36 protein-coding genes and 2 pseudogenes are annotated in these 47,850 nt (G+C 68.9%); 19 read left to right on the plus strand and 19 right to left on the minus strand.

Annotated features, from left to right (window positions below):
• A pseudogene (locus ACSAMQ_RS07345) lies at positions 1 to 209 on the minus strand (hypothetical protein); the annotation flags it as partial.
• Positions 210 to 380: 171 nt separating this feature from the next.
• Here ACSAMQ_RS07345 and gloB point away from each other — a divergent pair.
• Together gloB and ACSAMQ_RS07355 are read left to right on the plus strand one after the other, a co-directional pair.
• A complete protein-coding gene (gene gloB, locus ACSAMQ_RS07350) occupies positions 381 to 1,166 on the plus strand; it encodes a hydroxyacylglutathione hydrolase (protein WP_435395039.1) in 786 nt (261 codons plus the stop codon).
• A gap of 29 nt (positions 1,167 to 1,195) precedes the next feature.
• Positions 1,196 to 2,425: a transglycosylase SLT domain-containing protein gene (locus ACSAMQ_RS07355; RefSeq protein ID WP_435395040.1), complete on the plus strand. Its 1,230-nt coding sequence runs from the start codon at positions 1,196 to 1,198 to the stop codon at positions 2,423 to 2,425.
• Positions 2,426 to 2,572: 147 nt separating this feature from the next.
• On the opposite strand, the gene ACSAMQ_RS07360 is transcribed toward ACSAMQ_RS07355, so the two are convergent.
• The 4 genes from ACSAMQ_RS07360 to grxC form a co-directional block, all read right to left on the minus strand.
• The gene (locus ACSAMQ_RS07360; protein WP_435395041.1) at positions 2,573 to 3,919 is read right to left on the minus strand and encodes a Na+/H+ antiporter NhaC family protein; all 1,347 of its coding nucleotides are present in this window, start codon (positions 3,917 to 3,919) and stop codon (positions 2,573 to 2,575) included.
• 338 nt (positions 3,920 to 4,257) lie between these two features.
• Entirely contained in the window at positions 4,258 to 5,271 is a 1,014-nt protein-coding gene (locus tag ACSAMQ_RS07365; RefSeq protein ID WP_435395042.1) for an isocitrate dehydrogenase, read from the minus strand.
• Between the two features lie 304 nt (positions 5,272 to 5,575).
• A complete protein-coding gene (locus tag ACSAMQ_RS07370; RefSeq protein WP_115859087.1) occupies positions 5,576 to 5,911 on the minus strand; it encodes a carboxymuconolactone decarboxylase family protein in 336 nt (111 codons plus the stop codon).
• Positions 5,912 to 6,228: 317 nt separating this feature from the next.
• Positions 6,229 to 6,510 carry a glutaredoxin 3 gene (gene grxC / locus ACSAMQ_RS07375; RefSeq protein ID WP_435395043.1) on the minus strand — a complete coding sequence of 94 codons (282 nt, stop codon included), beginning with the start codon at positions 6,508 to 6,510 and terminating at the stop codon, positions 6,229 to 6,231.
• Between the two features lie 330 nt (positions 6,511 to 6,840).
• Between grxC and ACSAMQ_RS07380 the strand changes: the two genes are divergently transcribed.
• From ACSAMQ_RS07380 to ppx, 5 genes are all read left to right on the plus strand, one after another.
• Entirely contained in the window at positions 6,841 to 8,478 is a 1,638-nt protein-coding gene (locus ACSAMQ_RS07380) for a M48 family metalloprotease (protein ID WP_435395044.1), read from the plus strand.
• A 547-nt stretch (positions 8,479 to 9,025) separates the two neighbouring features.
• The gene (gene phoB, locus ACSAMQ_RS07385; protein ID WP_031373561.1) at positions 9,026 to 9,733 is read left to right on the plus strand and encodes a phosphate regulon transcriptional regulator PhoB; all 708 of its coding nucleotides are present in this window, start codon (positions 9,026 to 9,028) and stop codon (positions 9,731 to 9,733) included.
• 9 nt (positions 9,734 to 9,742) lie between these two features.
• A complete protein-coding gene (gene phoR, locus ACSAMQ_RS07390) occupies positions 9,743 to 11,101 on the plus strand; it encodes a phosphate regulon sensor histidine kinase PhoR (RefSeq protein WP_435395045.1) in 1,359 nt (452 codons plus the stop codon).
• Positions 11,102 to 11,119: 18 nt separating this feature from the next.
• Positions 11,120 to 13,204, plus strand: coding sequence for a polyphosphate kinase 1 (gene ppk1 / locus ACSAMQ_RS07395; RefSeq protein WP_435395046.1), 2,085 nt, complete (start codon positions 11,120 to 11,122; stop codon positions 13,202 to 13,204).
• A 15-nt stretch (positions 13,205 to 13,219) separates the two neighbouring features.
• Positions 13,220 to 14,749: an exopolyphosphatase gene (ppx, locus tag ACSAMQ_RS07400; RefSeq protein WP_435395047.1), complete on the plus strand. Its 1,530-nt coding sequence runs from the start codon at positions 13,220 to 13,222 to the stop codon at positions 14,747 to 14,749.
• Between the two features lie 1,193 nt (positions 14,750 to 15,942).
• Here ppx and mdoH read toward each other — a convergent pair.
• Positions 15,943 to 17,862: a glucans biosynthesis glucosyltransferase MdoH gene (gene mdoH / locus ACSAMQ_RS07405; RefSeq protein ID WP_435395048.1), complete on the minus strand. Its 1,920-nt coding sequence runs from the start codon at positions 17,860 to 17,862 to the stop codon at positions 15,943 to 15,945.
• On the minus strand, positions 17,859 to 19,385 hold the full coding sequence (locus ACSAMQ_RS07410; protein ID WP_435395049.1) for a glucan biosynthesis protein: 1,527 nt from the start codon (positions 19,383 to 19,385) through the stop codon (positions 17,859 to 17,861). Before ACSAMQ_RS07410 ends, mdoH begins: the two co-directional genes overlap by 4 nt.
• A 234-nt stretch (positions 19,386 to 19,619) precedes the next feature.
• Between ACSAMQ_RS07410 and ACSAMQ_RS07415 the strand changes: the two genes are divergently transcribed.
• Positions 19,620 to 20,801, plus strand: coding sequence for a glycosyltransferase family 4 protein (locus ACSAMQ_RS07415; RefSeq protein WP_435395050.1), 1,182 nt, complete (start codon positions 19,620 to 19,622; stop codon positions 20,799 to 20,801).
• Positions 20,798 to 21,349, plus strand: a complete 552-nt coding sequence (locus ACSAMQ_RS07420) for a phosphatase PAP2 family protein (protein ID WP_435395051.1) — start codon at positions 20,798 to 20,800, stop codon at positions 21,347 to 21,349. Before ACSAMQ_RS07415 ends, ACSAMQ_RS07420 begins: the two co-directional genes overlap by 4 nt.
• Positions 21,350 to 21,937: 588 nt before the next feature.
• Here ACSAMQ_RS07420 and ACSAMQ_RS07425 read toward each other — a convergent pair.
• The 5 genes and pseudogenes from ACSAMQ_RS07425 to creB form a co-directional block, all read right to left on the minus strand.
• The gene (locus tag ACSAMQ_RS07425; RefSeq protein WP_435395052.1) at positions 21,938 to 22,825 is read right to left on the minus strand and encodes a carbon-nitrogen hydrolase family protein; all 888 of its coding nucleotides are present in this window, start codon (positions 22,823 to 22,825) and stop codon (positions 21,938 to 21,940) included.
• Positions 22,822 to 23,430, minus strand: a complete 609-nt coding sequence (locus ACSAMQ_RS07430) for a GNAT family N-acetyltransferase (protein ID WP_435395053.1) — start codon at positions 23,428 to 23,430, stop codon at positions 22,822 to 22,824. Before ACSAMQ_RS07430 ends, ACSAMQ_RS07425 begins: the two co-directional genes overlap by 4 nt.
• Positions 23,431 to 23,723: 293 nt before the next feature.
• A pseudogene (gene creD / locus ACSAMQ_RS07435) lies at positions 23,724 to 25,088 on the minus strand (cell envelope integrity protein CreD); the annotation flags it as partial.
• Positions 25,089 to 25,208: 120 nt separating this feature from the next.
• A complete protein-coding gene (creC, locus tag ACSAMQ_RS07440) occupies positions 25,209 to 26,651 on the minus strand; it encodes a two-component system sensor histidine kinase CreC (RefSeq protein ID WP_435395054.1) in 1,443 nt (480 codons plus the stop codon).
• 12 nt (positions 26,652 to 26,663) lie between these two features.
• On the minus strand, positions 26,664 to 27,338 hold the full coding sequence (gene creB / locus ACSAMQ_RS07445) for a two-component system response regulator CreB (RefSeq protein WP_031373320.1): 675 nt from the start codon (positions 27,336 to 27,338) through the stop codon (positions 26,664 to 26,666).
• Between the two features lie 217 nt (positions 27,339 to 27,555).
• Here creB and ACSAMQ_RS07450 point away from each other — a divergent pair, with 217 nt between their 5' ends.
• On the plus strand, positions 27,556 to 28,416 hold the full coding sequence (locus ACSAMQ_RS07450) for a 23S rRNA (adenine(2030)-N(6))-methyltransferase RlmJ (RefSeq protein WP_435395055.1): 861 nt from the start codon (positions 27,556 to 27,558) through the stop codon (positions 28,414 to 28,416).
• Positions 28,417 to 28,718: 302 nt separating this feature from the next.
• Positions 28,719 to 28,925, plus strand: coding sequence for a hypothetical protein (locus ACSAMQ_RS07455; protein ID WP_435395056.1), 207 nt, complete (start codon positions 28,719 to 28,721; stop codon positions 28,923 to 28,925).
• A 133-nt stretch (positions 28,926 to 29,058) separates the two neighbouring features.
• On the opposite strand, the gene ACSAMQ_RS07460 is transcribed toward ACSAMQ_RS07455, so the two are convergent.
• From ACSAMQ_RS07460 to ACSAMQ_RS07475, 4 genes are all read right to left on the minus strand, one after another.
• Entirely contained in the window at positions 29,059 to 29,646 is a 588-nt protein-coding gene (locus ACSAMQ_RS07460; protein ID WP_435395057.1) for a GNAT family N-acetyltransferase, read from the minus strand.
• Between the two features lie 8 nt (positions 29,647 to 29,654).
• Entirely contained in the window at positions 29,655 to 30,662 is a 1,008-nt protein-coding gene (locus tag ACSAMQ_RS07465) for a YwqG family protein (RefSeq protein WP_435395058.1), read from the minus strand.
• 161 nt (positions 30,663 to 30,823) lie between these two features.
• The gene (locus ACSAMQ_RS07470; protein WP_435395059.1) at positions 30,824 to 31,738 is read right to left on the minus strand and encodes a cation diffusion facilitator family transporter; all 915 of its coding nucleotides are present in this window, start codon (positions 31,736 to 31,738) and stop codon (positions 30,824 to 30,826) included.
• A 166-nt stretch (positions 31,739 to 31,904) separates the two neighbouring features.
• A complete protein-coding gene (locus ACSAMQ_RS07475; RefSeq protein ID WP_435395060.1) occupies positions 31,905 to 34,019 on the minus strand; it encodes a TonB-dependent siderophore receptor in 2,115 nt (704 codons plus the stop codon).
• Positions 34,020 to 34,378: 359 nt separating this feature from the next.
• Between ACSAMQ_RS07475 and ACSAMQ_RS07480 the strand changes: the two genes are divergently transcribed.
• The 8 genes from ACSAMQ_RS07480 to aqpZ all read left to right on the plus strand — a co-directional run bounded on the left by ACSAMQ_RS07480 (position 34,379) and on the right by aqpZ (position 42,984).
• Positions 34,379 to 34,999 carry an N-acetyltransferase family protein gene (locus tag ACSAMQ_RS07480; RefSeq protein ID WP_435395061.1) on the plus strand — a complete coding sequence of 207 codons (621 nt, stop codon included), beginning with the start codon at positions 34,379 to 34,381 and terminating at the stop codon, positions 34,997 to 34,999.
• 351 nt (positions 35,000 to 35,350) lie between these two features.
• Entirely contained in the window at positions 35,351 to 38,833 is a 3,483-nt protein-coding gene (mfd, locus tag ACSAMQ_RS07485; RefSeq protein ID WP_435395062.1) for a transcription-repair coupling factor, read from the plus strand.
• Between the two features lie 155 nt (positions 38,834 to 38,988).
• Positions 38,989 to 39,477, plus strand: coding sequence for a GlcG/HbpS family heme-binding protein (locus tag ACSAMQ_RS07490; RefSeq protein ID WP_435395063.1), 489 nt, complete (start codon positions 38,989 to 38,991; stop codon positions 39,475 to 39,477).
• A 17-nt stretch (positions 39,478 to 39,494) separates the two neighbouring features.
• On the plus strand, positions 39,495 to 40,013 hold the full coding sequence (locus tag ACSAMQ_RS07495) for a histidine phosphatase family protein (RefSeq protein WP_435395064.1): 519 nt from the start codon (positions 39,495 to 39,497) through the stop codon (positions 40,011 to 40,013).
• 87 nt (positions 40,014 to 40,100) lie between these two features.
• A complete protein-coding gene (locus tag ACSAMQ_RS07500) occupies positions 40,101 to 40,505 on the plus strand; it encodes a hypothetical protein (RefSeq protein WP_435395065.1) in 405 nt (134 codons plus the stop codon).
• A 126-nt stretch (positions 40,506 to 40,631) separates the two neighbouring features.
• Positions 40,632 to 41,492 carry a pirin family protein gene (locus ACSAMQ_RS07505; RefSeq protein ID WP_435395066.1) on the plus strand — a complete coding sequence of 287 codons (861 nt, stop codon included), beginning with the start codon at positions 40,632 to 40,634 and terminating at the stop codon, positions 41,490 to 41,492.
• A gap of 125 nt (positions 41,493 to 41,617) precedes the next feature.
• The gene (locus ACSAMQ_RS07510; RefSeq protein WP_435395067.1) at positions 41,618 to 42,055 is read left to right on the plus strand and encodes a hypothetical protein; all 438 of its coding nucleotides are present in this window, start codon (positions 41,618 to 41,620) and stop codon (positions 42,053 to 42,055) included.
• 218 nt (positions 42,056 to 42,273) lie between these two features.
• On the plus strand, positions 42,274 to 42,984 hold the full coding sequence (gene aqpZ, locus ACSAMQ_RS07515) for an aquaporin Z (RefSeq protein WP_435395068.1): 711 nt from the start codon (positions 42,274 to 42,276) through the stop codon (positions 42,982 to 42,984).
• Between the two features lie 181 nt (positions 42,985 to 43,165).
• Here aqpZ and ACSAMQ_RS07520 read toward each other — a convergent pair whose 3' ends face one another.
• The 3 genes from ACSAMQ_RS07520 to rlmKL all read right to left on the minus strand — a co-directional run.
• On the minus strand, positions 43,166 to 44,026 hold the full coding sequence (locus ACSAMQ_RS07520; RefSeq protein WP_435395069.1) for a pirin family protein: 861 nt from the start codon (positions 44,024 to 44,026) through the stop codon (positions 43,166 to 43,168).
• A 1,590-nt stretch (positions 44,027 to 45,616) separates the two neighbouring features.
• The gene (locus tag ACSAMQ_RS07525; RefSeq protein ID WP_435395070.1) at positions 45,617 to 46,210 is read right to left on the minus strand and encodes a class I SAM-dependent methyltransferase; all 594 of its coding nucleotides are present in this window, start codon (positions 46,208 to 46,210) and stop codon (positions 45,617 to 45,619) included.
• 58 nt (positions 46,211 to 46,268) lie between these two features.
• On the minus strand, positions 46,269 to 47,850 hold a 1,582-nt coding region (gene rlmKL, locus ACSAMQ_RS07530; protein ID WP_435395071.1), incomplete at its 5' end, for a bifunctional 23S rRNA (guanine(2069)-N(7))-methyltransferase RlmK/23S rRNA (guanine(2445)-N(2))-methyltransferase RlmL.

The following is a 47,850-nucleotide window of genomic DNA, read 5'->3' on the forward strand; positions in this document are numbered from 1 at the left end:
CGCCGCAGCGCGACCCCGCGGCGGCCGCCGGGCGGCGATGCCGCGGCGACGCCGAACCAGGCCCAGGGCAAGGTCGGGCTGGCCGCGAGCGCCCGCGCCATGGCCGCCGACTCGACTTCCAGCAGCCCCTGCCCGGCGACTTCGCCGAACCATTGCAGCGGACACGCGGGGGCGGGGTCGGGTTGACGGCCGTGGGACGGGGCGGGCATGGTCGCGTTCTCGACAGGAGTCTCGGAAGGCATCGGGCCAGGACGGCACGGGGGCTTGCGAAGACCCCGACTGTGCGCCCGCCGGCCGCGCCAGGCAAATCCGATAGCGGGCCTTACCGGCCCCAGCCCCGCGCAGCGGCCCTCCGGCCCGCGCCCGCCAGGAGACCGACGATGCGGTTGCTCGCCCTGCCCGCCCTCAACGACAACTATATCTGGGCTCTGTCTGGCGACGACGAGTCGGCGCTGATCGTCGACCCCGGCGACGCGGCGCCGGTCATGGCCGCGGCCGCGCACGGCCTGCGACCGGTGGGGATCCTGCTGACCCACCACCACGACGACCACATCGGCGGCACCGCCGCGCTGCGCGAGCGCTGGCCGGAGATCCCGGTGTTCGCCCCCGACGACGAGCGCATCCACAGCGCGACCGCGCGGGTCGACGACGGGGTGAAGCTGCACGTGGCGGGCTGGACCCTCGACGTGCTGGCCGTGCCCGGCCACACCCGCAGCCACATCGCCTACTACCTGGACCGCGGCGCCCATGGCGACGAGCGCCTGTTGTTCAGCGGCGACACCTTGTTCAGCCTGGGGTGTGGGCGGCTGTTCGAAGGTACGGCCGCCCAGATGCTGGTCTCGCTGACCCGCCTGGCGGCCCTGCCGGACGAGACCCGGGTCTGCTGCGGCCACGAATACACCCTGTCCAACGCCGCCTTCGCGAGCGTGGTGGAACCCGACAACCCGGCGCTGCGGCGCCGCATAGAACAGGCTCAGGCCATGCGCAACGCCGGTCGTCCCACCGTTCCCAGCAGCCTGCTCGACGAGCGCGCGACGAATCCCTTCCTGCGCACCCGCGAACCCGGAGTGCTGCGCGCGATCACCTCGCGCCTGGGCCATCCGCCCGAGGACGAGATCCAGACCTTCGCCGAGCTGCGGCGCTGGAAAGACGGGTTCCGCGCTTGAGGCGGGCCGACGCCAAACGGTGCGCGCCCGTGCGTGCCGCCCTGCTCGCCGCACTGTGGCTGGGCGCAGCCTGCGCCTCGCCCGCCCTAGCCGCCGAAGCCGCTGAGGCCAAGACCGCTCCGGCCAAGGCCGAGGCGCCGACCGGGCCGACCCGCAACGGCCGCGAGATCTATCGACGCTTCCGCGAGGGCCTGGCCGACCCGAGCTGCGAACCCGGCGTGAGCACCCGCTGGCGCCAGCACTTCGCCGCCGCGCCCAAGCGCCTGGCCCGTTCCGACGACGACCTGCTGCCGCTGTTCGGCTACGTGGTCGACGCCCTGCGCGAAGCGCACCTGCCGACCGAGTACGCGCTGATCCCCTTCGTCGAGAGCGGTTACCGCCCCGGCGCGCGCAGCGCCGCCGGCCCCGCCGGGCTTTGGCAGATGATCGCCCTGACCGCGCGCAATCACCGCGTGCCGATGCGCGAAGGCTACGACGGCCGCCTGTCGCCGGTCGATTCGACGCAAGCCGCGGTGCGTTATCTCAAGACCTTGCACGGCATGTTCGGCGGCGACTGGCGGCTGGCGGTGATGGCCTACAACGCCGGCGAGTACCGCATCCTCAACGCGCTCAAGCGCAACGGCCAGACCGCGGCCAATGCCCGCCCCGACCAGCTCACCGGCCTGTCCGACATCACCCAGGCCTACGTGCGCAAACTGCATGCGCTGTCGTGCCTGATGGAACAGGCCGACGACCGCGACGAGTGGCTGCAGGCGCTGGACCGCCCGGTGCCGTACCTGCAGGCGGTGACAGTGCCGGCCGAGGTCGGCGGCATCGACGCCTGGGCCGCGCGCACCGGCCAGGACGCGGCGCAGCTGCGCCGCCTCAACCCGGTGTTCGCCAACGGCACGATCGGCCGTTCCAGCACCCGCCGGGCGCCCTTGCTCGCCATCGCCGCGACTGCGAACACCGCGCCCGCTCCGCTTGCCGCCGACCAGACCCTGGCCGACATCGAACTGCCGCCGAATACCCGCGCCAACGCGAGCGACACCGGCGCCCAGGCCGTCACCACCGCTTCGGTCGATGTCGCCGAGGCACAGAACAAGCAAGCCGCCGGTGCGCGCCGCCACACCGTCGGCCGCGGCGACAACGCCTGGACCATCGCCAAGCGCTACCGTATCCGCGTCGCCGACCTGCTCGAACGCAACGGCTTGAACGGCAAGGCCGTGCTCAAGCCCGGCCAGGCCCTGTTGATCGATGCGCAGGCCAGCGCAGACTGATCGGCATCGGCGACGCGCAAATCCTGGACGCTTCGTAGAACCATCGCCGGGCCCGGCCGGAGTTCTTCGACTCGCAACGCTGCAATGCACGAGCCTAGCCGGCTCGGCACCGCTTGCGCACCCCGCGCAACCGGTGGGATCGGCCGATCAGCTCGCCGCGTTGACGGCCTCGCCGCGCCGGCGCGACGGCCACAGTATCGTCAACACAGTGATGCCGCCGAGCAGCCAGCTGTAGTGGACGTTGCCGACCAAGGCCAGCGGCGAGACCTGGCTCAAGGAGGCGGCGAGCAGGATCTGCGCCCCGTACGGCAGCACGCCCTGGGTCACGCAGGCGAAGATGTCGAGCACGCTCGCCGCGCGCGCCGGCGGCACGCCGTGCTGCTGGGCGACGTCGCGGGCGAGGCCGCCGCTGATCAGGATCGCGACCGTGTTGTTGGCGGTGAATACATCGCTCGTCGCCGACAACGCGGCGATGCTGATCTCGCCGGCGCGGCGGCTGCGATGGCCGCGCGCGAACTTGCCGATGACCTGGGCCAGCCAGGCCAGGCCGCCGGCGGCTTTCATCAACGCGCCGAGACCGCCCACCAGCAGCGACAGCAAGGTGATCTCGACCATGCTCTCGAAGCCGTCCCAGATGTGCGCGGTGTAGGCGGCGAAGCCGAAGTCCTCGGCCAGGAACACGCCGAACAGGCCGGCGATGACCAAACCGATGCTGAGCACGATGATCACGTCGACCCCGGCGATGGCCAGGCCCAGCACCACCAGGTACGGCAGGATCAGCCACGGCGACACCGCATCGGGCGTGCTCACCGGCGCGGTCTCGCCGAGGAAGCCGAGCAGCACCAGGGTGCCGATCGCCGCCGGCAAGGCCAGCTTGAGGTTCTCGCGGAATTTCTCCCGCATCGTGCAGCCCTGGGTGCGGCTGGCGACGATCGCGGTGTCGGAGATCACCGACAGGTTGTCGCCGAAAGTCGCGCCGCCGATCACCGCGCCGAGCACCAGCGCGCGGTCCAGGCCGGAGGCGTCGGACACGCCCAGCGCGATCGGCGCGACCGCGGCGATGGTGCCCATCGAGGTACCGAGCGACAGCGAGATGAAACCGGCGACCACGAACAGCGCCGGCAACAACAAGGCCGGATGCACGTTGCCGACGCCGAGGGCGACGATGGCGTCGACCGCGCCGATCGCCTTGGACACTTCGACGAAGCCGCCGGCGAGCAGGAAGATCAGGCACATCAGCACGACGTTGTGATCGCCCATGCCCGACAGCAGGGTCTCCAGCGGCTTGATCCCGCGCCGCCAGGCGATGAAAGCCGCCAGCGCCAGCGCCGGCAGGATCGCGACCGGCGAATGCAGCTGGTAGAAGCCCATGGCGTCGCCGTGCGAGGTGAAATACAGCCCGGCCCCGAAGAACAGGGCCAGGAACACCAGCAGCGGCGTCAGCGCCCAGGCACTGGGGGACAGCGGGGCGCCGGGGCGGAGCGGTTGATTCATCGCTTCATCCGAATGGATTAGAAAACATGGCGATTTTGCAGCGCAGCATCACGCTTGTCGAGTGCTGGCGCTGGAATGCTGCGTCGGGGCCATGCTAGCGGGGAGGCCGGAGCGGGGCCTGCCCCCCCCTGCTCTCCGCAGGCGGCTGGCGCTCTCCCCGTCCCTCCCGCACGCGGGAGAGGGAAAGGGCCCCGGGCGATGGCCTCAGCCGCCCATCCTGGCGACAGCGCCACGCCTCCTCTCCCGCTCGCGGGAGAGATGCCGCAGGGCGGATGACGCGACCCAAACGAAACGGGGCGCCCGAAGGCGCCCCGCTGGGTCTTGCGACGGCCGCAGGATCAGCCGGCGATGCGGCTCGCGATGGCCTTGGCGAACGACATCGTGTTGCCTTCGCCGCCGAGGTCCGGGGTCAGCGAGTCCTTGGCTTCGAGCGTGGCGATGATCGCCTCGCGCAGCGCGGTGGCCTTTTCCGGCTGGCCGAGGTGGTCGAGCATCTGCGCCGCGCCCAGCAGCAGGGCGCAGGGGTTGGCGATGCCCTTGCCGGCGATGTCCGGGGCCGAGCCGTGCACGGCTTCGAAGATCGCCGCGTCGGTGCCGATGTTGGCGCCCGGGGCGAGGCCGAGACCGCCCACCAGGCCGGCGCACAGGTCGGAGATGATGTCGCCGAACAGGTTGGTAGTGACGATGATGTCGAACTGCTCCGGACGCATCACCAACTGCATGCAGGTGTTGTCGACGATCATCTCGTTGCACTGGATGTCCGGATACTGCTGCGCCACTTCGCGCGCGGTCTTCAGGAACAGGCCCGAGGTCGACTTGAGGATGTTGGCCTTGTGCACCACCGTGACCTTCTTGCGGCCGGTGCGGCGCGCCAGGTCGAAGGCGTAGCGCACGATGCGCTCGGAGCCGCGGCGGGTGATCTTCTGGGTCAGCATCGCGGTCTCGCCGTCTTCCGACAGCGACTGGCCTTCGCCGATGTACGCGCCTTCGGTGTTCTCGCGCACCGTGATCAGGTCCACGCCCGAGGGGAAGCGGGACTTGGTGTTCGGGAACGACTTGGCCGGACGCACGTTGGCGTACAGGTCGAAGCGCTTGCGCAGCTCGACGTTGATCGAGCTGAAGCCCTCGCCGACCGGCGTGGTCAGCGGGCTCTTGAGGGCGATGCGGTTCTTGCGGATCGAGTCCATCGTCGCCGCCGGCAGCAGTTCGCCGTGCTTTTCCAGCGCGACCAGACCGGCATCGGCGAATTCGTAGGACAAGCCCAGGTTCATCGTGTCGAGCACGTGCAGGGTGGCGTCCATGATCTCGGGGCCGATGCCGTCGCCACGGATGACCGTAATGGTTTGCGTCATGAGGATTTCCAGCTGTAGGGCGCGGCGCAAGCGGCGCGGCGCACGAGGTGTGAGCCCCGTAATTATGCCGGAAGCGGCCCCCGCCTGCATTCGCGGGAGTATTGGACCTTGGTCGGTGGCGCCGATCGGCCCGATTCGGTGCAGCCGCCGATGCGATTCGGCGCAGCGGCCCCGTGTTCAGCTACCGCCGCCTTACCCGCTTCAGGGTAGGACCGGCGCAAGCCGCGACCGCGACCTCTCGCTTGCGACGCGCCGGGGGCGCGCGGTCGCGGCTCACGCCGCTCCTACCGGGACAGCGACGCGCTCAGCCGTGGTCGTGACCGGCCGGCGCGGCCGCTTCGCCCTGTTCGAGCCGGTCGAGGAAGTCGACCGCGCGGCGCAGGTGCGGGATCACGATCGAGCCGCCGACCACCAGGCCGACCGAGAACGCTTCGAACATCTCGTCGCGATTGACCCCGGCCTCCTTGCACTGGGCGACGTGATAGCTGATGCAGTCGTCGCAGCGCAGAACCATCGAGGCGACCAGGCCGAGCAGTTCCTTGGTCTTCAGGTCGAGTGCGCCGGGCTGGTAGGTCTGCGTATCCAGGGCGAAGAAACGCCGCACCACCTGGTTCGGTTCGGCCAGGATTCGTTCGTTCATGCGCTTGCGGAAGGCGGTGAACTCGGCGACTCGGTCGCTTTCGTTCGGGGCGGCTTTGTCGTCGGTACGATCGTTACTCACACAGGTTCCTTGAGATGAGAGGTACGCGCTTGCCGTCCATGGCGATGCGGGTTCGGCTGCGGATCGTCCGGCCCGGCCATCCCTGGCCGGGCGTTCGCTGACGCAGGCGGCAGTGCCGCTTAAGGATGGGGTACGCGCTTGCCGTCCATGGCGATGCGGGTTCGGCTGCGGATCGTCCGGCCCGGCCATCCCTGGCCGGGCGTTCGCTGACGCAGGCGGCAGTGCCGCCTGGCGCGTCAGCTCACCCCCGCCAACAGCGGGTCCAGGCCGCCGGCGCGGTGCAGGGCGATCATGTCGTCGTAGCCGCCCACGTGGGTCTGGCCGATGAAGATCTGCGGCACGCTGGTGCGCTTGGTCAGCGCCATCATCTTCTCGCGCTCGGCCGGGTCCAGGTCGATGCGGACCTCGGTCCACTGCTGGCCTTTGCTCTTGAGGAAATTCTTCGCGGCGACGCAATACGGGCAGATCGCGGTGGTATAGATCACGATCGACGGCGGTTGGGGGGCGGTGTCGCTCAAAACGGTTCTCCTGCCTGAACTCTGGGGTGGTCCTGCGGTCGAATATGGCTACGGCAACGGGGAGTTTAAAGTTCGTCGATGGAACGCAGTCCCGCACGGCCCGGTACGCAGGCAATACGCCGGCGTCGGGTACTGGCACCGGCTACGCTCGCTTGGCGGCGTCGCGACGACCCCGATAGCGGCGGCCGGGCGTTGAACCGATGAGTTAACGACGCATTCACGCCATGCCGTCGCCCGGGCGGCATCCTGCCATGCATCCGCCGCGAATGCCCCGCCCGCTTTCGCACCCCGCCGTCCCCCATCTTCCGTCTGGTTTCGAGGACTCACCGCTTGCGCCGCATCGCCTTGCTCACCGCCGCTGTCACCCTCGCCCTCGGCAGCGTCTGCGCGAGCGCGCAGGAATCCAGGCTGCCCGATATCGGCTCCTCGGCGGCGGAACTGCTGACGCCGGCCAAGCAGCGCCAGTACGGCGCGATGATGCTGGCGCAGCTGCGCCACTACGACTACCTGCTCGAAGACCCGCTGATCGACAGCTGGCTCGACACCCTGGGCACCCGCCTCGCCGCCAACAGCGACAAGCCCAGCCAGCCGTTCACCTTCTTCATGCTGCGCGAGCGCCAGATCAACGCCTTCGCCACCCTCGGCGGCTACATCGGCGTCAACTCCGGCCTGGTGCTGACCGCCGAACGCGAGGACGAGGTGGCCGCGGTGATCTCGCACGAGGTCGCCCACGTCACCCAGCAACACGTGCTGCGCGGGGTCGAGCGCGCCCAGCGCGATCAACTGCCGATCCTGCTGGCGATGCTCGGCGCGATCGTGGCCGCGCAGAGCGCCGGCTCCAACTCCACCGACGACGCGACCATGGCCGCGATCACCTCGGGCCTGGGCCTGATGCAGCAGCGCCAGATCAACTACACCCGCTCCAACGAGTCCGAGGCCGACCGGATCGGCATCCAGACCCTGTCGCGCAGCCACTACGACCCGACCGCGATGGCCGACTTCTTCGCCCGCATGCAGGTGGTGTCGCGCAGCAACGCCGCCAACTGGTACGGCGAGACGCCCGACTACCTGATGACCCACCCGGTCACCACCACCCGCATCGGCGAAGCCAAGGAGCGCGCCGAACAGATCGCCGGCAAGAACAGCCTGACCGCGGTCACCGCGACGCCGAACGCGACCCGGGTCGAACGCATCCCCAAGGCGCCGTTCACCCTGCCCGACAACGCCAGCGGCACCGACAACCCCTTGCTGCCGAGCGGGCTGAAGCTATTCGACCAGTCGCTGACCTCCGGCAGCACCGGCGTGTTCGAGTTCGCCCGCGAGCGCCTACGCGTGCTCAGCGCGGTCTCGCCGCGCGAAGCGGTGCGCGAATACGAACGCCTCGGCGGCGACAGCGACGCCCGCCGCTACGGCATGGCCCTGGCGCGGATGCGCTCCAACCAGCCCGGCGCGGCAGTGCCGGTGCTGAGCGAACTGCTGCAGAAGCATCCGGGCCAGGTCTGGCTGAGCCTGGCCTTGGCCGAGGCCGAGGCCCAGACCGGCAAGACCGCCGCGGCCGACGCCCGCTTCGAGGCCTTGCTGCGTCAGACTCCGAACAACCGCGCCATCGCCCTGGGCTATGCCAAGGTGCTGACCGACCGCAACACGCCGGCCGCCGGACAGCGCGCCCAGGCGGTGCTGCGGCCGTTGTTCGGCCAGGGCGGCGACGACCCGCTGCTGCAGCAGTTGTTCGCCCGGGCCTGCGAGATCGCCGGCGACTCGATCCGCGCCGGCGAAGCCTATGCCGAGGCCGCTTACCTGCGCGGCCGCCCGGAACAGGCCCTGGTCCAGCTGAACACGCTCAAGCGCAATCCCGACCTGGACTATTACGCCCGCGCCCGGATCGAGGCGCGCATCGCCGCGATTACCCCGACCGTGCTGGAGCTCAAGCGCCAGGGCGTGCGCGACGAGGATCTGAAGCGGCGCTAGGCGGGCGGCCGAGTGCGGGAATGGCAAATCCCCCGCGCCGAGGGTCACGATCGGACTTCCGGCCCTCCGCGGCGCCGCCCCTTTGTCAAAAGGGGAAGGAGGGTGCTTCGGCTTGGCAGCCACTCTGAAGGAGATCCCGCGCCCAGGAGTCGAGCGGACCTCGCATCACGCAGGGCCCCGTCCGCACTCTGTCGACGGGGCGAATCGGCCGCCGCGCCAGGGATCGGCCGCCACACGGCCGCCATCGCAGCGCCACGCCCGCGTCGCCGGGCCGCCATCTGGGCCGCCGGCCCGCTGCCTGCCATCGCGATGTCATCTGAACGCCAAACTCCAGCGTCGCGCATTAGGGCGGCAACGACGGCGAAAGCGCCGCCAATCCTGGGTAATCGCGGTCCTGCAGCGGGATCGCGAAAACAGCCCCAGGCAAGCGCGCCGCATCACAAAGCCGGCAATGCTACCCAAACCTTGTCATGGAGTAGTCATAAAACGGTAGTGTACTGGCGCGGTTTCAAGGACGAGCCCTCCCCGCCTCCCCCTCGGTGACCGTGTGCAGAAGCGCATCTTGATAGTCGAAGACGAACCCGCCATCCGCGACATGGTGTCCTTTGCCCTGCGCAAGGGCGAATACGACCCGGTCCACGCCGGCGATGCCCGCGAGGCGCAGGCGGCGATCGCCGACCGCGTCCCCGACCTGATCCTGCTCGACTGGATGCTCCCGGGCACCAGCGGCCTGGAGCTGGCCCGTCGCTGGCGCAAGGAATCGCTGACCCGCGAGATCCCGATCATCATGCTGACCGCGCGCGGCGAAGAGAACGACCGCGTCGGCGGCCTCGAAGCCGGGGTCGACGACTACGTGGTCAAGCCCTTCTCGGCGCGCGAGCTGCTGGCGCGCATCCGCGCGGTGCTGCGCCGCTCGCGCGAGGACGACGAGGACGGCAGCGTCGGGGTCGGTCCGCTGCGTATCGACGGTGCCGCCCACCGCGTGTTCGCCCACGGCGAAGGCGGCGACCAGCCGGTCCAGATCGGCCCGACCGAGTACCGACTGCTGCATTTCTTCATGACCCACCCCGAGCGCGTGTATTCGCGCACCCAGTTGCTCGATCACGTCTGGGGCGGCAGCGTCTACGTCGAAGAGCGCACCGTCGATGTGCATATCCGCCGCCTGCGCAAGACCCTCGAGCCCCATCACCTCGACGGCATGGTCCAGACCGTACGCGGCGCGGGGTATCGTTTTTCCGCCTCGCTCGCCGCGTAAGCTGGAGGTATGCCTCCCCGCGCACGCTCCGCCTGGTTCCGCACCCTCGGTCAGCTCGCCCTGATCCTGGTCGGCGCCGCCGTGCTCGGGGTGCTGATCGGCTATCCCTGGCCGGTCGTCACCTTCGCTGCGCTGGGCGTCGTCGCCTGGCACTACTGGCGGCTGCGCCGGGTGCTGATCCGGCTGACCGCGCGCCAGCGCCTCACCCCGCCGCTCGGCGAAGGCATCTGGAACGAACTCGACCGCCTGTTGCACCGCAGCCAGGCCGAGATGCGCGGGCGCAAGCGCCGCCTGATCGAGATGCTGCGCGCCTACCGCGCCGCCGCAGCGGCGATGCCCGACGCGATCGTCGTGGTCGAGCGCAACAGCCAGCGCATCCAGTGGTTCAACGAGGCCGCCAACGGCCTGTTCGGCCTGCGCTATCCGCGCGATATCGGCGCGCCGGTGGTGCATCGCCTGCAGCCGCTGCAACTCGCGCACTGGCTGGCCTCGGGCCGCAACGCCGAACCGCTCGAAGCGGCTTCGCCGTGGAATCCGGCCATCACTCTGAGCCTGCGGTTGATCCCGTACTCGGAAAACCTCTGGCTGCTGGTCGCGCGCGACGTCAGCCGGCTGCTGCAACTCGAGCAGATGCGCCGCGATTTCGTCGCCAACGTCTCGCACGAACTGCGCACGCCGCTGACCGTGGTGCACGGCTACCTCGACCTGCTCGATCCGGAAGAACACCCGGACTGGGCGCCGATGCTCGCGGAAATGCAGCGCCAGTCGCAGCGCATGACCCAGTTGGTCGAAGACCTGCTGACCCTGTCGCGGCTGGAATCGCAGGACAGCCTGCCGGCCGAGGAAATCGTCGCGATGGCCTCGATGCTGTCCACGCTCAAGCGCGAGGCCAATGCGCTGAGCCAGGGCCGGCACGAGATCGCGATGGACGACCTGGCCGGAGTCGACCTGTTCGGCTCCAACAAGGAACTGCACAGCGCGTTCTCCAACCTGGTCAGCAACGCGATCCGCTACACCCCGGCCGGCGGCACCATCCGCATCCGCTTCCGCCCTGAAAACGCCGGCATCGCCCGCGGCGCGGTGCTGGAAGTGGTCGACAGCGGCTACGGCATCCCGGCCGCGCACCTGCCGCGCATCACCGAGCGTTTCTACCGCGTCTCGACCAGCCGCTCGCGCGAAAGCGGCGGCACCGGCCTGGGCCTGTCGATCGTCAAGCACGTGCTGCACCTGCATCAGGCGCGGCTCGAGATCGCCAGCGAAGTCGGCCGCGGCAGCACTTTCGCCTGTCACTTCGGCATCGACCGGATCCGCCGCCGCGACGCCTATCACGATGCATTCGCCGATACTCTCCCCGACGTCCTGCCTTAGGAACTCTGCAGCAGCGCCATGAATGCGATGACGGATACCCCGCTCGACACCGATCCGCTGCGCGACAGCGCCCTGTACTTCAATCGCGAACTGTCCCAGCTGGACTTCAATTTCCGCGTCCTGGCCCAGGCCCAGGACTCGCAGGTGCCGCTGCTGGAGCGGCTGAAGTACCTGTGCATTTCCTGCACCAACCTCGACGAGTTCTTCGAGATCCGCGCCGGCACCATGCGCCATGCCCAGGACCTGGGCCTCGCGCCGGGCCCCGACGGGCTGGCGCCGGCGACCGTGCTCGCGCGCATCCACGACCGCGCCGCCGAGCTGGTCAAGTCGCAGTACGAATGCTGGAACGACGTGCTGCGCCCGGCGCTCAGCGACGCCGGCGTGCGCGTGCTCGGGCGCAATTCCTGGAACGCGCGCCAGACCCGCTGGCTGCGCGCCTACTTCCGCGACGAAATCATGCCGGTGCTGTCGCCGCTCGGCCTGGACCCGGCGCACCCGTTCCCGAAGATCCTCAACAAGTCGCTCAACATCGTGGTGGTGCTGAAGGGCAAGGACGCATTCGGCCGCGCCGGAAACCTGGCCATCGTGCGCGCGCCGCGCTCGCTGCCGCGCATCATCCAACTGCCCGAGAACGTCTCCGGCGGCAAGCACGACTTCGTGTTCCTGTCCTCGGTGCTGTCGACCTTCGTCGACGAACTGTTCCCGGGCATGGAGGTCAAGGGCGCCTACCAGTTCCGGGTGACCCGCAACTCCGAGCTGCTGGTCGACGAAGAAGAAGTCGACAACATCGCCCTGGCCCTGCGCGACGAGCTGATCGGCCGCGGCTATCTGCGCGCGGTGCGGCTGGAGATCGCCGAGCAGTGCCCGAAGCCGATCGTGCGCACCCTGCTGGAGAATTTCGACCTGCCCGAGAACGCGGTGTACCGCATCAACGGCCCGGTCAATCTCAACCGGGTGATCCAGGTGTACGACCTGGTCCAGCGCCCGGAACTGAAATTCCCCGCCTACCAGCAGCGCGTGCTGCCCGGCGTGGACACCATGTTCGACACCGTCGCCGACGGCGACGTGCTGCTGCACCATCCCTTCGATGCGTTCTCCCCGGTGCTGGAGCTGATCCGACAGGCCGCCGAAGACCCTCACGTGCTCGCGATCAAGCAGACCCTGTACCGCGCCGGCAAGGATTCGCCGATCGTCGAGCAACTGGTCCAGGCCGCGCGCAACGGCAAGGACGTCACCGTGGTGGTCGAGCTGCGCGCGCGCTTCGACGAGGAAGCCAACCTGGGCCTCGCCGACCGCCTGCAGGAGGCCGGGGTGCAGGTCGTGTACGGCGTGGTCGGCTACAAGACCCACGCCAAGATGCTGCTGATCGTGCGCCGGGAAGGCCGCAAGCTGCGCCGCTACGTGCACCTGGGCACCGGCAACTACCACAGCGGCACCGCGCGCGCCTACACCGACTTCGGCCTGATCACCGCCGATCCCGACATCGGCAACGACGTCCACCTGATCTTCCAGCAGCTGTCCGGGCTGGCGCCGTCGCTCAAGCTCAAGTGCCTGCTGCAGTCGCCGTTCACCCTGCACGCGGGGGTGCTCAAGCGCATCGACCGCGAAACCAGGCACGCGCGCGCCGGCAAACCGGCCCGCATCGTCGCCAAGATGAACGCCTTGAACGAGCCGCAGGTGATCCGCGCGCTGTACCAGGCCTCGCAGGCCGGCGTGCAGATCGACCTGATCGTGCGCGGCGCCTGCACCCTGCGCCCGGGTGTCGAGGGCATTTCCGACAACATCCGGGTGCGCTCGATCGTCGGCCGCTTCCTCGAACACCATCGGGTCTATTGGTTCGCCAACGACGGCGCGCCGGACCTGTTCTGCTCCAGCGCCGACTGGCTCGAACGCAATCTGCTGCGCCGGGTCGAGACCGGTTTCCCGGTCCTCGACCACGACCTGCGCGCCCGCGTCTACGACGAGGCGCTGTCGAACTACCTCGCCGACAACCTCAACGCCTGGGAGCTGCAGTCGGACGGTCGGTACCTGCGCGTGGTGCCCGAGGAAGGCGCGATGCCCCATTCGGCACAGGCCACCCTGTTGGCCAAGTTGTGCGGATAAACGAAAATCCCGCACATGAACAATATTTTCCCGACCACCCGCCTGCCGCTCCAGGATGGCGACCTGCTCGCCGCCGTCGACCTGGGGTCGAACAGTTTCCACATGGTGGTCGCCCGCTACGTGCTGGGGCAGTTGCGCACCGTCGACCGGCTGCGCGAGACGGTGCGCCTGGCCGAAGGCCTGGACCGCAAGGGCGGCCTCGCCCCTGAGGTCCGCCAGCGCGCGCTGGACTGCCTGTCGCGCTTCGGCCAGCGCATCCGCGACGTGCCGCCGCAACGCGTGCGCGCCCTAGCCACCAACACCGTACGCCGTCTCGCCGCCCCGCAGGCCTTCCTGATGCCGGCCGAATCCGCGCTCGGCCACGCCATCGAAGTCGTCTCCGGCCGCGAAGAAGCCCGCCTGATCTACCTGGGCGTCGCCCACGCGCAACCGTCCAAGCCCGGAGAGCGCCGTCTGGTCATCGATATCGGCGGCGGCTCCACCGAGTGCATCATCGGCAGCGGCTTCGAGGCGATCGAACGCGAAAGCCTGCAGGTCGGCTGCGTCGCCACGACCCGTCGCTTCTTCGAGAACGGCAAGCTGTCGAAGAAAAAATGGCGCGATGCGCTGACCGAGGTCTCGGCCGAATTCCAGCAGTTCGCAGGCACCTACCGCTCGCTCGGCTGGCACGAGGCCCTGGGCGCCTCCGGCACCAACAAGGCCATCGGCGAGATCTGCGCGGCGATGAAGCTGACCAAGGGCGCGGTGATCGCCGAGGCCCTGCCGCAGTTGCGCGACCGTCTGCTCCAGGCCGACCGCATCGACGAGATCGACCTGCCCGGCCTGTCGGCCGACCGCCGCCCGATCATCGCCGGCGGCATCCTGATCCTCGAAGCCGCCTTCAACGTGCTCGGCCTGCAGCGCATGGCGATCAGCAAGGCGGCGATGCGCGAAGGCGTGCTTTACGACATGCTCGGCCGCGGCGGCGCCGACGACCCGCGCGATGCCGCGGTCAAGGCGATGGTCAACCGTTACGGTATCGACGAACAGCAGTCCGCGCGGGTCGAGGCGACCCTGATGCGCCTGTTCGACCAGGTCGCCGAAAGCTGGCAGTTGGACGCCGACGACCGCCTGATGCTGCAACGCGCCGCGCGCCTGCACGAACTCGGCCTGGCGATCGCCCACAGCCAGTACCACGTGCACAGCTCGTACGTGATCGAGAACTCCGACATCTCCGGCTTCTCGCGCCAGCAGCAGCAATTCCTCGCCGCCCTGGTGCGCACCCACCGCCGCGGCATCCCGAAGTCCGCCTTCGACGCCCTGCCCGACCGCCTGCTGTCGGCGGTGCGCCGCAGCTCGGCCCTGCTGCGCCTGGCCGTGCTGCTGCATCGCGCCCACGAATCCGACCCCATCCCCCAGCTCGACGCTCACGGCGAGGGCAACACCCTGACCCTGACCGTCTCGCGTCGCTGGCTCGAATCCCGCCCGCTGATCCATGCCGACCTCGAGGGCGAGCCGCAGGATATGGCGGGGTTGGGGATTGCCTTGAAGTTGTTGGCGGCTTGATCGGCGCGAGCGTCGCACTTCGGTCTCGCGTCGCTACTGGCTCTCTGTGTAGGAGCGACGTGAGTCGCGACCACGGAACGCGCAGATCCGCAGCGCTTTCGTCATCGATCGAAGGCGGGAGCCATCGCGAGGGTAGGAGCGGCGCAAGCCGCGACATCGTTGTGACGGTCTTGCGGCGTTTCTCTGGTTCAATAGATCAAGATCAAGATCAAACCCAAAGCTTCCGCCACTAAAGCGGCGGGTTACTTTCTTTTGTCTAAAGCAACAAAAGAAAGGTAACCAAAGAAAAATGCTTTGTTTTGAATCAATGGCCCGCACGAGTGGTGCATACGCGGTGATTTTTCATACGGGACGTCCCTGTCCCGATGAAAAACGGCCTGCATCCATGCAGGCCGCCCTCCGGGTCTTCGATGGCCTTCGCGGGTGCGAAGCGACGCACAGCAAAAGCAACAGCAAGGGTGTCTACAACCTAAGCTTTAGCCGCGATCGATCACTGTAGGAGCGGCGTAAGCCGCGACCACGGGACGCGCAGAGACAACAGCGCCAGTGTCATCCATCGAAGCGGCGTCCTTCCGCCGGGTAGGAGCGGCGCAAGCCGCGACCGCGACCGCGACTTGCGGCTACCGGCGATCCTTTCATGGGCCGGGATCGACCGTCGCCCGCTTTGCCTTTGCCTTTGCCTCTGCCTCTGCCTCTGCCTCTGCCTCTGCCTTTGCCTTTGCCTTTGCCTTTGCCTTTGCCGCAAAGATTTTGCTGTTGCTGTGCGCCGTCCCGCACTCGCGAAAGCAACAGAAGACCCGGAGGGCGGCCCGCAGGGATGCGGGCCGTTTTTCATCGGGACAAGGATGTCCCGTATGAAAAATCCCTGCGTCGGCATCGATCGTGCGGGCTGGTGATTCAAAGAAAAGCATTTTTCTTTGGTTACCTTTCTTTTGTTGCTTGTGACAAAAGAAAGTAACCCGCCGCTTTAGTGGCGGAAGCTTTGGGTTTGATCTTGATCCTGATCTTTCTTGAGCCGCGCGCCGCAAGACCATAACAGCGATGTCGCGGCTTGCGCCGCTCCTACCCTGGCGAAAACGCATCGCTTCGATGGGCGATATCAGCCTTGGTGCCTCTGCGCGTTCGGCGGTCGCGACTCACGTCGCTCCTACAGGAAGCTCCAGCGGCGAAGCGAAACCAACGCATAACCTCCCTCACCCCGCCGACCGCTGGGCCGCCTCCGCCCGCAATTGCTTCGCCCTCACCAACACCGGCGGCGGGGTGATTTCCTCGGGAGTACGGAAGATGCCGATCCGGCGCAGCCAAAGCCCGGGCCCGCGCGCCGAGGTCAGCGCCACCACCGGGATCGACACCACCAAGCCGATGATCACCGGCGACATCCATGCCGCCAGCGGCGGCGACACCACATAGGCCATCGCGCCGATCAGCAGGCCGAACAGGGTCAGGCCGCCATAGCTGCGGATCAGCCCCGACAAGGGCAGGCTGCCGTCGTCGCGACGCTGCGACTCCCAGCCCGAATCCTTGCCCGACAGCACCTCGGCCACACCGCGCGACTGCACGTACATGGTGATCGGCGCCATCAACGCCGCCAGCAGAGTCTCCAGGATCATGCTGAAGAAGGCGCGGATCGCGCCGCCGCAGCCGCGCCGGGTGTTGCCGTCCAGCAACATGGTGATGAAGCCCATCACCTTCGGCGTCAGCAACACCGCCATCGTCGCCAGGAACACCCACAGCGCGCGCTCGGGATCCTGGTCGCGCCAGTAGTCGCCCGGCGAGAAGCCCGGCAGGCGCGCGCTTTCCCAGTTGAAGAAGCCGGCCTTGTCGAGCGGAATCGCCAGGCCGATCAGCATCATCACCGCCCACATCGGCGCGGTGAAGTAATGGCCGATGCCCATCAGCAGGTGCATGCGGCTGATCCAGTGCAGGCCCTTCGCGGGCAACACCGCGGTGTGCTGCAGATTGCCCTGGCACCAGCGGCGGTCGCGCACCAGCATGTCGGTCAGCGAGGGCGGGCCTTCCTCGTAGCTGCCGATCAGGCCGGGCAGCATGTGCAGGGCCCAGCCGCCGCGGCGCATCAAGGCCGCTTCGACGAAGTCGTGGCTCAGCACCGTGCCGCCGAACGGCTTGCGGCCGCGCAGTTCCGGCAGGCCGGCGTGCTCGGCGAAGGCGCGGGTGCGGATGATCGCGTTATGGCCCCAGTAATTGCTCTCGGCGCCGTGCCACCAGGCGATGCCGTAGGCGATCACCGGGCCGTAGACGCGGCCGGCGAACTGCTGCATCCGCGCGAACAGGGTCTGGCCGTTGACGATCATCGGCAGAGTCTGGATCAGGGCCACGTCGGGATGGCGTTCCATCGCACTCGACAGCTTCACGATGACCTCGCCGGTCATCAGGCTGTCGGCGTCGAGGATCAGCATCTGCGGATAGGCTCCGCCGAAGCGGCGCACCCACTCGGCGATGTTGCCGGCCTTGCGCTCGGCGTTGTTCTTGCGCCGGCGATAGAAGATGCGCCGATGGCCGCCGGTGCGCTCGCGCAGCGCATGGAAAGCGCGGATCTCGGCCTGGCGGATCGGTTCCTTGGTGGTGTCGCTGAGGATGAAGAAGTCGAAGCGGTCGAGCTGGCCGGTGTCGGCGACCGATTCGTAGATCGCCTGCAGGCCGGCCATCAGCCGCTCGGGGTCTTCGTTGTAGGTCGGCACCAGCAAGGCTGTGCGCTCGCCCAGCGCCGGCAATTCGCCGCCCTGCTTCAGGCCCAGGCGCCAGCGACGCCGCGACAGGATCAGGGCGAACCCGGCCAGCGAGCTGGTGAAGGCCAGCGCGATCCAGGCGAACAAGGCCACGAACAGCAGCAGCAGTACGCCTTCGAGCAGGTTCAATCCGCCGACGTAGAGCACGCGCAGGATGTGGTACGCCGCGACCAGGGTCAGCAGCGCGGCGCCGCCGATCACGTACAGGCGCCGCAGCGCCATGCCCTTCGGCTCGCTCGGCAAGGTGTTGGCGGAACGTGCGCCGCTGCTCAGCGATTGCACCGGCATCGCCAGCGGCGATTCCGGGGGCAGCGCTTCGAACGGCACGGAGAGGGGTCGTTGCGGGGGAGCGACGGTTGAATTCATGCAGTCCAACGATAAAGCCAGGTTTCGGAAAGGGGGCCGTCGGCGTCTTCGAGCACCGCGCGCAACTCGACCGAGCGGGCAGTGCCCGGTTCGAGTTCGAACGACATTCGCCAGCCACCGGTGCCGCTGTTGGGGTGAGCGATCGCGTTGGCGATACGCCCGGCCGAGGCCCAGACCACGGCGCGCGGCTTGGCCTCGGGGGCGAGCTGGCCCAGGCGCCCGCCATCGAGATCGATGACGATCCGCCGCGCCGCGCCGTTGCCGGCGCCGATGCGGGTGCGGCTGACCGTCGCCTGCGCCGGCTTCCAGGCATGTTTCGCGCACCAGTGCAGGCGGTAGTCGTAGCGGTGTTCTCGGCCGGCCGCGAGCGGCGCGCGCGGCCGCCAGAACGCGACGATGTTGTCGTGATATTCGTCGCCGGTCGGGATCTCGATCAGATGCACCGCGCCCTCGCCCCAGTCGCCGACCGGCTCGACCCACAGGCTCGGCCGTCGCTCGTAATGCGCCTCGCTGTCGGCGTAGTCGGCGAAACCGCGCTTGCGCTGCATCAGCCCGAATGCGCGCGGGCGGCGGTCCTGGAAGGCGCTCTCCTGCAGGGTCTTGGGATTGCGCAGCGGGCGCCAGATCTGTTCGCCGGCGCCGTTGTACAGGGCCAGGCCATCGGAGTCGTGCACCGCCGGGCGGAAGTCGTCGACACCGACCCGGTCGGTGGCGTCGAAGTGATACATGCTGGTCAGCGGCGCGATGCCAGCCCGGTCCAGAGCGACGCGCGGGTACAGGCGCAACTGGGTGTCGAACACGGTCTCGGCGCCGGGCGTGATCGCGAAGCGCATCGCCCCGGCCACGCTGGGGCTGTCCATCAGCGCGTGCACCACGATCTGTTTGGCGCCGGGCGCGGGCTGTTCGATCCAGAACGCGGTGAACACCGGAAACTCTTCGCTGTTGCCGGCGCCGGTGTTCAGCGCCAGGCCGCGCGCCGACAGCCCGTACAGCAGGTCCTTGGCGACCGCGCGGAAATAACTGGCGCCGAGGAAGGCGCAGACTTCGTCGAAGTAATCGCCGCGGTTGATCGGCGCGTGCACGCGGAAGCCGGCGAAGCCCAGGTCGTCCTGGGTCGGCTTCGGCGCGCTGCCGAAGCTGAACATCTGCGGGCGGTACACCACCGGCGTGGCCAGGCCGCCGTGCACGCGGTGGATGTCGACCCGGTGCTTGAACAGGAAGGCGCGGTGGAAAAACTGCAGCCGGAATGGCAGGGCCTCGGCTTTCCACAGGGCCTGTTCGGGGTCGAAGCGGATATCGCGGTAGGTGTCGTACTTGATCCGCGCCAAGGCCTCGGGCAGGTCGGCGTCGGCCGGCCGGTAAGGCTTGGCCGCCAGCGCGCGCGCCAGGCCCGGCACGGTGGCGGCGTCGAACGGCCGCGCAGGACCGGTCGTGGCCAGCGCCGGCCACGGCAGCCCGACGCCGCCGGCCAGGCCGGCCAGCGGCAGGGACAACCCGGCCTTGATCAATTCGCGTCGGCGCACACGCCACCTTCGGAGGGGGTAAACCGGGCGATTGTAGGGATCGAGTTGTTAACACTCCGGAATATGGCTCCTGCGTGATGGCATTGACTCGCGGGTTTCGAACGCCGACGGCGCGGCGAAATGCCGATTGCGTCACATGAACGCGGCGGCGGCCGCAACGTCACCGGCCTGTCATCGCCGCGCCACGGCCGGGACATGGACCGCGCCCAGGCTTGCCCAAACCGGGAGCCGCGCATGCGCTACGCGATCGTCACCGAGACCTATCCGCCGGAAATCAATGGCGTCGCCCTGACCGTGCAGGGTCTGGAGCAGGGTCTGCGTGCGCGCGGCCATGAGGTCGGCCTGGTGCGTCCGCGCCAGCACGGCGAAGCCGATGGCGCCGCCCACGAACTGCTGGTCAAGGGCCTGCCGCTGCCGCGCTACCCGGGCCTGCGCTTCGGCCTGCCCTGCGCCGCGCGCCTGGGCCAAGCCTGGAGCGCCCACCGCCCCGACGCGATCTACGTCGCGACCGAGGGCCCGCTCGGCTGGTCGGCCCTGCGCGCGGCGCAGCGCCTGCGCATTCCGGCGGCGACCGGCTTCCATACCCGCTTCGACGAATACATGCGCGACTACGGCGCGCCGTTCCTGGCCGGCACCGCGCTGCGCTGGATGCGCCGCTTCCACAACGGCGCCGACGCAACCCTCGTGCCTACCCGCGAACTCGCCGAATTCCTGCGCGGCCAAGGCTTCGAGGATGTGGTGCGGCTGCCGCGCGCGGTCGACACGGTGTTGTTCGACCCCGGCCGCCGCCGCGCCGACCTGCGCCGCGACTGGGGCCTGGACGAACACGGCCTGGCGGCGATCTACGTCGGCCGCATCGCCGCGGAGAAGAACCTCGAGCTGGCCGTGCGCGCGTTCCGCTCGCTGCAGCAGCGGCGCCCCGAGGCGCGCTTCGTCTGGGTCGGCGACGGCCCGGCGCGCGAGAAGCTGCAGCGCGACAACCCGGATTTCATCTTCTGCGGGCTCAAGCGCGGCGAGACCCTGGCCGAGCATTTCGCCAGCGGCGACCTGTTCCTGTTCCCGAGCCACAGCGAAACCTTCGGCAACGTCACCCTCGAAGCCATGGCCAGCGGCGTGCCGACGGTCGCCTTCGACTACGGCGCGGCCCACGAGCACCTGCGCGACGGCATCCACGGCGCCGCCATCGCAGACGGCGACGACGCCGGCTTCATCGCCGCGGCGGTGCGCATCGGCAGCGAGGACGCCTTGCGCGCGGGAATGTCCCGCGCAGGCCGCGAAGCGATCAGCGGCCTGCGCCCGGAACAGGTCGCGGCCGATTTCGATGCCCTGTTGCACGCCCTGGCCGACCGCAGCCCGCACAACCGCACGACCCGCCGCATCAACGACGAAACCAAACCGACCCAGGAGGTCGTATGAACCGGCTGCCGTTGCGCAAACGACTGATCGCCGGCGAATCCGGCTGGTGCCTGCGCGCCAATCGCCTGGGCGAACGCAGCGGCTCGCGCGCCTACTTCGCCGCGGTCAGCCGCCTCGGCGACGGCGTGTTCTGGTACGCGCTGATGGCCGCGCTGATCCTCGCCGACGGTTACGACGGCTTGCGCGCCTCGGCCCACTTGGCTGCGACCGGCGTGATCGCGCTGGCGCTGTACAAACTGCTCAAGCGCTGGACCCGCCGCCCGCGCCCGTTCGCCTCCGACCAGCGCATCCACGCCTGGGTCGCGCCCCTCGACGAGTTCAGCTTCCCGTCCGGCCACACTCTGCACGCGGTCGCCTTCAGCCTGGTGGCGATGGCGCATTACCCGGTGCTGGCGTGGTTGCTGATCCCCTTCAGCGCGAGCGTCGCCGCCTCGCGCGTGGTGCTGGGCCTGCACTACCCGAGCGACGTATTGGCCGCGACCGTGATCGGATCGAGCCTGGCCGGTTTTTCGCTGTGGCTGGTGCCCGGAGTGTCGCTGTTCGGCTGAGGGTGGCGGCCTGAGCGGCCGCATCGGCCGTACCCACAGCGCGCCGTTCCTTCCCGCCGCCCGCGTGCCAGGGGTAGGAGCGGCGCAAGCCGCGACCGCGTTCGTTGGGTGGCCGGCGTTGGTTGCGGAATCCTGCGTCAGATGACCGATTTCGTTGCCGTGGCTGTGCGCCGCATCGCACTAGCGACGGCTAAAGAAAACCCGGAGGGCGGCCCGCAGGGATGCGGGCCGTTTTTCATCGGGACAGGGATGTCCCGTATGAAAAATCACCGCGTATGCATCGCTCGTGCGGGCTTGTGATTCAAAACAAAGCATTTTTCTTTGGTTACCTTTCTTTTGTTGCTTTAGACAAAAGAAAGTAACCCGCCGCTTTAGTGGCGGAAGCTTTGGGTTTGATCTTGATCTTGCTCAAGACAGACGCCGCGAGAACGTCATAACGATGTCGCGGCTTGCGCCGCTCCTACCCTGGCGAAAGCACACCGCTTCGATGAATCGCAACGGCCTTGTCGGCTCTGCGAGTCCCTTGGTCGCGCCCCACGTCGCTCCTACCGGCATGGCTCACGGTAAAGCCGGGCACCGACATCGGACTCACCCCTCCCACTTCTCCACCCGCGCCCGAGCAATCGCCGGCGCGCCCTGCCCGACCCAATCGCGATCGTTCGCCACCTGCGCCCGCGCGCGGCTCGCTTCGAGCGCGGCGAAATCCAGGTCGGCGTAGGCCCAGCGCTGGCCCGAGCGAGTCTGCGCGAGAATCCCGTCGGCCGGCAGGCCCACGTCCATCGGCGCGTAGATCGCCGCCTCGCCGGTGTTGGTGTCCAGCGCCGGGCTCCACAAGGCTTCACCGGCGGTCACCGCCTGCGCGACGAAGCTGCGGTTCTCCAACGCGCGCGCCAAGCAACCCACCCGCACCCGGGTCGCGCCGGCGTCGGTGTCGGTGCAGCTCGGGGCCAGCAGCAGGCGCGCGCCGGCTTCGCATTGGGCGCGCACCGGGAGCGGGAATTCGATGTCGTAGCAGACCGCGATGCCGGCACGCTGAGCGCCGATCTCGAAGGTCTTGAGCGCATCGCCGGGCTCGATCACTCCGGCCTGTTTCTCGAAGCCGGTCAGTTGCAATTTGTCCTGCCACAGGCGCCCGCCGCCGGGGGCGAAGGCGTCGCTGCGGTTGCGGTAGCGCCCATGACCCAGGTCGAGCAGGAAACTGCCGGCGATCACATGCAGGCGCAGCTCGCGCGCGAGCAGGCCGAACAAGTCCAGCCAGGCCTGGCGGTAAGCCTGAATGGCGACCAGGGAGGCATGCAGGTCGCCCTGGGTCGCCGCGCCGAAAGTCGCGCCGAGTTCCAGCGCCAGATACTCCGGCAGCACCGCGACGTCGGCGCCGCTGGCGCGGGCTTCACTGAGCCACTTGGCCTGTTTGTCGGCGAACTCGGCGAAGCTGCGCGGCGCGCCGATGGTGTATTTCGCGACCGCGACCCTCATTGCACGCGCTCCAGCGGACGCAGCCAGAAACTCAGGGTATGCGGACACTCGCCGCGTCCGACCTCGCGCCACGGCAGCGCCACCTTCAACTCCGGGCGATGGACATAGCCGCGTTTTTTCCAGAACGCCTCGTTGCCGCGATGGAAGGCCGGCCTGCGGCCGTCGCCGGGGTCGCGCTCGACCGCGCAGAACGCCGTCCAACGAAACCCGCCGAGCCCGCGCGCATGCGCATGGCGCGCATCGAAAAAGCGATGGCCGATGCCGCGTCCGCGGTACTCGGGCAACAATACCGACTCGCCGCAATAGAACACCTGCTCGATATCGATCGCGCCGCCCTCGAAAGCGGCGCGCAGCTCGGCGGTCTCGTCGGCCATCGGCAAGCCGGTCGAAGCGCCGACGAGGCGGCCGCCGTCGAAGGCCAGCACCGCGACGCTGCGCCAGGACTCGCGATAGGTCCGCAGATAGTTCGCCTCGTAGGCAGCATCGCCGTCGTAAAGATACGGCCAGTCGCGGAACACCCGCATGCGCAGGGCGGCGATGGCATCCAGGTAAGGCGTGATCTCCGCACCGCTGCAGGTGCGGATTTCGGGCATGGGCGTCTTCATGAGGGCATCTTAGTGAAGCCAGAGACTTCTAGGCGAACCGGGTGAGCCGTGAGTGCCCGGCTCAGCGAGTTAGAGCGAAGCCGCCTTCGCGCGAACGACGACAGAGAGTTCGACCTCAGTCTGCGCCGATCATGCTTACCCGGACGATAAAACGACGCGGCGGCGGGCCTGCCTGCCCGCCGCCGCGCCGCATCGCTCGCTTACAGGCCCGGCAGGTCCGGCGGGCTACCGGCGGCCGTCACCGGCGTACGCAGCGCCTCGGCCTTCGGCGGATCCGGCACGCGCTTCGGCGTCGAACCGCCCAGCTGATACCAGTCGACCTTGCGGGTCACCATCATCAGCGCCGCCAAGATCAGGAACAGCAGGCCGGCGCCGAGCACCAGGGCGTTGTCTTCCGAGATCAGCAGGCCGTACAGCGCGCCGTACAGCGTGGTCAACATGGCACCGAACCCCAGGGCGCGCACCACACTGCGCAGGACCGCGCTCAGATAGAACACCAGCAAGCCGATGCAGGCCACGCTCGCGGCCAGATAAGCCAGGCCGAAAGCGAAATGTTCGCTCAGGCTGACCAACAGCAGGAAGAAGATCGCCAGGGCCAGGCCGACCAGGCCGTACTGGATCGGGTGGATGCGCAACTGCTTGATCAACTCGAACATGAAGAAACCGACGAAAGTCAGCAGCACGAACAGCAGACCGTACTTGGTCGCGCGGTCGGCCTGCGAATACACGTTGACCGGGTCCTTCAGGGTCACCTGGATGGCGTTGATGTCGCCGCCGGGCTCGTTGCCGATGTCGCCGTCGCCGGCCACCGACACGGTCGGCAGGATCGAACCGGCCAGGTACTGGCGCTGGGCATTGGTCGCGACCGACGAGACCTGCCATTCGGCCCGGAAGCCTTGGTCGCCGATGTCGTCGGAATGCGGCGGGAAGCTGCCGCCGTAGTTCGGATGCGGCCAGGTCGAGCTCAGGGCGAAGCGGTTGCTCTTGCCCAGCGGCACCAGCGCCAGCGATTCGGTGCCGCCCAGGGCGAACTCGAGGTCGGTCTGCAGGCGCAACGAACTGCCCGCCGCCGGCGCCGCCAGACGCGCATGGATGCCGCCCCCGTCGCGCGCACCGAGTCCGTCCTCGATGGTCGCCTCGGCGCCGTCCAGGCGCAGTTTCGGATTGCGCAGGCCGCGCACGTCGGCGAAGCCGTAGCTCAGCCACGGCCGGCCGATCGTCCGGCGGCGGTCGGATTCGGCCTGGTCAGCGCTCGGCGCCGGGTCGGCCGGTATGGTCGCGGCGAAATCGGCCTTGGCCTTGCCCTTCCATTCGTAGACCCGGACCTGATGCAGGCCGAGCTTGCGCACCTTCGGCACGATCTCGCCTTCGATGTCGAGCTTGTTCGGGAAGAAGGTCCATCGACCCTGTTCGCGGCGCTGGACGCGCTTGACCGTGCCGTCGAGGTCCTTTTGTTCCTCGACCCAGGAATCCTCGTACGGCACCACCAGCGCCGGGCCGGAGAACGCCTGCGCGCCGGCATAGCTGCGGGCGATGCGGGCCACCGCCTGGGCGCGGTAGCTCTGTCTCTCCTCGATCACGCCGCCGATCATCAACAGCGGAATCAGTATCGCCAGGGTCATCCCCAGCACCATCAGCATCTTCAGCCACACACGCATGTCCCGCTCCTGTCCGCTACGTTGGACGGCAGGTTGCGCCGGCTGTGCGGGGGCGCGATGGCGCAGGCGTGTGTTGTCGGTGAAGCAATGGTGAAGCGCTGCCGGCGGCCGCGCGACGGCTCAGCCGCGCACGATCAGGCTGGCGCGCGCACCGCCCTCTTCGCGGTTGACCAGTTCGGTCTCGCCGCCGTGCAGCGATGCCACCTCGGCGACGAAGCACAGGCCCAGGCCGCTGCTGCGGCTGCCGCCGGACGGGCGCGGCAAGGAATAGAAACGCTCGAACACCCGGGTCAGGGCATAGTCGGGAATGCCGGGGCCGCGGTCGCTGACGTCGACGCGCTGGTACTCGCCGTCGCGTCGCAGGCGCAACACGATCTCGCCGCCGCGCGGCGAGAAATCGGCGGCGTTGTCGATCAGGTTGATCAAGGCCTGGCGCAACAGGAAGGCGTCGCCGCGCACCGGCGGCAGGTTCGGCTCCAGGTCGAGCAGCAGCTTGGCGCCGGAGCGGTCCAGGCGCTGCATGCATTGCTCCAGCGCCTCGCGCACGATCGCCGCCAGCGCGACCGGCTCGGGCCGCTCCAGGCGCTGGCGATGCTCGACCGCGGCCAGCGCCAACAGCTTGTCGATCATCTGCGCCAGGCGCTCGGCCTGGCCGCGGATGCTGGCGGCGAAGCGGGCGCGGTCGGCGTCCGGCATCGGCGCGTCGCCGGGCGGCGATTCGAGCAGTTCGGCGCTGCCGCGGATCGCCGCGAGCGGGCTCTTCATCTCGTGGGTCAAGGTATGCACGTATTGCTCGACGTACTGCTTGCCCTCCAGGCGCGTGCGCATGGTTTCCAGCGCGCGCCCCAGCTCGCCGAACTCGCCGGCCGCGCGCGGCGGGGTGGCGCGGTCGCCGGCGGTGACCGCATGCGCATAGCGCCGCAGCAGGCCGATCTGGCGCGACAGCCACCACGACACGCCCAGGCCGATCGCCAGTGCGGCGCCCATCAGCACGAAACCCCAACGCGTCACCACGGTCTGGCTGCGGGCGATGAAAGGCGCGATCGCGCTGTTCGGTTTGGCCACGGTCAACGAGCCGATCACCAGGCCGTTGTCGGCGCGGATCGGCGCGGCCACGTGCATGATCGTGGTTTCCGGATGGCCCGGGTCGGTCGCGCTGGAACGCGCGCCGTAACGCCCGCGCAGGGTCAGGTACACGTCGTTCCAGCGCGAATAGTCCTGGCCGACGTCCTGGCCGCTGCTGTCGAACACGACGATGCCGCGCGCGTCGGTGATGTAGACGCGGTAGTTCGCCGCGCGCTTGCGGAAACCCCAGATCGCCGCGCCGACGTCGCGCTGGCCGAGCGCGCGCACGCGCTTGGCGAAATCGCCCTGGTTGATGCGGCCGGCGACGAAATCGTCGGTCGCCAGCTCGGCCAGCACGTTGGCGGTGTCGACCAGGGTGTCTTCCATGGCCTGGCGAACGCCCGGCTTGACCTCGGCGACGAACACCCGCGCCAGCAGCAGCGCGGCCACCGCCACGATCAGGAAATATCCCAGGAAAATCCGCAGGCCGATCCGCATCGGGGCGCCCGCCTACGAGGCCTCGAGCGAATAGCCCAGGCCGCGATGGGTGCGGATGGGGTCGCGGTCGGCGGCGACGTCGCGCAGCTTGGCGCGCAGGGTCTTGATGTGGGTGTCGACGGTGCGGTCGCCGCTGTCGAGGGCATCGCCCCAGACCCGGTCCATCAACTGCGCGCGCGACAACACCGCGCCCGGGCGCTGCAACAGCGCGGCGAGCAGGCCGTATTCGTAGCGGGTCAGGTCCAGGGCCTGGCCGCGGTAGCGGATGCGCTTGCCTTCCAGGTCGTGGACGAAACCGTCCTCGACCGCCGCCGTCTCGGCCGCGCCGCCGCGCGCGCGCCGCAGCACCACCCGCACGCGGGTAGCGAGCTCGCGCGGCGAGAACGGCTTGGTGACGTAGTCGTCGGCGCCGATCTCCAGACCGAGGATGCGGTCGGCCTCGGCGTTCTGCGCGGTCAGGAAGATCACCGGCAGGTCGCGGCCGCGGCGCAGCTCGCGGCACAGGGCGAAGCCGCCGATGTCGGGCAGGCCGATGTCGAGCACGGCCAGGTCGAAGGCGACCCGCGCGGCCTCGCGCAGGGCCTCGCCGCCGGTCAGGCAGTGCACCGCCTCGAAGCCTTCGGCGCGCAGCGCGTACAGCACGGTGTCGGCAATGGCGGATTCGTCTTCGACGAGCAGAATGCGCATGGGGCGGGGATCGGGATTCGGGATCAGGGAGTCGGTAAAGCAGTTATGCCGCCCATGATGCCTTGCCGGGCCTCCGGCTGCCGCTCCGGGAAACGCCGCGGCGGCTATGGCCCCATAATGCCCCCCGGCGTCATGCCGTCGGTGCCATGCCCCTCGGCCCCTATGCCGGCGCGCCTCCTCTTCGAATCCCCCTCCCGAACCCCGAATCACGGCCTCAATGAACTATCGCCACGCCTTCCATGCCGGCAACCATGCCGATGTGCTCAAGCACGTCGCCCTGCTGGCCCTGTGCGATGCCCTGACCGTCAAGCCGGCGCCCTTGTTCGCCCTGGACACCCATGCCGGGCGCGGGCTGTATCCGCTCGACGGCAATTCGGCGCTGCGCACCGGCGAAGCCGAGGGCGGCATCGGCCGCCTGCTGGCCGAGGCGCCGAAGCAGGCCGCGATCACCCGCTACCTGGCCGCAGTGCGCGCCTGCCGCAACGAGCACGGGCCTGCGGCCTATCCGGGCTCGCCCTGGCTGCTCGCGCACGCCTTGCGCGAGGACGACCGCATCGCCGCCTGCGAGCTGCAGCCGGAAGAAGCCACGCAGTTGGAGCACCACTTCAAAGCCGACGCGCGCATCGCGGTGCATGCGCGCGACGGCTACGCGGCGATGAAGGCCATGTTGCCGCCGAAGATCGGCGCGACCCGCTACAACCGCGGTCTGGTCCTGATCGACCCGCCTTACGAGGCCCAGCTCGAAGAGTTCGACACCGCCCTCGGCGCGCTGCGCGACGCCCTCGCCCGCTGGCCGCAGGGCTGCTACGTGCTGTGGTATCCGATCAAGCGCCGGCGCGCGCTGCAACCGTTCTACCGCCGCGCCGCGACCCTGCCGGCCAAGTCGATCCTGACTGCCGAGCTGCTGGTGCGCGCCGCCGATTCGCCGCTGCGCATGAACGGCAGCGGCCTGCTCATGCTCAACCCGCCGTGGCAGTTGGACCAGACCCTGGCCCCGGCGCTGTCGGTGCTCGCGCGCACCCTCGGCGAGACCCCGGACGCCGCGGCCGCGATTCAGTGGCTCAAGCAGGCCGACTGAGCCGCGTCCGGCACCGGCGCAGGCGCCTGCACAGGCTCGCTGCAATGCGGCCAGACGCCAAGGAGCGCTGGCTTTCGATGACCACCTGCGATTGCATTCGCCGCATCGCCGCGCGCCGCGGGTGGTCGGCCCAGGCCGGCCGGCAGACGCCGAAAGCCGGCTAAAACCCGCTCGAACCGACCGCGGCGCAATTCGTCGCCCTGCCGCCGCGCCGGCACGGGCGCGACCGGTCGCTTGCGAAGCGCTTCGATCCGGGCGTATCACTCCCAGGCCCAATGAAGGGCGAATGAGAGGGAGTTCGAATGTCCAGGAAGAAGATTTCGTTCCTTGCGATCTGCGCGTTCGCGTTCGGCATCGGCGTCGCGTCGACCGCCGGCGCCGCCGGCTGCAACAACACCTGCCGGCTCGGCTGCGAGACCGCATTGACCAACTGCGAAAACAACGGCGGCACCCAGTGCTACCTCACCTACTCGCAGTGCTACCGCCGCTGCGGCTGCATCCTGCCCTGACCGATCGCTGCCTTGACCGAAAGCGGTCGCGGCACGGCCGGGGAGAGCCCGCTCTCTCCGGCCGTCGACCTGTGCGGCCACGGCCTCCGCTCGCGACTTCCTCGCCGCAACGACCGCAGCGAGCCGCGAAAGCTCATCCCGCGCCGCCCGCTCGGCTGGCGGCCCGCGGCCGGCGCATGTCGACCAGGTCCAGGCCCAGCGCGATGCCGTTGCGCTGTTCGCGCACCACCTGGAAGCCGTGGCGGGCGTAGAAGGCGCGGCTGTGCTGGGTGGTCTCGATCACGGTCGAGGCGAACGCCGGGTCGGCGTCGATCCGGCGCAGTCGCTCCAGCAACAGGCGTTCGCCGAGTCCGCGCCGGTGCAGATCGCGGCGGACCATACCCCAGAACAGCACCGCGACGCTGGCGTCGCCATCGCTGGCGGCATAGCCGCCGCAGGCGACGATGCCTTCGCCGTCGAGTTCGATCACCCAATAATCGTCCATCTCGTCGAGGGTCTCGACGAATTCCGCGCGTTCGTTCGCGGCGAAATACTCCGGCATGTTGCCGTCGAACAACGCCAGGCAAGCGGCGCGGTCCTCGGCCTGATAACGGCGCAGGCCGGGCTCGCTCGATGCGAGCTCGCTCGATACGGGCTCGCTCGATGCGAGCTCGCTTGGTACTGGCTCGCTTGATACGGGCTCGCTCGATACGGGCTCGCCCAATGGCGGCCGGCTCGCCATCGGCGCGCTCAATAACAGTCCCAGTGATAGGACACGCGGCTGAAATCGGCGCGGGCGAGGTCGGCGGGGTCGATGAAGAAATTGGCGATGCCCGAGTCTCCCCACATCAGCGCATCGTCGCTGTCGAGCTGGAACAGCAGCAGGCGGCGGTCCGAGGGCTCGCGCGGGTCGCTCTGGGTGAAATCCGGATAGCCGCCGAGTTTGTGGCCGGAACGCGCGAGGTAATCGCGCAGCGCGTCCTGCAGGTCCTCTTCGCTCAGGCCGGGGTGCTCGCTGCGGTAGCGCTCGATCAGCGGCTCCACGCCGCCTTCCAGGGCCTGGCCGAACTGCGCGTCGTTGACGCCGATGGTCTCGTGGTCGGCGGTAAAGCGCATGCGCCGCGGCTTGGCCGGGTCGAACGGCAACGAATCGGCGCCGGCGGTCGCCTTCGGCGGCGCGATCGCCGCGGCCGACAGCTCCGGCCAGTACACCACCCGGAAACCGGTCTGGTTGGCCAGCGCGTCCATGCGGCTCGCGCCGTGCGCGTCGTCGAGCGCGGCGCCGTAGTAGTCGTCGCCGGAGATGAAGAACTGCAACAGGCCCCGCTCCGGGTAGCCCGGCATCTTCGGCACTTCGGCCAGATTGATCTGGGCCAGCAGGAACAGGGGCTGGCCCTTGGCGTCGCGCGGATAGTCGCGCCCGGCCGCCCAATAGGCCTGGCCGCCGACCTTGCTGACGCCGGTGTCGTCGCGCGCCAGCGCGCTCAACTCGATCCGCGCGACCGGCCGCTGGGTCTTGAGCAGTGCTTCGTCGGCGGGCGCGAGCACCGCTTTGGCCTGCGCATCGTCGTCTTTGCTGCCGCAACCGGGCGCTTGCTCGCCGCTGTCGGGCAGCCCGGCGTCGGCGCGGGCCTGCGCCGCGCCCTGCTCGATCTGGCCTTCGATACCGCGATACACCGCGTAGCCCACGCCGGCGACCGCGGCGACGCCCACGGCCACGATCGCCATCGACAACAACACCGCGGTTCCCGTCTTCATCGCCTGCCGTCCCTAGGTTTGCGCGTTCCGCCGGATTATCGCCGAGAAACGCCGGAGCAAGACCGGGGCGAAGCCTCGGCCAAGAAAAAAGCCGGAAGCGCGAACGCTTCCGGCTTGATCGTGGTCTTCGCGGGGCGCTCGGCGCGCCCTCGCCCGCCGGCTCAGTCGCCCGACTTCAGGTCCGGCTCGAAGAAGCTCCAGCGCACTTCCGGGAAGGCCTGCTTCATCGCCCGCTCGACCGTGTTGATCTGCTCGGTCAGGGCCGCCACGCTCTGCTCCTCGCGCATCTGCGCCTGCACCGACACCATCACCTCGTTGCCGAGCTGCAGGGTGATCAGGCTGATCACGTGGGCGATTTCCGGGCGGCCGTCGAGGAACTCGCGGATCTGCTGCTGGCGCTGCGGATCGACGCTCTGGCCGATCAGCATCGCCTTGACCTCGATCGCCACGAACACCGCGACGATGATCAACAGCGCGCCGATGCTGATGGTGCCGATGGCGTCCCAGATCGGGTTGCCGGTGGCCACCGCCAGCAGCACCGCCGCCAGCGCCAGCACCAGGCCCAGCAACGCGGCCAGATCCTCGCCGAAGATCACCACCAGTTCGGCCTGGCGGCTCTCGCGGAACCACTGCCACAGCGAGCGTTGGCCGCGCGCTTTGGCGACTTCCTGCAGGCAGGCGCGCATCGAGACCGCCTCGGCGACGATGCCGAAGGTCAGCACGCCGGCCGCCCACCACCACTGCTTGAGCGGTTCGGGGTGCTGCAGTTTGTGGATGCCCTCGTACAGCGAGAACATGCCGCCGACGGTAAACAACATCACCGCGACCAAGAACGACCAGAAATAGATCGCCTTGCCGTAGCCGAGCGGATAGTCCGGCGACGGCGGCCGCTTGGACTGCTTCAGGCCCAGGATCAGCAGGCCCTGGTTGCCGCAGTCGGCCAGGGAGTGCACGGTCTCGGCCAGCATCGCGCTGGAACCGGTGAAGTACGCCGCCACGCCCTTGGATACCGCGATGGCGAAATTGGCACCAAGTGCGAACAGAATTGCGCGGGTCGAATCGCCACCACCGGCCATGACAACGTTGCTCCTTGAGGTTCAGCGGCGGAGTCTAGCATTGCCGATGCTAGCCGTTGAGGCACGGCCGGCGGCGCGTCAGCGCCGGCATTCCGGGGTTTTCCCGCGGCACGGCGCCCGCCGCCCCGCGGAATCGGCGCTCCGGAGCCCGGCCCGGAACCCTGCCTCAGAAGCGATAGGTCACCGTGCCGGTGACGTTGCGGCCGTTGCCGGTGAAGCAATCGCCGAACGCCCGGCACGGCGCGTAGTACTGCTTGTCCGCCAGGTTGGTCAGGTTGAGGGTGAACGACCACTGCGGCAGGTCGAACGACACCAGCGCATCGGCCAGGGTGTAGCCGGGCGTGCGTAGGCTGCCGTTGCCGCCGGTCGACAGGGTCGAGCCGACGTGGCGCACGCCGGCGCCGAGACGGATGCGGCCGCTGTCGCCCCAGTCGAACTGCTTCACGCCCCAGACCGAGCCGAGTTCCTTCGGCACGTCGGCGAGTTGGCGGTCGACCTCGGGGGCGAAATTGCTGCGCGTCACTTCGGCTTCGTTGTAGCTGTAGCTCGCGGTGAGGTAGAAGTCGTTGCCCAGGGTGTGGGTGGCCTCGAGCTCGATGCCTTTGGAACCGACCTCGCCGGTCTGCACCGAGTTGAGCACGTTCTCGGGGTCGTTGGTCTGGCGGTTCTTCTCGCGGATGTCGTACACCGCCAGGGTGACCAGGGTCTGCTCGCGCGGCTGCCACTTCAGGCCCACCTCGTACTGGCGGCCTTCCTGCGGCTTGAACGGCTGGCTGAAGAAATCCAGGCTGCCGATCGGCAGGAACGACTCGCTATAGCTCAGGTACGGCGAGACGCCGTGGCCGGCATCGACGATCACGCCGGCCCGATAGCTGGTGGCGTAGTCCTGGATGCGCGGCTGCTCGCCGACCTGGGTGCGCGCGCGGTCGCGGCGCGCGCCGAGCACGGCGGTGACGCGTTCGCCCCAGCGGATCTGGTCCTGCACGTAAACGCCGACCTGGGTCTGGTCCTGGCGCGGCTGCGGCGCGAGTTCGGGCAGCACGTAGTCGCCATAGACCGGCGCATAGGCGTCGATCGGCGTGGTCGCGCTGAAGCCGGTCATCGCGGTCTGGCGGAAACGCAGGTAGTCGATGCCGGCGAGCACGGTGTGGCGCAGCGCGCCGGTGGCGAAATCGACCTGGACGTTGTTGTCGGCCGTCAGCGTGTCGATGCGCGGGTTGCTGATGTAGGCCGAGCGCGGCAGCACCCGCTGTGCGGCATCGAGGAAGGGGTTGTCCGGGTTCGAATAGACGTCCGGGTAGATCTCGGTGAAATCGGTGCGCGACTTGGCGTAGCGCAGGCTGCTGTTGAAGCGCCAAGCGTCGGAAAAGGCGTGCTCGAACAACACCGTGGCGCTGGCCTGGCGGCTGTCGAGGCGGTCGGCGCCGGGTTCGCCGAGCAGGCGGTGGTTCGGCAGGCGCCGGCCCGGCGGCGCGCGCAGGGTCGAGACCACCGGCAGGAACTGCTGGCTCGAACCGCTCTCGTCCTTCTGCAACAGGCCGAGGACGCTCAGCTGGGTGACGTCGGAAATGCGCCAGGTCAGCGACGGCGCCAGCACCAGGCGGTCGTCGGGCATGTGATCGGTCTGTTGCTGCGCATCGCGCGCCACGCCGACGATGCGGCCGGCGACGGTGCCGGCCTGGTCGAGCGGGCCGGTCAAGTCGAATTGCAGTTGTTTGCGCTGATGGCTGCCGTAGCTCAGGCCGATTTCGCCGGCGCGCTGGAATTGCGGGCGCTTGCTGACCAGGTTGAACACGCCGCCGGACCCGCCGGCGCCGTACAGCATCGACGAGGGCCCGCGCAGCAGTTCGGCGCGCTCCATCGTGTAGACCTCCGGGCGCGGCACCAGGCTGGAACCGATCTGCCGGGTCATGCCGTCGAGGAATGACACCGGCGAGAAGCCGCGCACCAGCGAGCCGTCGCTACGCGTGTCCAGACCATAGGCCTCGCTGTAGGCGCCGGCCGAATAGCGCAGGGTTTCCTGCAGGTTCTGCACGCCGCGGTCGGCGGCCTGCTCGGCGGTGATCACGCTGATCGCCTGCGGGGTCTCGATCAGGCGGGTATCGGTCTTGGTCGCGGTGGTGGCGCGGTCGGCGAGCACGACCACCGCGTCCAGGCGCTTGGCCTCGCGCTCGGCGTCGTCGGCGAAGGCGGCGCCGGCGGCCAGCGCGGTCAGCGCGAACAGCAGTCCCCGGGCGAGACGATGCGGGCGAGGCGGAAGCGGCGAGTGGGAAAACGTCATCGAGGGTGGTCCGAGGCTGGGCGAGGACGCGACACGCCTGCGACACGGGCGAGGCATCGTCCGGCGGGCGGCGGCGTGGGTGGGCATCTGGCTGAGCCCGGCGGCGTGAAACGGCGCGGGCGTCTGGCTGGCCGGGGGGCGGTTGTCAGGCCGGCGAGTCGGCGGCATGATGCGAGCAATTCTCATTTCAAGCATCGACTGCGTCAAGAAATAAGTAACCTCAAGCACACTGTCGCGAGGGCCCCGCCTTTCGCCTCCCGACATGGAATTGCGGGCCAGGACATGCCGCCGGTCGGACCGGCGTCACCCGAGCCTAAAGATGAAGGGCGAAGTCCGTCACAATGTGCCAATATCCGACCATGGCCACGCGTGAACGTTTGCCGCCCTGGCATGAACGCCAGCGTCTTCCCAACGGACGCGAAGTACTGATTCGTCCGGTGCGTCCGGAAGATGCCGAGCCCTTGCGAGCGGGCTTCACTCTGCTGCAACCCGACGAGGTGCGGCAGCGATTCCTATACGCGCTGAAAGAACTCACTCCGGAAATGGCCGAGCGCTTCACTCGGATCGATCCGCGCACCGAGTTCGCTTTGGTCGCGGCCGAACCCTTGCCGCCGGGCGAAGCCCTGGTCGGCGCGGTCGCCCGCGTGGCCATCGACGAGCGCAGCCACGACGCCGAGTTCGCGATCCTGGTCAGCCGCTACATCGCCAACATGGGCCTGGGCCGTTATCTGATGACGCGCCTGGTCAAATGGGCCCGCGGCAAGAAGGTGCATCGCCTGTACGGCGAGGTGTTCGAGCACAACACGCCGATGCTGTCGCTGGCGCAGTCGCTCGGCTTCGAGCGCGAGTTCCAGCAGGATTCGCCGGGCCTGGTCCGTGTGGTGCTGGACCTGCGCTCGAAGGCCGCGCGCGCGGCCGAGCAACAGACCGGCATACGCAAGATCGGCGACAACCCCGGCGACGACGGCAACGAACCCTGAGCGGCCCACGCGGCCGCCGCAATCCATCGCCGGCGTCCACGGCCGGTGCACCCTATCGTTTCGGCGCTCGTCGCAACTGCGGCGGGTCATCCCTGCGGCGCGATGATCGCAGGCACGACTGAGCCAATCGCCAGAAACGGCACAGCATCCGATATCAACAACGGCCGCCGCGGCGACGCCTGCCGCTGATTCAACTCCGCCTTCGAGTCGTCGTCCTCATGCCGGCTCGGCGAGACCATCGCGCACCGCGATGCGGGTCGCGCAGGAAAACCAGCTTCCGCCGATCGCCTGCGCAAAGCGCGCAACCGTCCACCCGGCAGTCGCGGCCGATCCACTAAACTAGCCGACTCAATGAAATCATCTCCTTCTCCCGTGTCCCTGCTGCCCAAGATCGGCCAGCAGCGCGCCTGGTGGCGTGCGCCGGCCTCGCCTTCCGCCCTGGCCTGGGCGATCGCCCGCGCCGCCGCCGAACACGACGGCCCCCTGCTCGCAATCGCGCGCGACAACCACGGCGCGCACCAGCTCGAATCGGATCTGCGCACCCTGCTCGGCCGCGACGGCGCCAGCGCCGGCGCGATGCCGGTGCTGCCGTTCCCGGACTGGGAAACCCTGCCCTACGATCTGTTCAGTCCGCACCCGGACATCGTCTCGCAGCGCCTGGCGGCCTTGCATCGCCTGCCGACGCTCAAGCGCGGCATCGTCGTGGTGCCGGTGCAGACCTTGCTGCAGCGGCTCGCGCCGCTGCGCCACGTGGTCGGCGGCAGCTTCGATGTCGCGGTCGGCCAGCGCCTCGACCTGGACGCGGAAAAACGCCGGCTCGAATCGGCCGGTTACCGGCACGTGCCGCAGGTGCTGGACCCGGGCGACTTCGCCGTGCGCGGCGGTCTGCTCGACGTGTATCCGATGGGCGCCGACTCGCCGTTCCGGGTCGAGCTGCTCGACGACGAAATCGAGACCATCCGCGCCTTCGACCCCGAATCGCAGCGCTCGCTCGACAAGATCGATGCGGTGCGTCTGTTGCCGGGCCGCGAAGTGCCGCTCGACGATGCCTCGCTCAAGCGCGCGCTCGATGCGCTGCGCGAACGCTTCGACCTCGACACCCGGCGCAGCGCGCTGTACCAGGACCTCAAGTCGGGCATCGCGCCGTCCGGCATCGAGTACTACCTGCCGCTGTTCTTCGAGCAGACCGCGACGCTCTTCGACTACCTCGACGAACGCGCGCTGCCGGTGATCGCCGACGGCGCGCTCGACGCCGCCGACGCCTTCTGGGCCCAGACCGGCGAACGCTACGAGCAACGCCGACACGATCTCGAACGCCCGCTGCTGCCGCCCGACGCGCTGTACCTGAGCCCGGTCGGCCTGCGCGAAAAGCTCAACCAGGGCGCGCGCGTCGAACTGTGCGGCGAGCAGCATCCGCAACGCGCCAAAGCGCTCGCGCTCGGCGACCAGCCGGCGCCGACCCTGCCGGTCGCGGCGCGCGACGCCGCTCCGGCCGAAGCGCTGAAGTCGTTCCTCGCCAGCTATCCCGGCCGTGTGCTGATCGCCTCCGACACCGCCGGCCGCCGCGAGGCCCTGCTCGAAGTGCTGCAGGCCGCGGGCCTGAAGCCGGACGTGGTCGCCGACTGGAACGCCTTCGCCAACGGCGCCGCGCCGAGCCGCTTCGCCATCGCCGTGGCGCCGTTCGACGACGGTTTCGCCGTGGTGGAGCCGCCGCTGGCGGTGCTGACCGAACGCCAGCTGTTTCCCGAACGCGCCGCGCAGCCGCGCCGGCGCAAGCGGGTCGGCCGCGAGCCCGAAGCGATCATCCGCGACCTCGGCGAGCTGTCCGAAGGCGCGCCGATCGTGCACGAGGACCACGGCGTCGGCCGTTACCGCGGCCTGATCGTGCTCGAAGCCGGCGGCCAACCGGGCGAATACCTCGAAATCGAATACGCCAAGGGCGACCGCCTGTACGTGCCGGTCGCGCAGTTGCATCTGATCAGCCGTTACTCCGGCGCCTCGGTCGAGACCGCGCCGCTGCACTCGCTCGGCGGCGAGCAATGGACCAAGGCCAAGCGCAAGGCGGCCGAGAAGGTCCGCGACGTCGCCGCCGAACTGCTCGAGATCCAGGCCCGGCGCCAGGCCCGCGCCGGCCTCGCGCTGGACGTCGACCGCTCGATGTACGAGCCGTTCGCGGCCGGCTTCCCGTTCGAGGAAACCCCCGACCAGCATTCGGCGATCGAAGCGGTGATCCGCGACCTGAGCAGCAGCCAGCCGATGGACCGCGTGGTCTGCGGCGACGTCGGTTTCGGCAAGACCGAGGTCGCGGTGCGCGCGGCCTTCGTCGCCGCCACCGCCGGCAAGCAGGTCGCGGTGCTGGTGCCGACCACCCTGCTCGCCGAACAGCACTACCGCACCATGCGCGACCGCTTCGCCGACTGGCCGTTGAAGGTCGAGGTGTTGTCGCGCTTCAAGAGCAGCAAGGAAATCAAGGCCGAACTGGAGAAGGTCAGCGAGGGCAAGATCGACGTCGTGGTCGGCACCCACCGCCTGCTGCAGCCGGACGTGCGCTTCAAGGACCTCGGCGTGGTCATCGTCGACGAAGAGCAGCGCTTCGGCGTGCGCCAGAAGGAAGCGCTGAAGGCGCTGCGCGCCAACGTGCATCTGCTGACCCTGACCGCCACCCCGATTCCGCGCACCCTCAACATGGCCATGGCCGGGCTGCGCGACCTCAGCATCATCGCCACCCCGCCGGCGCATCGCCTGGCGGTGCAGACCTTCGTCGTGCCCTGGGACGACATGCAGTTGCGCGAGGCCTTCCAGCGCGAACTCGCGCGCGGCGGCCAGGTGTATTTCCTGCACAACGACGTCGAGAGCATCGGCCGCATGAAGCGCCAGCTCGAAGAACTGGTGCCGGAGGCGCGCATCGGCGTCGCCCACGGCCAGATGGCCGAGCGCGAACTCGAAAGCGTGATGCTCGACTTCCACAAGCAGCGTTTCAACGTCCTGCTGTGCACGACCATCATCGAGTCGGGCATCGACATCCCGAACGCCAACACCATCATCATGAACCGCGCCGACAAGTTCGGCCTGGCGCAGCTGCACCAACTGCGCGGCCGCGTCGGCCGTTCGCACCACCGCGCTTACGCCTACCTGGTGATTCCGGACAAGCGCTCGATCACCGCAGACGCGCAGAAGCGCCTGGAAGCGATCGCCTCGATGGACGAGCTCGGCGCCGGCTTCACCCTGGCCACCCACGACCTGGAAATCCGCGGCGCCGGCGAGTTGCTCGGCGAGGACCAGAGCGGGCAGATGGCCGAGGTCGGCTTCAGCCTGTACACCGAACTGCTCGAACGCGCGGTGCGTTCGATCCGCCAGGGCAAGCTGCCGGACGTCGACTCGACCGACGCGCGCGGCGCCGAAGTCGAGCTGCACATCCCGGCCTTGATCCCGGACGACTACCTGCCCGATGTGCACACCCGCCTGACCCTGTACAAGCGGGTCAGCGGCGCGCGCAGCGACGGGGAGTTGCGCGAGTTGCAGGTCGAGATGATCGACCGCTTCGGCCTGCTGCCGGACCCGGCCAAGCATCTGTTCGCGGTCGCCGAACTCAAGCTGATCGCGACCGAGCTGGGCATCCGCAAACTCGACCTCGGCGAAAAGGGCGGTCGCGTGCAGTTCGTCGAGCGCCCGAACGTCGACCCGATGTCGATCATCAAGCTGATCCAGGGCCAGCCGAAGCTGTACCAGATGGACGGCCCGGACAAGCTCAGGCTCAAGCTGGACCTGCCGGACGCGCCGGCGCGCCTGGCCGCGGCGAAGGGCTTGTTGATGTTGCTCGACAAGAAGCACTGAGCGGCAGGCGGTGCTCCGGGCATAGGGCGCGGTATCGCTGCAGGGGTGTGTTGCTGACAGAGCTCCGGGTCTGGTTCCCCACCCCAGTACAAACGACACTCCCGCGCCGCCCCCGCAGCTCCTAGGCTGCGCCTTCCGTCCCGCCCGAGCGCCTCATGTCCCGCCTGACTTACTGGCTCGCCCCGCTCCTGCTCGCCCTCGCCATCCCGGCCGCCGCCGCGCCGCCGCTGAAGACCCAGCTGAGCCAGCGCACCGTGCTCAATCTCGCCGCGGCCGAGCGGATCGCCGCCGCGGCCGCCGCCAAGGCGCGCGCCGACGGCCTCAACGTCGCCATCGCCATCGTCGACGAGGCCGGCCGCCTGCTGCATTTCCAGCGCATGGACGGCACGCCGAATTCCAGCGTCGAAGTCGCGATCGGCAAGGCCGTGCATGCGGCCAACTACCGCCGCGACACCGCGTTCCATCAGAAGCTGCTCGGCGACGGCAATGCGGTCGTACTGGGCCTGCCCGGCATCACCCCGATCGAAGGCGGCGTACGCTTGCGGCTCGGCGAGCAGGTGATCGGCGGCATCGGCGTGTCCGGCGCGCAAGCGGCTCAGGACGGCGCGATCGCCCAGGCCGGCGCCGACCTGCTCCACGATTGACCCAGAGAGGACCCGCCATGCGTTCGACCGCCTGTACCGCCGCAATCGCCCTGAGCCTCGCGCTCGGCGGCTGCGCCACCCGTCCGGCCGAGCCGCCGGCGCCGCTCACCTACGTGATCGTGCGTCATGGCGAGAAGAGCGGCGACGACCCGCGCGACCCTTCGCTCAGCCAGGCCGGGCACGCACGCGCGGGGCGCCTCGCCGCCTCGCTGGGCGCGGCGCCGCTGCGCGCGGTCTACGCCACCGAGTACCGCCGCACCCAGCAGACCGGCGAGCCGGCCGCACGCGCGCACGGGCTCACGATCGCCCGCTACGAGGCCAAGCAGGCCGCGGCCGAATTCGCCGCCACCCTGCGCCGCGATCATCGCGACGGCACGGTGCTGGTGGTCGGCCACAGCAACACCGCCCCGGCCATCGCCGCCGCCCTGTGCGCCTGCGAAGTCGCGCCGATGCCGGAAACCGAGTTCGACCGCCGCATGCTCGTGCGCATCGACGCGCACGGGCGGACGAGCTTCGAGCAAACCCGCGATCGGTGACGCCGCTCGCTTGGGCGCCCGCCCGCACCGGCCTAGACTGCAGCCACCGCGGTCGGCCGGACCGCCCGTGACCCGACGGAGTCGCCGATGCGCCCCTTGCTCCATGCCCCGTTCGCCGCCGCGCTGTTGAGCGGCGTGCTCGCCCTGACCGCCTGCGCCCATGCCGGCCAGAACCCGGCCGCCGCGCAGGCCGTCACCCCGGGCCAGGCCTTCCGCCTGGCGCGCGGCGAGTCGGCCAACCTGCCCGATCGTTCGCGGCTGCGCTTCGTCGCGATCAGCGCCGACTCGCGCTGCCCGCCGAAGGTGCAGTGCATCTGGGCCGGCGATGCCGTACTCGAATTCGAATGGACTGGCGCCGACGGCGCGAAGTCGGCGCTGAGCTTCAACACCGTCAGCGACGCCCGTAAAAGCGTGGGCGGCTGGCGCATCGAAGTGCAGGGCCTGGACTTCGCCACGCCGCCGAACGCGACGCTCAAGCTCGAGGCCGAGTAAGCGCCGGGTGCGTCGAGGCGCAGCGATTCCCAGCCTCTTTCGTGCAACACCGAGTTTCAATGCCGTGCACGCGGCTGTATTGAAGACATGCGAACCTGCCGGCTCAGACCTGCAGGAAACCGCGCCATGACCACGATCGTTGCCCCGCGCGTCCACGACCTGGGCGGATTCCAAGTCCGCCGCGCCGTGCCGAGCATCCAGGCGCGGTCGGTCGGCCCCTTCGTGTTCGTCGATCACATGGGCCCGGCGGTGTTCGAGCCCGGCCAGGGCATCGACGTGCGCCCGCACCCGCATATCGGCCTGGCCACGGTGACCTTCCTGTGGGCCGGCTCGATCGGCCACCGCGACACCCTCGGCAGCGTCCAGGACATTCATCCCGGCGACGTCAACTGGATGACCGCCGGCCGCGGCATCGCCCACTCCGAACGCACTCCGCAGGGGCCGCGCGCCAGCGGCCACCCGCTGCACGGCATGCAGACCTGGGTGGCGTTGCCGCGCTCGTTCGAGGAGACCGCGCCGGCCTTCCACCACCACCCGGCCGCCACCCTGCCGCAGCAGCGCCGCGACGGCGCCTGGCTGCGCATCGTCGCCGGGCGCGGTTTCGGCGAGGAGTCGCCGGTGCGGGTCTTCGCCGACACCCTGTATGTCGCCATCGACCTCGACCCGGGCGCCGAGCTCGACATCGAGGACAGCCACGCCGAGCGCGCCCTGTACCTGCTCGAGGGCGAAGCCCAGCTCGACGGCGCCGACCTGCCGGCTCGGCACCTGGTCGTGCTCGACCCGGGCGCCCGCCCGCGCCTGCGCGCCAAGACCCCGCTCAAGGCCATGCTGCTGGGCGGCGAACCGCTGGATGGGCCGCGCCACCTGTGGTGGAACTTCGTCTCCAGCTCGCGCGAGCGGATCGAGCAGGCCAAGCTGGACTGGGCTGAGGGACGATTCGGCGAGATTGCCGGCGAGCACGAATTTATTCCGCTACCTGAACGATGACGTAACGTTTGTCAACGCCCCCGAAGTGGACTATGGTCACAGGGCTGAAAGGCTCCAGCACCGTTTTGACCTAATCGGGTTCCAGGGGGACGATCGTGAAGTCAAGGGTAAAGAGCCAGCACGCATTGCCGTGGCTGGCGTTGGTGTTCGTCGTGTGTGCGTCTGCGCAAGAACCCGCCGCTCCAGGCGCATGTCCTTTTCTACCGGCCGATTCGGGCCTGCACTGGGAACACCGTGCGGGCGCGGATTCCGACTTCTGTCGCGCACTGCGTGCCGACCAGTCGGAAGCCTTCGGCCTCTACATAGCCTCCAAGTCGCCGTTCGCGCCCAAGCGCAGTGATCGCGCCGAAGCCAGCACGATCGACGGCAAGGCCATGCATTGGTACCGCGGCGAACTCGCCGGCAAGCCCAACATCCAGGTGCGCGAAACCTTGCTCGATATCGGCAACGGCAAGCATGCGCATATCTGGATGCAGGCGACGTCGCCCGAGCAACTGCGGGAGGTCATCGGCCAGACCGAGGGGCTGCGATTTCCCTCGACGCGACTGAGCAGCACCAAGTAATAGCACGTCGCGGGGTCGATTTTCCGAGCCGGTTTGACTGCGGTCGCGGTTTGCTGACCCCGCGACCATTTTGTGACGGGTTGCGCATTTTTGAGTTGTCGGCCAGCATGAGAATCGGCCTGGCTGAATGGGGTCGTGGCGTATCGCTCCCTGGCTGAACAGGGCGTTCGTCCGGCCCCGGGCCGTCTGCAAGCCCATAACTCAAAAGGAAGACGATCATGATCAAGCGACTCGGTGCGGAGTTCATCGGTACGTTCTGGCTGGTGCTCGGCGGCTGCGGCAGCGCCGTGCTCGCGGCGAATTTCGGCGGGGACGGCAACCCGCTCGGCATCGGTCTGCTCGGCGTCTCGCTGGCGTTCGGCCTGACCGTACTGACTGGCGCCTATGCGCTCGGCCATATTTCCGGCGGCCACTTCAATCCCGCGGTGAGCTTCGGCCTGTGGGCCGGCGGCCGTTTCGCGGCCAAGGATCTGATCCCCTACATCGTCGCGCAGGTGCTCGGCGGCCTGCTCGCCGGCTTCATTCTGTGGCAAATCGCCAGCGGCAATCCCGGCTTCGTCCACGACCCGAACGCGGCCGGCACCTTTGCCAGCAACGGCTTCGACCTGATGTCGCCGGGCGGCTATTCCATGCACGCCGCGCTGCTGACCGAAGTGATCATGACCGCGATGTTCCTGGTCATCATCCTCGGCGCCACCCACAAGAACGCGCCGGCCGGCTTCGCGCCGATCGCGATCGGCCTGGGCCTGACCCTGATCCACCTGATCAGCATCCCGGTCACCAATACCTCGGTGAACCCGGCGCGTTCGACCGGCGTGGCCTTGTTCGCCGGCAGCGCCGCGATCAGCCAGCTGTGGCTGTTCTGGGTCGCGCCGATCGTCGGCGGCCTGCTTGGCGGCGCGGTGTATCGCTGGCTCGGCAAGGACTGAGCCGCGCGCTCGAGCAACCCGAAAAGCCGCGTCTTCGGACGCGGCTTTTTTATGCGCGAACGATCCGCCGCTGCGCTCGGCACGCGGATTTCCGGTTCGGCGCATGCACCGCGAGGTCGTTGCCTGCATCAAAAGGCCATGCTCGCGCGCGGCCTTCGTTGCGATGCGAAGCCGCCTTCGTTCAGAACTTGCCTTCCTGGAAATCGACGAAGGCCTGCATCACTTCCTGCTTGGTGTTCATCACGAACGGGCCGTACCGCGCGACCGGCTCGCGCAGCGGACGGCCGGCGACCACGATCAGGCGGCTGCCGCGGCCGCCATCGCGCAGCTTCAGCCGGTTGCCGCCGGCCAACACCGCCAGTTCCTGCGCATCGATCCCTCGCGCGTCCTCGCCGTCGCCGACGGCGATGCCGCCTTCGTAGACATAGGCGAAAGCGTTATGGCCTTCGGGCAAGTCGTACTCCCACTGCGCGGAGGCGTCCAGGGCGATATCGAGATAGACCGGATCGGTCGCCGGCTGCGCGATCGGGCCGCTGGCCTCGCCGACGCGGCCGGCGATCAGCTTGACCTCGACGCCGTCGGCCGGATGCAACTGCACGATGCGGTCGGGCGCGAACTCCTGGTACTTCGGCTCGGTCATCTTCTCGCGCGCCGGCAGGTTGACCCATAGCTGGAAGCCGCGCATGCGCCCGGCCTCCTGCTCCGGCATTTCCGAATGCACCAGGCCGCGCCCGGCGGTCATCCACTGCACGCTGCCGGGCACGAGCACGCCTTCGTTGCCGTGGTTGTCGCGGTGGCGCATGCGCCCGTCGAGCATGTAGGTGACGGTTTCGAAGCCGCGGTGCGGATGCTCCGGGAAGCCGGCGAGGTAATCCTCCGGGCGGTCGGTGCCGAACTCGTCGAGCAGCAGGAAGGGATCCAGATCGGGCAGCTCCGCGCCGCCGATGACCCGGGTCAGGCGGACGCCGGCGCCGTCGGAGGTCGCCTGGCCGCGCAATTTGCGGCCGACGCGGGCGTAAGCGGTAGGGGTGGCGGTGGCCATGGGTGTGCTCCTGACGGAACGCCGTATTGGCGATGGGCGCTAGGATGACACTTCGAATATGGAACAATACCGACTTACACGCAAACATCAGTTACATCAATGGAACGATATCAGGCGACCCCAGGATAGGAACTGGGCCTGCCGCGACTTTGGGGCGCGCAGGGATGACAAAGCCCGTCGCCGTCCGTCGAAGCGGCGCGCTTTCGCAGGGGTAGGAGCGGCGCAAGCCGCGACCAAGGGACTCGCAGAGCCGACAAGGCCGTTGCGATTCATCGAAGCGGTGTGCTTTCGCCAGGGTAGGAGCGGCGCAAGCCGCGACCGCGCCGTTACGGTCTCGCGGCGCATCTCTCATCGAAGATCAAGATCAAACCCAAAGCTCCCGCCACTAAAGCGGCGGGTTACTTTCTTTTGTCTAAAGCAACAAAAGAAAGGTAACCAAAGAAAAATGCTTTGTTTTGAATCACAGGCCCGCGCGTTCGGTGCTTCCGCGGGGATTTTTCATACGGGACATCCCTGTCCCGATGAAAAACGGCCCGCATCCATGCAGGCCGCCCTCCGGGTCTTCGATGGCCGTCGCGAGAGCGCGGCGGCGCACAGCCAAAGCCGAAGCCAGCAACAAGGAATCGATGGACGGCGACGCCATCACCTGTAGGAGCGGCGTGAGCCGCGACCGCGGGACGCGCGGAAGCAACAACGCCAGCGTCGCCCATCGAGGCGACATCCTTTCGCAGGGGTAGGAGCGGCGCAAGCCGCGACCAAGGGACTCGCAGAGCCGACAAGGCCGTTGCGATTCATCGAAGCGGTGTGCTTTCGCCAGGGTAGGAGCGGCGCAAGCCGCGACCGCGCCGTTACGGTCTCGCGGCGCATCTCTCATCGAAGATCAAGATCAAACCCAAAGCTTCCGCCACTAAAGCGGCGGGTTACTTTCTTTTGTCTAAAGCAACAAAAGAAAGGTAACCAAAGAAAAATGCTTTTGTTTGAATCAAGGGCCCGCACGAGCGGCGCCGTCGCAGGGATTTTTCATACGGGACATCCCTGTCCCGATGAAAAACGGCCTGCATCCCTGCAGGCCGCCCTCCGGGTCTTCTTTAGCCTTCGTGAGATCGAGGCGAGCGCAGCCAAAGCCGAAGCCAGCAACAAGGAATCGGCGGACGGCGACGCCATCCCCTGTAGGAGCGGCGTGAGCCGCGACCGCAGGACGCGCGGAAGCAACAACGCCAGCGTCGCCATCGAAGCGACATCCTTTCGCGGGAGTAGGAGCGGCGCAAGCCGCGACCGCGAGTCTGCGAATGGCGGCGTAGGCGATCGGGGTTGCGTGATCGCGGCTTGCGCCGCTCCTACCCCTGCGATGGTTGACGGCCTCGATCGTTGACATCGGCACTGTTACCTCTGCGCGGCCCTTGGTCGCGACTCACGTCGCTCCTACCCTGGCGAAAACGCGCGGCTTCGATGAATGACGTCAGCCTTGCTACTTCCGCGCGTCCCTTGGTCGCGACTCACGTCGCTCTCCTGCAGGGCCGCGGCCGAGGGCGCCGCGAGGTCGAGGCGGCGCAGTCGCGGCCTACGCCGCTGCTACCCTCGTGTCCGCGGCTAGCGCCGGACGCGCGAATACACGAACACCGTCGCCGGCGGCACGTTGCGCAGCACGAAATCGCCGCGGCGCACCTGCAGCGACAGCGCGCGGGCGACCGCATCGGCGACCGGCGCGGCCGGGCCGTAGGTGAATTGCACGAACACGCCATCGTCCTTGAGGCATGCGAACGCGGCCTTGAGGATGTCGCGCTGCAACGGATGCGGCATGGTCAACAGGCCGAGCCCGGACACGATCGCATCGGCCGGCCCCTGCTTGAGATAGCCGTGCGCACGCGCCAGCTGCGGCAGTTCGCGCGCATCGCCCAGCAGCACCGGCACGCGCGGGAAGCGCAGGTGCAGGTGCGCGTGCAGCTCTTCGTTGAGCTCCAGCACCAGCAGGTCTTCGTCGCGAATGCCGGCAGCGAGCAAGGCGCGGGTGATCGCGCCGGTGCCGCCGCCGAGCTCGATCACCCGGGTGACGTCGTCGGGCAGCTCGGCGATCATCGCCGCCGCCAGTTCGGCGCTCGACGGCGCCACCGCGGCCACTCGCAGCGGGTTCTTGAGCCACTGGCGGAAAAACGTCCAGGTTCCGACTTTGCGATGCGGCTTCATGGCTGGAACTCCACAGCGGAGCATCCGCCTGTTGCGACCGAAACCACCGGCGACCGCCTCAACGCGGTTCCACTCGCCAGCAGCGATGTATCCGCGCATCGCGGGCGAAATCCGGCGGGATGGTCTCGGCGCTGATTTCTTCGCACCGAGCGAACTGCGCCACCGCTTCGGTGTCGAGGCGGAAGCGGCGGAAGTTGTTGGAAAAATACAGCACGCCGTTGTCGGCCAGGCGCGCGACCGCGGCGCGCAGCAGGCGCACGTGTTCGCGCTGGATGTCGAAGTCGTCGGCGCGCGCGGAATTGGAGAAGGTCGGCGGGTCGCAGAAGATCAGGTCGAAGCGGCTGCGGTCGGCTTCCAGCCAGGCCAGCGCATCGGCCTGCACCAGCCGGTGCTGGGCGCCGCCCGTGCCGTTCTCGCGCAGGTTGTCGGCGCACCACTGCAGATAGGTCGCCGACAAGTCGACCGTGGTGGTTTCGCTGGCGCCGCCGACCGCGGCCTGCACGGTGGCCGCGCCGGTGTAGCCGAACAGGTTGAGGAACCGGCGGCCGCGCGCCTCGGCGGCGATGCGCAGGCGCATCGGCCGGTGGTCGAGGAACAGGCCGGTGTCGAGATAGTCGAACGGGTTCACGCGCAGGCGCGCGGCGCCTTCGCGCACGACCAGCACCTCGCCGCGCCGGTCGAGCTGGCCGTACTTGCTGCCGCCCTTGCCGCGGCTGCGGGTCTTCAGGGCGACGCGCTCGCGCGGCACCGCGAACACCTCGCGCGCGGCGGCGAACAGCTCGTTGCGGCGGCGGCGCTGGTCGGCCTCGGGGATGTCGGCCGGCGCGGCGTATTCCTGGATGTGCAGATAGGTCCGCGGTTCGGCTTCGTCGCTGACGTAGACGTCGATCGCGGCCGAATACTCGGGCAGGTCGGCGTCGTAGGCGCGGAAGCAGGTGATGCCCTCGCGTTCGCGCCAAGACTTGAGCTTGCGCAGGTTCTTGCGCAGCCGGTTGGCGACCATCTGCGCGCCTTCCGACAAGGGCTGCGGCGCCGCATCCTCGGCCTTGGCCCGCTGTTCGGCATGGCCGACGCGGGCGATCGGGTCGCATACGATCAGCGCGCATTCGATCGCGCCGTTGAAGATCTGGTACTTCTTGCCGGCGCGCAGGCCGGTGGCCTGGGCCAGCGCGGCGTCGCCGCACAGCAGGCTCGCGCGCCAACTCGGCACCAACCGCTTGAGCGCGTCGCCGAGCGCGCGGTACAGCGCGGGATCGGCGGCGAGGCGCGCGTCGTAGGGCGGATTGCAGACGACGAGGCCAACTGGGGTAGCCGGGCCCACAACCGCCGCACCTGCGTCATCGAAGCCACGCTCCTGCCCGGCTTCGCTTTTCTCGGCCCCCGAAGTCTCGTTGCGATCCGACCCTGGACCCCCGCCCGCGCCGAGAGGACGCTCTGCGGGTTGCGCGTGCACGGCCGCCTGCGCCAACGGCAGCGACTGCAGCGATTCGACCGCGGACACGTTCCAGGCGATCGCCCCGGCGAGTTCGGCCATGACCTCGTTGTCGCGCGCCGAGCGGATCGCATGCGGGTCGACGTCGCTGCCGGCGAAGGCCGGGCGCAGCGCGGCGCGGCCGGCGGCTTCGCGCGTGCGCGCCTGC

The organism is Lysobacter sp. 1R34A (assembly GCF_051217035.1).
Classification (GTDB): Bacteria; Pseudomonadota; Gammaproteobacteria; order Xanthomonadales; family Xanthomonadaceae; genus Lysobacter.

What these genes read in the sequence shown, in the direction of transcription:
- gloB (WP_435395039.1), top strand. Translation starts at nt 381, where the DNA reads ATGCGGTTGCTCGCCCTGCCCGCCCTCAACGACAACTATATCTGGGCT.
- ACSAMQ_RS07360 (WP_435395041.1), bottom strand. Translation starts at nt 3,919, where the DNA reads ATGAATCAACCGCTCCGCCCCGGCGCCCCGCTGTCCCCCAGTGCCTGG.
- ACSAMQ_RS07365 (WP_435395042.1), bottom strand. Translation starts at nt 5,271, where the DNA reads ATGACGCAAACCATTACGGTCATCCGTGGCGACGGCATCGGCCCCGAG.
- ACSAMQ_RS07370 (WP_115859087.1), bottom strand. Translation starts at nt 5,911, where the DNA reads ATGAACGAACGAATCCTGGCCGAACCGAACCAGGTGGTGCGGCGTTTC.
- phoR (WP_435395045.1), top strand. Translation starts at nt 9,743, where the DNA reads ATGCCTCCCCGCGCACGCTCCGCCTGGTTCCGCACCCTCGGTCAGCTC.
- ppk1 (WP_435395046.1), top strand. Translation starts at nt 11,120, where the DNA reads ATGAATGCGATGACGGATACCCCGCTCGACACCGATCCGCTGCGCGAC.
- ppx (WP_435395047.1), top strand. Translation starts at nt 13,220, where the DNA reads ATGAACAATATTTTCCCGACCACCCGCCTGCCGCTCCAGGATGGCGAC.
- mdoH (WP_435395048.1), bottom strand. Translation starts at nt 17,862, where the DNA reads ATGAATTCAACCGTCGCTCCCCCGCAACGACCCCTCTCCGTGCCGTTC.
- ACSAMQ_RS07415 (WP_435395050.1), top strand. Translation starts at nt 19,620, where the DNA reads ATGCGCTACGCGATCGTCACCGAGACCTATCCGCCGGAAATCAATGGC.
- ACSAMQ_RS07420 (WP_435395051.1), top strand. Translation starts at nt 20,798, where the DNA reads ATGAACCGGCTGCCGTTGCGCAAACGACTGATCGCCGGCGAATCCGGC.
- ACSAMQ_RS07425 (WP_435395052.1), bottom strand. Translation starts at nt 22,825, where the DNA reads ATGAGGGTCGCGGTCGCGAAATACACCATCGGCGCGCCGCGCAGCTTC.
- ACSAMQ_RS07430 (WP_435395053.1), bottom strand. Translation starts at nt 23,430, where the DNA reads ATGAAGACGCCCATGCCCGAAATCCGCACCTGCAGCGGTGCGGAGATC.
- creC (WP_435395054.1), bottom strand. Translation starts at nt 26,651, where the DNA reads ATGCGGATCGGCCTGCGGATTTTCCTGGGATATTTCCTGATCGTGGCG.
- creB (WP_031373320.1), bottom strand. Translation starts at nt 27,338, where the DNA reads ATGCGCATTCTGCTCGTCGAAGACGAATCCGCCATTGCCGACACCGTG.
- ACSAMQ_RS07450 (WP_435395055.1), top strand. Translation starts at nt 27,556, where the DNA reads ATGAACTATCGCCACGCCTTCCATGCCGGCAACCATGCCGATGTGCTC.
- ACSAMQ_RS07455 (WP_435395056.1), top strand. Translation starts at nt 28,719, where the DNA reads ATGTCCAGGAAGAAGATTTCGTTCCTTGCGATCTGCGCGTTCGCGTTC.
- ACSAMQ_RS07460 (WP_435395057.1), bottom strand. Translation starts at nt 29,646, where the DNA reads ATGGCGAGCCGGCCGCCATTGGGCGAGCCCGTATCGAGCGAGCCCGTA.
- ACSAMQ_RS07465 (WP_435395058.1), bottom strand. Translation starts at nt 30,662, where the DNA reads ATGAAGACGGGAACCGCGGTGTTGTTGTCGATGGCGATCGTGGCCGTG.
- ACSAMQ_RS07470 (WP_435395059.1), bottom strand. Translation starts at nt 31,738, where the DNA reads ATGGCCGGTGGTGGCGATTCGACCCGCGCAATTCTGTTCGCACTTGGT.
- ACSAMQ_RS07475 (WP_435395060.1), bottom strand. Translation starts at nt 34,019, where the DNA reads ATGACGTTTTCCCACTCGCCGCTTCCGCCTCGCCCGCATCGTCTCGCC.
- ACSAMQ_RS07480 (WP_435395061.1), top strand. Translation starts at nt 34,379, where the DNA reads ATGGCCACGCGTGAACGTTTGCCGCCCTGGCATGAACGCCAGCGTCTT.
- mfd (WP_435395062.1), top strand. Translation starts at nt 35,351, where the DNA reads ATGAAATCATCTCCTTCTCCCGTGTCCCTGCTGCCCAAGATCGGCCAG.
- ACSAMQ_RS07490 (WP_435395063.1), top strand. Translation starts at nt 38,989, where the DNA reads ATGTCCCGCCTGACTTACTGGCTCGCCCCGCTCCTGCTCGCCCTCGCC.
- ACSAMQ_RS07495 (WP_435395064.1), top strand. Translation starts at nt 39,495, where the DNA reads ATGCGTTCGACCGCCTGTACCGCCGCAATCGCCCTGAGCCTCGCGCTC.
- ACSAMQ_RS07500 (WP_435395065.1), top strand. Translation starts at nt 40,101, where the DNA reads ATGCGCCCCTTGCTCCATGCCCCGTTCGCCGCCGCGCTGTTGAGCGGC.
- ACSAMQ_RS07505 (WP_435395066.1), top strand. Translation starts at nt 40,632, where the DNA reads ATGACCACGATCGTTGCCCCGCGCGTCCACGACCTGGGCGGATTCCAA.
- aqpZ (WP_435395068.1), top strand. Translation starts at nt 42,274, where the DNA reads ATGATCAAGCGACTCGGTGCGGAGTTCATCGGTACGTTCTGGCTGGTG.
- ACSAMQ_RS07520 (WP_435395069.1), bottom strand. Translation starts at nt 44,026, where the DNA reads ATGGCCACCGCCACCCCTACCGCTTACGCCCGCGTCGGCCGCAAATTG.
- ACSAMQ_RS07525 (WP_435395070.1), bottom strand. Translation starts at nt 46,210, where the DNA reads ATGAAGCCGCATCGCAAAGTCGGAACCTGGACGTTTTTCCGCCAGTGG.